The organism is Aeromonas popoffii (genome assembly GCF_037818705.1).
Taxonomy (GTDB): domain Bacteria; phylum Pseudomonadota; class Gammaproteobacteria; order Enterobacterales; family Aeromonadaceae; genus Aeromonas; species Aeromonas popoffii.
Genome location: NZ_CP149129.1, coordinates 4,395,302 through 4,451,990 on the forward strand (window position 1 = coordinate 4,395,302; position 56,689 = coordinate 4,451,990).

General features: G+C 61.1%; 54 protein-coding genes and 1 pseudogene (2 of these 55 cut by a window edge). 28 read left to right on the plus strand and 27 right to left on the minus strand.

Going from position 1 to position 56,689, the window contains the following annotated elements; all coding sequences use genetic code 11:
- Positions 1 to 7, plus strand: partial view of an acetylornithine deacetylase gene (gene argE / locus WJM78_RS20390; protein WP_275929761.1) — the end only. 1,139 nt of this gene lie to the left of the window's left edge; the window shows 7 of its 1,146 coding nt (coding positions 1,140-1,146); the start codon falls outside the window, past its left edge; its stop codon occupies positions 5 to 7.
- Between the two features lie 214 nt (positions 8 to 221).
- Positions 222 to 2,855, plus strand: coding sequence for a phosphoenolpyruvate carboxylase (ppc, locus tag WJM78_RS20395; RefSeq protein WP_339011473.1), 2,634 nt, complete (start codon positions 222 to 224; stop codon positions 2,853 to 2,855).
- 92 nt (positions 2,856 to 2,947) lie between these two features.
- Here the strand turns inward: ppc and WJM78_RS20400 are convergent, their stop codons facing one another.
- Positions 2,948 to 5,401 carry a bifunctional aspartate kinase/homoserine dehydrogenase II gene (locus WJM78_RS20400; protein ID WP_042038711.1) on the minus strand — a complete coding sequence of 818 codons (2,454 nt, stop codon included), beginning with the start codon at positions 5,399 to 5,401 and terminating at the stop codon, positions 2,948 to 2,950.
- Entirely contained in the window at positions 5,401 to 6,573 is a 1,173-nt protein-coding gene (gene metB / locus WJM78_RS20405) for a cystathionine gamma-synthase (protein WP_339011477.1), read from the minus strand. The genes WJM78_RS20400 and metB overlap by 1 nt, the downstream gene beginning before the upstream one ends.
- Before the next feature lie 210 nt (positions 6,574 to 6,783).
- Between metB and metJ the strand changes: the two genes are divergently transcribed.
- Entirely contained in the window at positions 6,784 to 7,107 is a 324-nt protein-coding gene (metJ, locus tag WJM78_RS20410; protein WP_005315809.1) for a met regulon transcriptional regulator MetJ, read from the plus strand.
- A 274-nt stretch (positions 7,108 to 7,381) separates the two neighbouring features.
- Here metJ and WJM78_RS20415 read toward each other — a convergent pair whose 3' ends face one another.
- From WJM78_RS20415 to nudE, 3 genes are all read right to left on the minus strand, one after another.
- On the minus strand, positions 7,382 to 8,653 hold the full coding sequence (locus WJM78_RS20415; protein ID WP_042038709.1) for an aromatic amino acid transport family protein: 1,272 nt from the start codon (positions 8,651 to 8,653) through the stop codon (positions 7,382 to 7,384).
- Between the two features lie 404 nt (positions 8,654 to 9,057).
- Entirely contained in the window at positions 9,058 to 9,879 is an 822-nt protein-coding gene (gene cysQ / locus WJM78_RS20420) for a 3'(2'),5'-bisphosphate nucleotidase CysQ (RefSeq protein ID WP_042038708.1), read from the minus strand.
- Between the two features lie 45 nt (positions 9,880 to 9,924).
- Entirely contained in the window at positions 9,925 to 10,533 is a 609-nt protein-coding gene (gene nudE / locus WJM78_RS20425) for an ADP compounds hydrolase NudE (RefSeq protein ID WP_042038707.1), read from the minus strand.
- Between the two features lie 158 nt (positions 10,534 to 10,691).
- Between nudE and yrfG the strand changes: the two genes are divergently transcribed.
- Positions 10,692 to 11,360 carry a GMP/IMP nucleotidase gene (gene yrfG / locus WJM78_RS20430; RefSeq protein ID WP_339011493.1) on the plus strand — a complete coding sequence of 223 codons (669 nt, stop codon included), beginning with the start codon at positions 10,692 to 10,694 and terminating at the stop codon, positions 11,358 to 11,360.
- Between the two features lie 197 nt (positions 11,361 to 11,557).
- Here the strand turns inward: yrfG and tyrS are convergent, their stop codons facing one another.
- On the minus strand, positions 11,558 to 12,826 hold the full coding sequence (tyrS, locus tag WJM78_RS20435; RefSeq protein ID WP_339011496.1) for a tyrosine--tRNA ligase: 1,269 nt from the start codon (positions 12,824 to 12,826) through the stop codon (positions 11,558 to 11,560).
- 147 nt (positions 12,827 to 12,973) lie between these two features.
- Between tyrS and WJM78_RS20440 the strand changes: the two genes are divergently transcribed.
- Positions 12,974 to 13,795: a helix-turn-helix transcriptional regulator gene (locus WJM78_RS20440; RefSeq protein ID WP_339011499.1), complete on the plus strand. Its 822-nt coding sequence runs from the start codon at positions 12,974 to 12,976 to the stop codon at positions 13,793 to 13,795.
- Positions 13,796 to 13,856: 61 nt separating this feature from the next.
- Here WJM78_RS20440 and exeN read toward each other — a convergent pair whose 3' ends face one another.
- From exeN to exeC, 12 genes are all read right to left on the minus strand, one after another.
- Positions 13,857 to 14,615, minus strand: coding sequence for a GspN family type II secretion system protein ExeN (exeN, locus tag WJM78_RS20445; protein ID WP_042038701.1), 759 nt, complete (start codon positions 14,613 to 14,615; stop codon positions 13,857 to 13,859).
- A 97-nt stretch (positions 14,616 to 14,712) separates the two neighbouring features.
- Positions 14,713 to 15,213 (minus strand): GspM family type II secretion system protein ExeM, encoded by a 501-nt coding sequence (exeM, locus tag WJM78_RS20450; RefSeq protein WP_339011504.1) that lies wholly within the window; start codon positions 15,211 to 15,213, stop codon positions 14,713 to 14,715.
- Entirely contained in the window at positions 15,210 to 16,394 is a 1,185-nt protein-coding gene (gene exeL / locus WJM78_RS20455; RefSeq protein ID WP_339011507.1) for a GspL family type II secretion system protein ExeL, read from the minus strand. The genes exeM and exeL overlap by 4 nt, the downstream gene beginning before the upstream one ends.
- 121 nt (positions 16,395 to 16,515) lie before the next feature.
- Positions 16,516 to 17,541, minus strand: coding sequence for a GspK family T2SS minor pseudopilin variant ExeK (gene exeK / locus WJM78_RS20460; protein ID WP_339011510.1), 1,026 nt, complete (start codon positions 17,539 to 17,541; stop codon positions 16,516 to 16,518).
- Positions 17,531 to 18,190: a GspJ family T2SS minor pseudopilin variant ExeJ gene (gene exeJ, locus WJM78_RS20465; protein ID WP_042038696.1), complete on the minus strand. Its 660-nt coding sequence runs from the start codon at positions 18,188 to 18,190 to the stop codon at positions 17,531 to 17,533. Before exeJ ends, exeK begins: the two co-directional genes overlap by 11 nt.
- 65 nt (positions 18,191 to 18,255) lie before the next feature.
- Positions 18,256 to 18,615 carry a GspI family T2SS minor pseudopilin variant ExeI gene (exeI, locus tag WJM78_RS20470; protein WP_042038694.1) on the minus strand — a complete coding sequence of 120 codons (360 nt, stop codon included), beginning with the start codon at positions 18,613 to 18,615 and terminating at the stop codon, positions 18,256 to 18,258.
- A 91-nt stretch (positions 18,616 to 18,706) separates the two neighbouring features.
- On the minus strand, positions 18,707 to 19,273 hold the full coding sequence (gene exeH, locus WJM78_RS20475) for a GspH family T2SS minor pseudopilin variant ExeH (RefSeq protein WP_042038922.1): 567 nt from the start codon (positions 19,271 to 19,273) through the stop codon (positions 18,707 to 18,709).
- Positions 19,274 to 19,317: 44 nt separating this feature from the next.
- On the minus strand, positions 19,318 to 19,749 hold the full coding sequence (exeG, locus tag WJM78_RS20480; RefSeq protein ID WP_042038692.1) for a GspG family T2SS major pseudopilin variant ExeG: 432 nt from the start codon (positions 19,747 to 19,749) through the stop codon (positions 19,318 to 19,320).
- A gap of 151 nt (positions 19,750 to 19,900) precedes the next feature.
- Positions 19,901 to 21,121, minus strand: a complete 1,221-nt coding sequence (gene exeF / locus WJM78_RS20485) for a GspF family T2SS innner membrane protein variant ExeF (RefSeq protein WP_339011519.1) — start codon at positions 21,119 to 21,121, stop codon at positions 19,901 to 19,903.
- Positions 21,122 to 21,232: 111 nt separating this feature from the next.
- On the minus strand, positions 21,233 to 22,738 hold the full coding sequence (gene exeE, locus WJM78_RS20490) for a GspE family T2SS ATPase variant ExeE (RefSeq protein WP_042038689.1): 1,506 nt from the start codon (positions 22,736 to 22,738) through the stop codon (positions 21,233 to 21,235).
- Positions 22,738 to 24,768, minus strand: coding sequence for a GspD family T2SS secretin variant ExeD (gene exeD, locus WJM78_RS20495; RefSeq protein WP_212514206.1), 2,031 nt, complete (start codon positions 24,766 to 24,768; stop codon positions 22,738 to 22,740). Before exeD ends, exeE begins: the two co-directional genes overlap by 1 nt.
- A gap of 21 nt (positions 24,769 to 24,789) precedes the next feature.
- Positions 24,790 to 25,638, minus strand: a complete 849-nt coding sequence (gene exeC / locus WJM78_RS20500; RefSeq protein WP_275929774.1) for a GspC family type II secretion system variant ExeC — start codon at positions 25,636 to 25,638, stop codon at positions 24,790 to 24,792.
- A 214-nt stretch (positions 25,639 to 25,852) separates the two neighbouring features.
- On the opposite strand from exeC, the gene hslR reads away from it, so the two are divergent.
- From hslR to WJM78_RS20540, 8 genes are all read left to right on the plus strand, one after another.
- Positions 25,853 to 26,251, plus strand: coding sequence for a ribosome-associated heat shock protein Hsp15 (gene hslR / locus WJM78_RS20505; protein ID WP_042038685.1), 399 nt, complete (start codon positions 25,853 to 25,855; stop codon positions 26,249 to 26,251).
- A 108-nt stretch (positions 26,252 to 26,359) separates the two neighbouring features.
- A complete protein-coding gene (hslO, locus tag WJM78_RS20510; protein ID WP_042038683.1) occupies positions 26,360 to 27,244 on the plus strand; it encodes an Hsp33 family molecular chaperone HslO in 885 nt (294 codons plus the stop codon).
- A 149-nt stretch (positions 27,245 to 27,393) separates the two neighbouring features.
- The gene (pckA, locus tag WJM78_RS20515; RefSeq protein ID WP_042038682.1) at positions 27,394 to 29,019 is read left to right on the plus strand and encodes a phosphoenolpyruvate carboxykinase (ATP); all 1,626 of its coding nucleotides are present in this window, start codon (positions 27,394 to 27,396) and stop codon (positions 29,017 to 29,019) included.
- Positions 29,020 to 29,196: 177 nt separating this feature from the next.
- Positions 29,197 to 29,862, plus strand: coding sequence for a GntR family transcriptional regulator (locus WJM78_RS20520; RefSeq protein WP_042038681.1), 666 nt, complete (start codon positions 29,197 to 29,199; stop codon positions 29,860 to 29,862).
- Between the two features lie 33 nt (positions 29,863 to 29,895).
- Positions 29,896 to 31,698: an aminopeptidase P family protein gene (locus WJM78_RS20525; protein WP_339011529.1), complete on the plus strand. Its 1,803-nt coding sequence runs from the start codon at positions 29,896 to 29,898 to the stop codon at positions 31,696 to 31,698.
- A gap of 87 nt (positions 31,699 to 31,785) precedes the next feature.
- Positions 31,786 to 32,190 carry a nitrous oxide-stimulated promoter family protein gene (locus WJM78_RS20530; protein ID WP_042038921.1) on the plus strand — a complete coding sequence of 135 codons (405 nt, stop codon included), beginning with the start codon at positions 31,786 to 31,788 and terminating at the stop codon, positions 32,188 to 32,190.
- Between the two features lie 122 nt (positions 32,191 to 32,312).
- Positions 32,313 to 32,765 (plus strand): GNAT family N-acetyltransferase, encoded by a 453-nt coding sequence (locus WJM78_RS20535; RefSeq protein ID WP_042038679.1) that lies wholly within the window; start codon positions 32,313 to 32,315, stop codon positions 32,763 to 32,765.
- 138 nt (positions 32,766 to 32,903) lie between these two features.
- Entirely contained in the window at positions 32,904 to 33,371 is a 468-nt protein-coding gene (locus WJM78_RS20540; RefSeq protein ID WP_212514204.1) for a glycine zipper 2TM domain-containing protein, read from the plus strand.
- A 75-nt stretch (positions 33,372 to 33,446) separates the two neighbouring features.
- Here WJM78_RS20540 and WJM78_RS20545 read toward each other — a convergent pair whose 3' ends face one another.
- From WJM78_RS20545 to WJM78_RS20555, 3 genes are all read right to left on the minus strand, one after another.
- Positions 33,447 to 35,426 (minus strand): bifunctional 2',3'-cyclic-nucleotide 2'-phosphodiesterase/3'-nucleotidase, encoded by a 1,980-nt coding sequence (locus WJM78_RS20545; RefSeq protein ID WP_339015952.1) that lies wholly within the window; start codon positions 35,424 to 35,426, stop codon positions 33,447 to 33,449.
- 127 nt (positions 35,427 to 35,553) lie between these two features.
- Positions 35,554 to 36,174, minus strand: coding sequence for an L-lysine exporter (lysE, locus tag WJM78_RS20550; protein WP_042038676.1), 621 nt, complete (start codon positions 36,172 to 36,174; stop codon positions 35,554 to 35,556).
- Positions 36,175 to 36,376: 202 nt separating this feature from the next.
- Positions 36,377 to 37,159: a LuxR family transcriptional regulator gene (locus WJM78_RS20555; RefSeq protein ID WP_042038675.1), complete on the minus strand. Its 783-nt coding sequence runs from the start codon at positions 37,157 to 37,159 to the stop codon at positions 36,377 to 36,379.
- Between the two features lie 62 nt (positions 37,160 to 37,221).
- Here WJM78_RS20555 and WJM78_RS20560 point away from each other — a divergent pair, with 62 nt between their 5' ends.
- From WJM78_RS20560 to WJM78_RS20595, 8 genes are all read left to right on the plus strand, one after another.
- Positions 37,222 to 37,845, plus strand: a complete 624-nt coding sequence (locus tag WJM78_RS20560; protein ID WP_339011538.1) for an acyl-homoserine-lactone synthase — start codon at positions 37,222 to 37,224, stop codon at positions 37,843 to 37,845.
- A gap of 265 nt (positions 37,846 to 38,110) precedes the next feature.
- Positions 38,111 to 39,010 (plus strand): LysR family transcriptional regulator ArgP, encoded by a 900-nt coding sequence (locus WJM78_RS20565; protein ID WP_212514201.1) that lies wholly within the window; start codon positions 38,111 to 38,113, stop codon positions 39,008 to 39,010.
- An 86-nt stretch (positions 39,011 to 39,096) separates the two neighbouring features.
- Complete coding sequence (locus WJM78_RS20570; RefSeq protein ID WP_339011543.1) at positions 39,097 to 41,118, plus strand: exoribonuclease II; 2,022 nt, start codon at positions 39,097 to 39,099, stop codon at positions 41,116 to 41,118.
- Between the two features lie 628 nt (positions 41,119 to 41,746).
- Positions 41,747 to 43,669 (plus strand): PTS mannitol transporter subunit IICBA, encoded by a 1,923-nt coding sequence (locus tag WJM78_RS20575; protein ID WP_339011546.1) that lies wholly within the window; start codon positions 41,747 to 41,749, stop codon positions 43,667 to 43,669.
- 37 nt (positions 43,670 to 43,706) lie between these two features.
- Positions 43,707 to 44,852, plus strand: coding sequence for a mannitol-1-phosphate 5-dehydrogenase (locus WJM78_RS20580; RefSeq protein WP_339011548.1), 1,146 nt, complete (start codon positions 43,707 to 43,709; stop codon positions 44,850 to 44,852).
- A 134-nt stretch (positions 44,853 to 44,986) separates the two neighbouring features.
- Positions 44,987 to 45,508, plus strand: a complete 522-nt coding sequence (locus WJM78_RS20585) for an MltR family transcriptional regulator (protein WP_042038666.1) — start codon at positions 44,987 to 44,989, stop codon at positions 45,506 to 45,508.
- A 175-nt stretch (positions 45,509 to 45,683) separates the two neighbouring features.
- Positions 45,684 to 46,262 (plus strand): DNA-J related domain-containing protein, encoded by a 579-nt coding sequence (locus tag WJM78_RS20590; protein ID WP_339011551.1) that lies wholly within the window; start codon positions 45,684 to 45,686, stop codon positions 46,260 to 46,262.
- Between the two features lie 64 nt (positions 46,263 to 46,326).
- A complete protein-coding gene (locus WJM78_RS20595; protein WP_212514197.1) occupies positions 46,327 to 46,575 on the plus strand; it encodes a hypothetical protein in 249 nt (82 codons plus the stop codon).
- Between the two features lie 41 nt (positions 46,576 to 46,616).
- Here the strand turns inward: WJM78_RS20595 and WJM78_RS20600 are convergent, their stop codons facing one another.
- The gene (locus WJM78_RS20600) at positions 46,617 to 47,135 is read right to left on the minus strand and encodes a mechanosensitive ion channel domain-containing protein (protein ID WP_339011554.1); all 519 of its coding nucleotides are present in this window, start codon (positions 47,133 to 47,135) and stop codon (positions 46,617 to 46,619) included.
- A 9-nt stretch (positions 47,136 to 47,144) separates the two neighbouring features.
- Positions 47,145 to 48,137, minus strand: coding sequence for a zinc transporter ZntB (zntB, locus tag WJM78_RS20605; protein ID WP_339011557.1), 993 nt, complete (start codon positions 48,135 to 48,137; stop codon positions 47,145 to 47,147).
- Positions 48,138 to 48,239: 102 nt separating this feature from the next.
- On the opposite strand from zntB, the gene WJM78_RS20610 reads away from it, so the two are divergent.
- The 4 genes from WJM78_RS20610 to WJM78_RS20625 all read left to right on the plus strand — a co-directional run bounded on the left by WJM78_RS20610 (position 48,240) and on the right by WJM78_RS20625 (position 50,279).
- Positions 48,240 to 48,692, plus strand: a complete 453-nt coding sequence (locus tag WJM78_RS20610) for a YaiI/YqxD family protein (protein ID WP_339011560.1) — start codon at positions 48,240 to 48,242, stop codon at positions 48,690 to 48,692.
- A 119-nt stretch (positions 48,693 to 48,811) separates the two neighbouring features.
- Positions 48,812 to 49,081, plus strand: a complete 270-nt coding sequence (locus tag WJM78_RS20615) for a PepSY domain-containing protein (protein ID WP_108535986.1) — start codon at positions 48,812 to 48,814, stop codon at positions 49,079 to 49,081.
- A gap of 48 nt (positions 49,082 to 49,129) precedes the next feature.
- A complete protein-coding gene (locus WJM78_RS20620; protein WP_339011564.1) occupies positions 49,130 to 49,690 on the plus strand; it encodes a cytochrome b/b6 domain-containing protein in 561 nt (186 codons plus the stop codon).
- A gap of 88 nt (positions 49,691 to 49,778) precedes the next feature.
- Positions 49,779 to 50,279 carry a metal-dependent hydrolase gene (locus WJM78_RS20625; RefSeq protein WP_287146069.1) on the plus strand — a complete coding sequence of 167 codons (501 nt, stop codon included), beginning with the start codon at positions 49,779 to 49,781 and terminating at the stop codon, positions 50,277 to 50,279.
- A 112-nt stretch (positions 50,280 to 50,391) separates the two neighbouring features.
- On the opposite strand, the gene WJM78_RS20630 is transcribed toward WJM78_RS20625, so the two are convergent.
- Entirely contained in the window at positions 50,392 to 51,597 is a 1,206-nt protein-coding gene (locus tag WJM78_RS20630; protein ID WP_339011569.1) for a NupC/NupG family nucleoside CNT transporter, read from the minus strand.
- A 562-nt stretch (positions 51,598 to 52,159) separates the two neighbouring features.
- Between WJM78_RS20630 and dbpA the strand changes: the two genes are divergently transcribed.
- Together dbpA and WJM78_RS20640 are read left to right on the plus strand one after the other, a co-directional pair.
- Complete coding sequence (gene dbpA / locus WJM78_RS20635) at positions 52,160 to 53,539, plus strand: ATP-dependent RNA helicase DbpA (RefSeq protein WP_339011572.1); 1,380 nt, start codon at positions 52,160 to 52,162, stop codon at positions 53,537 to 53,539.
- Positions 53,540 to 53,652: 113 nt separating this feature from the next.
- Positions 53,653 to 53,943, plus strand: coding sequence for a YkgJ family cysteine cluster protein (locus tag WJM78_RS20640; RefSeq protein WP_339011575.1), 291 nt, complete (start codon positions 53,653 to 53,655; stop codon positions 53,941 to 53,943).
- Here WJM78_RS20640 and WJM78_RS22850 read toward each other — a convergent pair.
- Positions 53,931 to 54,135, minus strand: a pseudogene (locus WJM78_RS22850) (hypothetical protein); the annotation flags it as partial. The gene WJM78_RS20640 and the pseudogene WJM78_RS22850 sit on opposite strands and share 13 nt — an antisense overlap.
- A gap of 362 nt (positions 54,136 to 54,497) precedes the next feature.
- Here WJM78_RS22850 and WJM78_RS20645 point away from each other — a divergent pair.
- On the plus strand, positions 54,498 to 55,943 hold the full coding sequence (locus tag WJM78_RS20645) for a PepSY domain-containing protein (RefSeq protein ID WP_339011578.1): 1,446 nt from the start codon (positions 54,498 to 54,500) through the stop codon (positions 55,941 to 55,943).
- Positions 55,944 to 56,013: 70 nt separating this feature from the next.
- Here the strand turns inward: WJM78_RS20645 and WJM78_RS20650 are convergent, their stop codons facing one another.
- Positions 56,014 to 56,229, minus strand: a complete 216-nt coding sequence (locus WJM78_RS20650) for a DUF6500 family protein (protein WP_108535980.1) — start codon at positions 56,227 to 56,229, stop codon at positions 56,014 to 56,016.
- A 106-nt stretch (positions 56,230 to 56,335) separates the two neighbouring features.
- On the minus strand, positions 56,336 to 56,689 hold the 3' end of the coding sequence (locus tag WJM78_RS20655; RefSeq protein ID WP_287147066.1) for a 1,4-dihydroxy-2-naphthoate polyprenyltransferase. The gene runs 552 nt beyond the window's last position; only the last 354 of its 906 coding nucleotides appear in the window; its start codon lies beyond the right edge, outside the window — the gene reads right to left on this strand; its stop codon occupies positions 56,336 to 56,338.

Here is a 56,689-nt window from a genome sequence, read left to right on the forward strand (position 1 = left end):
CCTCTGAGTTGACGAAAATGTAAGTAAGTTACATAACATGCCGCCTCGGGACAGGTGAGGGAAATACATGTTCTGAATCGGCCTGTTATTTGACCTTGCGCAGATAATCTGGGTAGATTGTCGCCCTAAGATGACGGAGCATATGTTGTAATCACACAACAATAAGTGAGGCTGTCTCTCACCTCGGATGGAGAGAGACACCAACCAGATAAGGATGTGGAATGAACGAAAAGTACGCCGCGCTACGCGCCAACGTAGGCATGCTGGGTCAACTGCTGGGCAAGTCCATCAAGGATCATCAGGGAGAGGCCTTCCTCGACAAGATCGAAACCATTCGCCAGTTGGCCAAATCCTCCCGCAAAGGTAATGAGGCTGACCGGGAACGTCTGCTCGATACCCTGCGCACCCTGAGCGATGACGAGCTGTTGCCGGTAGCCCGTGCCTTCAGCCAGTTCCTCAACCTGGCCAACGTGGCCGAACAGTTCCACACCATCTCCCGTCGCTGCGAAGAGCAGGTCTGCACCCCGGACCCGCTGGAGCAGATGTTCGCCAAGCTCAAGGCCTCCAACCTGACGCAGGAGGCCATCATCCAGGCCGTGCGCGAGCTGGATATAGATCTGGTACTGACCGCTCACCCGACCGAGGTGACCCGTCGCACCCTGATCCACAAGCACGTCCAGCTCAACGACTGCCTGGAGGCGCTGGAACTCTCCGATCTGCTGCCCCGCGAGCGGGACAAGATCCTCAATCGCATCGAACAGCTGGTCAATCAGGCCTGGCACACCAACGAGATCCGCGAGCAGCGCCCGACCCCGGTGGACGAAGCCAAGTGGGGCTTTGCTGTGGTGGAAAACAGCCTGTGGCCGGCCATTCCCGAATTCATGCGCAACCTGGACGAGCGTCTGCAACAGCACCTGGGTGTGCGGCTGCCGCTGGATGCCGCACCGGTCAAGTTCACCTCCTGGATGGGCGGTGACCGTGACGGCAACCCCTTCGTCACCGCCAAGGTGACCGCCGAGGTGCTGGAGCTGGGCCGCTGGATGGCAGTGAGCCTCTTCTACAAGGACATCAAGGAGCTCACCTCCGAGCTCTCCATGTCCGACTGCACCGACGCCGTGCGCGAGCGGGTGGGCGATCACCCCGAGCCCTACCGCGCCCTGGTGCGCGAGCTGCGTGAACAGCTGCGCGAAACCCAGGAATTTCTCACCGCCAAGGTACAGGGTCAGGTGAGCGAGAGCCGGGATCTGGTCAAGACCACGGCCCAGCTGCGCGAGCCGCTGGAGCTCTGCTACCACTCAATGCATGCCTGCGGCATGGGCAACATCGCCGACGGCATGCTGCTGGACGTGCTGCGCAAGCTGGCCTGCTTCGGCATCCATCTGGTCAAGCTGGACATCCGTCAGGATGGTGAACGCCATGGTCAGGTCTTCTCCGAGCTGACCCGTTACCTCGGTATGGGCGACTACGCCGAGTGGAGCGAGGACGACAAGCAAGCCTTCCTGCTCAACGAGCTGAACTCACGCCGCCCGCTGATCCCGACCGACTGGGAACCGAGCGACGAGACCCGCGAGACCATAGACACCTGTCGGGTGATCGCCCAACACGACCCGGATGCGTTCGGCATCTACATCATCTCCATGGCCGGCGCACCGTCCGACGTATTGGCGGTGCAACTGCTGCTCAAAGAGGCTGGCTGCAAGTTCCGCATGCCGGTCGCCCCCCTGTTCGAGACCCAGGAAGACCTGATGGCGGGCACCGCCGTGATGGAACGCCTGCTGTCGGTGGACTGGTATCGCGGTTACATCCAGGGTCGTCAGTACGTGATGATCGGCTACTCGGATTCCGCCAAGGATGCGGGCATGATGGCCGCCGGCTGGGCCCAGTACGCCGCCATGGAATCCCTGGTGGCACTGGCCGAGGCCAACAAGCTGCGCCTCACCCTGTTTCATGGCCGTGGCGGCACCGTCGGCCGTGGCGGCGCCCCCGCCCATCAGGCGATCCTCTCACAACCGCCGGGATCCCTGCGCGGTGGCCTGCGGGTGACCGAACAGGGCGAGATGATCCGCTTCAAGTTCGGCCTGCCGAAAGTGGCCATTCACAGCCTGAACCTCTACACCAGCGCCGTGCTGGAAGGGAACCTGCTGCCGCCACCCAAGCCCAAGGAGTGCTGGCGCGCCGTGATGGAGCAGCTGGCTACCGTCTCCTGCGATCACTACCGCAGCATAGTGCGCGGCCACCCGGACTTCGTGCCCTACTTCCGCGCCGCCACCCCCGAGATGGAGCTCGGCAAGCTGCCGCTCGGCTCCCGCCCGGCCAAGCGCAAGCCCAACGGCGGCGTCGAGAGCCTGCGCGCCATCCCCTGGATCTTCGCCTGGACCCAGAACCGGCTGATGCTGCCGGCATGGCTCGGTGCCCACAAGGGGCTGCAACAGGCCATCACCGGCGGTCAGAAGAGCGTGCTGGAAGAGATGAGCCGCCAGTGGCCCTTCTTCCGCACTCGCCTCGAGATGCTGGAGATGGTGTTCCTCAAGGCCGACCTCTGGCTCGCCGAGTACTACGACACCCGTCTGGTACCCAAGGAGCTGTGGGGCCTGGGCAAACAGCTGCGCCAGGAGCTTGCCGATTCCATTCAGGTGGTGCTGGAGCTGCGACCGCAGGGCGATCTGCTCGACGACCAGCCCTGGATCAAGGAGTCCATCAAGCTGCGCAACCCCTACACAGACCCGCTCAACGTGCTGCAGGTCGAGCTGCTGGGTCGCTCGCGCAAGAACCCGGAGACCCTGCACCCCGAGCTGGATCAGGCGCTGATGGTCACCATCGCCGGTATTGCGGCAGGTATGCGCAACACGGGTTGATAATCGGGACTATCACTCCCCTACAACAAAGGGCGCCTCGGCGCCCTTTGTGTTTTTACTACCCGACGGATGTTGAACTGCAACATCCGCTCTTACAGGCTGGCGCAGATTTGCCAGAGGTCGTACTGGATGGCGGCAGCCGTCACTTCCCGGCCTGCGCCCGGCCCTTGAATGACCAGCGGGTTGGTGCGGTAGCTGTCGCTCTCGATGGCGAAGATGTTGTCGCACGGCAGCAGGTTGGCGAACGGGTGGTGGGGCTCCAGCGCTTCCAGTCCAACCCTGGCCTTGCCGTCGTGCTCGAAGCGGGCCACGTAGCGCAGCACCTTGCCCAGGCGCCTGGCTCCCTCGAAGGCGGTCTGGATCGGGCCATCCAGCTCTTTGAGCCTGTCCATAAACTGATCCGTGCTCGCCTTGCGCAGGGAGACGGGCACCAGATTTTCCAGCTCGATGTCGGCGGAGTCGAGCTCAAAGCCCGCTTCCCGCGCCAGAATGAGCAGCTTGCGCCTCACATCCTGACCGGAGAGATCTTCGCGGGGATCCGGCTCGGTCAGGCCGTGCTGCCACGCTTCGTCCACCAGCTCGGAGAAGGGGCGTGTGCCGTCATACTGCTGGAACAACCAGGAGAGGGTGCCGGAGAAGATGCCGGAGACCCCCTGAATGCGGTCGCCACTCTGGCGCAGCATCTGGATGCTGGACTGGATTGGCAGCCCGGCCCCCACGGTGGCGTTATAGCGCCACTGCACCTGATGGTCGCGGCAGGTCTGTTTGATGCGCTGGTAGAACTCGCTGTCGGCGGCACCGGCAAACTTGTTGGCGGCGATGATGTGGATGCCGAGCTGGGCGAAATCCGGGTAGTAGCGGCTCACCGTCTCGCTGGCGGTCATGTCGAGGGCTATCAGGGTATCGAAGCTGTGTTGCTCCAGCTGGGCCAGCAGCTCGGGCCAGATCAGCGGCTTGGGGTTGAACTTGTCCTGCACCTTGAGGGGATCCATCCCCTCTTCGTCCAGCAAGCCCCCTTCCGAACTGAATACGCCGTAGAGGGTGAGCGCCAGATTGAGTTCATGTTCGAGACGAGCCTTCTCGCGGCCATAGAGGCTCAGCCAGTGGCCGCCGATATTCCCCTTGCCGAACACCACCAGCCCAACCCGGGTCGGACGGCTGAACAGGGCGCTGTGCAGGGCGATCAGCAGCGGCTCCAGCACCACTTGGCGCACTACGGCCACCAGACTCAGGCCATCTCTGGCTACCTGCACAAACTCCAGTGGCTGATCCGCCAGCAGCTGATAGAAGCGGTGACACTGCTCGGCGTTATCGGTTACCCCGGCCCCCACCAGAGCCACCAGACTGAACCCCTCTTTCTGGATGAGGCCAGTGAAGCTGCCCTGTAACTGGAAGTCGCGCAGTATCTCGAACGCCCCTTCCGCCACTTCCAGGGTGTAGGCCAGACGCAGCACCCGCCGATCCGGTTGGCGCTGCAGGGTGAGCGGATTGAGGCGATGACGGGCCAGATGGGCCTCGATGACCGCGACTGTCTGATCAAAGTGGGTCTGCGGCAGCACTTTCAGCTCGATCAGGGCTATCTGATCCACCGAGGAGACGATGCGGGCACCGCCGGAGCGCGGCGCACGGCGCAGGATATGGGTGCAGCCTTCGTCCGGGTTGTAGCTGCAACGCAGGGTGAGGCGCTGGCGGCTGTCAGCCACCGGTTGCAGGGTGCGCGAGTGCAATACCGAGGAGCCAAGCCGGGCCAGCTCGTTCGCTTCTGCCAGGCTCAGGCGCTCCAGCAGACGGGCTTCTTTGACCCGGCGCGGGTCGGCGCTGTAGACACCGGCCACATCGCTCCAGATGGTGGTGGATTCACCATCCGCCAGCAGGGCCAGGAGGCTGGCGCTGTAGTCTGAACCGTTGCGACCGAGCAGCAGGGAACGCCCCTCCATGTCGGCGGCGATAAAACCGGTTACCACAATACGACCGGCATGTTCGGCCAGCCGCGCCTTGAGCAGCTCGCTGGAAAGGGCGGTATCCACCTTGACCAGGGCGCCGTCCTCGGCGCGCAGGAAGCTGCGGGCATCGAGCCAGATGGCTTTGTCGCCGCGGCTGGTGAGCAGGGCCGCCAAGAGGCGCGCCGACCACACCTCGCCAAAGGCGAGCAGGCCGTTGCGTGCGAAGCGGTCAAACTGCCCCTCCAGGGTCTTGGCGATCAGCTGCATGTCGTCGGCCAGCTGCTGGCTGAGGTCGAGCTGCAGCTCCCCCTCCAGCAGGCCGTCGATCAGGCTCTGCTGATAGGCTTGCAGGGCGGAGATGGCTTCACCGGCGGCCTCATCCCCCACCTCGGCCAGCTCCACCAGCTGGATTAACCGGTTGGTGGTCTTGCCAGCGGCGGAGACCACGATCAGCTCGTTCCCGCCGACCTGTTGCTCGACTATCGCCGCGACCCGGCGATAGCAGACCGGATCCGCCAGACTGCTGCCACCAAACTTGTGCACATGGCGCCGCTTCAATCCTGCTACTGTTACCACCGCGATCTCTCCTTGCTGCTGTTCCATTACTTCGCTACCTGCTCTGCCTGCTGCACCTGTTCAAAAGCCTGAGCCAGATCGGCCACCAGGTCTTCACCGTGTTCTATGCCAACCGACAGCCGTAGCAGCTGGGCGCTGATGCCTGCTGCCTGCTGCGCCGCCGGGGTCATGGCCCTGTGGGTCATGCTGGCTGGATGGGCCACCAGACTCTCCACCCCGCCGAGGGACTCGGCCACCGAAAAGAGGGTGAGTGCTGCGAGGAGGGTACGCAATCCGGCCTCGCTGCAATCGAGTTCAAAACTTAGCATGGCGCCGAAACCGGACTGTTGACGGCGCGCAATATCGTGGCCCGGATGGGTCGGTAGACTGGGGTGATAGATTTTTTTGACCAGCGGCTGTTGCTGCAAGAAGGCAAGGATGCGATCCGTGTTCTCCTGATGGGCGCGCAATCTGGGGGCCAGGGTGCGCAGACCGCGCAGGGTGAGGTAGGAGTCAAACGCCCCGGAGGTGAGCCCCAGACAGTTGGCCCACCACCCCAGCGACTCGGCCAGTGTCTGCTCCTTGGCAATGGCCACGCCCCCCACCACGTCGGAGTGGCCGTTGATGTACTTGGTGGTGGAGTGGACCACCAGGTCGGCCCCCAACGCCAGCGGCTGTTGCAGCAGCGGCGAGAGGAAGGTGTTGTCCACCACCACCTGGGCACCCACTTCATGGGCGGCGGCGGCGATGGCAGCGATATCCACCACCCGCAGCAGGGGGTTGGAGGGGGTCTCCACCCACACCAGCGCCGGCTTCTGCGCCAGCGCCTCGGCCAGCGCGGCTGCATCACCCTGATCGACGAACTGCACCCGGTAGTGGCCTTTGGCCGCCAGATACTCAAACAAACGCCAGGTACCGCCGTAGCAATCGTGGGGGGCGATCAGCAGATCCCCCGCCTTGAGCAGGGCAGTGGTGACCAGATGAACGGCGCCCATGCCGGTGCCGGTCACCACGGCGCCAGCGCCCCCTTCCAGCGCCGCCAGTGCGTCAGCCAGATTGGTGCGGGTCGGGTTGCCGGATCGGGCATAATCGTATTGACGGGGCTCGCCAAAGTCGGCAAAGGTGTAGTTGCTGGAGAGGTAGATGGGCGGCACCACGGCACCGTGCTGTGTGTCTGTCTCAATCCCGGTGCGTACCGCCTGGGTGGCCTTGTGGGTCATGTCACTCTCTCCTTGAACTGTCTCTGGGCGGTGGCCGCTCTGCCTCTGCCACGGCTATCCTGCCATTGCTGGCCTATGGTGAACCACCTTACGTCAGCACATAAAAGCCGTCAACACTTCTAGACGTCTAAATGGCTTTGCTGTTGGATTGCCATTAATTTCCTTAAGGGTTAAAATCCGTGCTCACGGCCAAACGAGAACAGGTGGAACATGGGTACAGAGTGGAACGGCGACTACGTCAGCCCCTATGCGGAACACGGTAAGAAGAGCGAACAGGTCAAGAAGATTACCGTCTCGATCCCGCTCAAGGTGTTGAAGGTGTTGACCGACGAGCGCACCCGTCGCCAGGTGAACAACCTGCGCCATGCGACCAACAGTGAGCTGCTCTGTGAAGCCTTCCTGCACGCCTTCACCGGCCAGCCGCTGCCCTGCGACGACGATCTGCGCAAGGATCATCCGGACAGCGTTCCCGCTGAGGTGCGCGCCATCATGGAAGCGCTGGGTAAAGAGATCGAAGATTTCGACGCAGAGTAATAGCTGCGATCTATGCCAAACAGCAAACCCTCTTTGAAGATGACGCGGCCCCGGGCCGCGTCATTGCTATCTGGCGCCTGCGCCACTACCAAAGCAACATCTGCAACCACAGCCACAACATCGCCCAGCGGGTACGCCGGAGAGTTGCCGTGGTGATGGCCATCCCGGAGCAGGGAGTGGAGGGCCGCGCCAAGCTGGGCTGATGCCGTTGGCCCCATGAAATGAGAGAGGCGACCCCGGGGTCGCCTCTCTCATTTTTTGCCGCAGCTCGCTGTTACTTCAACAGGCTGAAGATCAGCGCCGAGACCGCAAGCGACCCGGTCAGCAGGATGAAGCCGTTGGTCCAGCCGTGACGGAAGCGGGCCAGCGCCTCCACCTTGTAGATCGCAATCACCGGCATGATGAACAGGATCATGGCGATGACCGGGCCGGAGAGGGTCTCCATCAGTCCCAAAATGCCCGGGTTGATCACGGCGGCGCCCCAGATGGCGAAGAACATCAGAGCGATGCCCAGCTTGTCCGCCTTGGCCTGCGGCAGGCCGGTGGGCTTGGCGATCAGGCTTTTGAGGCTTTCGCGGGCACCGAGGAAGTGGCCGAGGAAGGAGGAGCTGATGGCGATAAAGGCGATGAGCGGCCCCAGGGTCACGATCACCGGGTTGTCGGTGATGTTGGCGAGGTAAGAGAGCACAGAGACGTTCTGGGCCTTGGCCTCAGCCAGCTGGGCTGGCGAGAGGCTCAGCACGCAGGAGAAGACGAAGAACAGCACGAAGCCCACCAGCATTACTGTGGTGTTGCGCAGGATCAGGCCGCTCTTGGCTTCGGCCTGCTCGCCATATTCACGGCGCTGCACGTTGGCAAAGCCGGAGATGGCGGCAGCGTGGCTGAAGGCGAACACGGTGACCGGCAGCGCCAGCCAGACGGTGTTGAGGAAGCTGACCCCTTCAAACGCGGTCACTTCCGGCCACTGCCACTGGGGGATCAGGTAGCAAGAGAGTGCCGCCAGAATGGCCGCCAGCGGATAGACCATGAAGGCAAACACCCGCAACATTGCCTTCTCCCCTGCCAGCATCACGGCAATCATGGCGAACACCAGCAGGCCGGAGAGCATCACCCGGTTCGGGGTTGCCATACCGAGCTGGTTGACCATGAAGCTCTCCACCGTGTTGGTCAGCCCAACCCCGTAGATGAGCAGGATCGGGAAGATGGAGAGGAAATAGAGCGCCGAGATGAGACGGCCGGCCATCTTGCCGAAGTGCTCCTCGGCCACCTCGGTGAAGTCGGCGTGGGGGCGTGACGAGGAGAGGACGAAACGCGCCAGCCCGCGGTGGGCCAGGAAGGTCATGGGACCGGCCAGCACAGCCACTATGACCAGGGGCCAGATCCCGCCCAGACCCAGATTGATAGGCAGGAACAGGATGCCGGCGCCAACGGCGGTGCCAAACAGGCTGATAACCCAGTGGGTGTCGTGACGGCGCCAACGGGTGGCGCTGGCAACGGCGGGCTGGGAAGCGGACAAATCCTTTACGACATCGACAGATAAACTCATTACCAATCCACATTTAGTCAGTATTTTAATCTGATCTTATTGTGGTTTATTAGGATTTAATTCTCAAAAAGCGTGACTGAAACATATCACTGCCATTACTGGCCTTAGCCAGTGAGATTGGGAATCCAATCGGGGGCGCATAACCTGGTAAAACTGCACAAACCAAACATGACGAAATATAAAACCAAATTTTCATTCATACTTACTTTTTTATTTTGGACAACGGAGAGTTTTCAGAATTACATGAAAAAATGCCAATTACCGCTGAACGCTCGTGATCATCCACTGTCATTCTCGTACTTTGCCAGCGGATATCCCTGCTCATCTGCGATGAAACTAGCGGATCACACCAAACAAACAGGCGGCCATGAGGCCGCCTGTTTGTGTCGTCTGGCGACAGATGATCAACCCGCCGGACGAGCCAGGATCTTGCCCCAGGCGAGATCCGGGTCCCCCATCACGATGAAGTCCGGGTTCTCCAGCGACTCGGTTTCGTTGTAACTGAGCGGCTGCAGCGTCAAGCTAAGGATGCGACCGCCCGCCGCCTCGACGATGCACTGGGCAGCGGCGGTGTCCCACTCGCCAGTGGGACCGAGCCGCACGTAGCAGTCGGCCGCCCCTTCTGCCACCAGGCAGGACTTGAGGGAGCTGGAACCGAGCGGGATCAGCTCGTAGTTGATGGCAGGATTGAGGCGACGGGTCAGGGTCTCCAGCTTCTGGCGACGGCTGATGGCCACCACCAGCGAATCGGGCTGGTTGTGTTCGTGCTGCATGGCGCTGATGGGCAAGGTTTCGCCATTCACCTCCTTGAAGGCGCCGTGGCCACGCACCGCCCAGTAGAGCACATCGGACTCGGGAGCGTAGATGACACCGAGCACAGGCACATGGTCCCGCACCAACGCGATCAGGGTGGCGAAGTCGCCGCTGCCGGCGATGAACTCCCCCGTGCCGTCGAGGGGATCCACCAGCCAATACTGCCGCCAGTTGGATCGCTGACTGAAGGGGACATCCGCCGCCTCTTCGGTCAACACAGGCACATGGGGAGTGAGCGCCGATAGCGCCTGTTTGAGGTAGGCATCGGCAGCAAGATCGGCACTGGTGACCGGGGTCGCATCCTCCTTCAGCTGACGCTCGAACTGACCGCCGTGATAGATTTCGTGAAGGATACGCCCCGCTTCGCGGGCGATCTCCTTGACCCCTGGCACCCAGGCCAACAACTCCTGCATCTTGTTATCCTCTGTTTTTATTAATTGCCTTCACCCACGCTTGGGCTAGTTTTCCTGCTCCGCCAGCCACTTCTGGGCCAGCAGCAGGGCACTGATGCTGCGCGACTCGCTGAAGTCGGGTCGTGCCAGCAATTCATCGATACGGTTGAGTGGCCAGGGGATCACCTCGAGGGGCTCGGGCTCATCACCGACCCGCAGCTCCGGGAAGAGATCCCGCGCCAGCAGTATGTCCATCCTGCTAGAGAAGTAACCCGGCGCCAGCGACACCTGCTTGAGGGGGATCAGGCTGTTGGCACCGAAGCCCGCCTCTTCCATCAGCTCCCGGTTGCCCGCCTCAAAGGCATTCTCGCCCGGGTCGATCAGCCCCTTGGGGAAACCCAGCTCGTAGGAGTGGGTACCCGCCGCGTATTCGCGCACCAGCAACAGGGTGTGGGCATCAAACAAGGGCACCACCATGACGGCGCCCCGGTTGCCACCGCGCATCCGCTCGTAGACCCGCTCCTCCCCATTGCTGAATTTAAGATGCAGGGATTCCACCTTGAACAGCCGGCTCTCGGCCACGATTTCGGCCTTGAGGATCTCCGGCTTGCTCTTGTCATGCGCCATGTTCTCGACACTGAGGTATTCGGGCTTGCTCTTGTGGTGGTCACTCATCGGGCGCTGGCTGCTCGTTAAAAAATAGTGCTTCAAGAGTAAACGACTCTCACACTGAACACCACGGGACAGGGATGGCAAAGGGGGAGGAAAAATCCGCTATACTGCCGCTCCTTTTTTCCCGCGACGTTTTCGCGACACCAAGAGCAAGAGGCTGCATGTCGAACACCTTACCCTGGCACCAGATAGATACCGTGTTGCTCGATATGGATGGCACCCTGATCGACCTTCATTTTGACAACTACCTCTGGCAGCAGCTGGTACCGGCGCGTTACGCCGAGCGACTCGGCTTGCCAGCGGTGGCAGCCAAAGAGCAGATCGATCTGCACTATCACGCCGTCAGCGGCACCCTCGACTGGTACTGTGTGGATTACTGGAGCCAGACCCTGGGGCTGGACATTCGCGCCCTCAAGCAGGAGCTGCTGGAGAAGATCCAGTGGCGGCCCAACGCCATCCCCTTCCTGGCCGAGCTGCGCGCCGCGGGCAAGCAGTTGGTGCTCTTTACCAACGCCCATCCCGCCAGCCTGTCGGTCAAGGATGCGCAGCTCGGGCTTGCCGGTCATCTGGATCTGATGGTGAGTACCCACGAGCTGGGTTGGTCAAAGGAGAGCCAGCACTGCTGGCAGGCGCTGGCCGAGCGGCTGGCGTTCGATCCCGCCCGCACCCTGTTTGTGGATGACAGCGAGCGGATCCTGCGGGCCGCCGCCGACTACGGCATTGGCTATCAGCTCGCCATCCAGAACCCGGACAGTCGCCAGCCCGAGCAGAGTATTACGGCCTTCCCGGCGATCCGTGACTATGCCGAACTGCTGCCGCTGACTACTTGATACCAGCACGGGGGCAGAATTCACCGCCTTCCCCGATCTATTCCGTGACTATGTCGAACTGCTGCCGCTGACTACTTGATACCAGCACGGGGGCAGAATTCACCGCCTTCCCCTGCATACCGAGCGGCTGACAGGCCGAGACGCACAATGGAAAGGGCTGCCCGGGCAGCCCTTTCTCGTTGATATGGCGCGGCAGGCTAGCTCACCCACGCCACCAGCTGGTACTGCTTCTTGCCCCGGCGCAGCAGCAGGTAGCGACCAAACAGCCGATCCGCAGCATTCAGCTGCTCATCCTGCTTGATGGCGCCATTGAGACTGATGGCCCCCGCCGTCAGCAGTTCGCGGGCGATGCGCTTGGAGTTCGCCAGACCGCACTCCACCAGCAGGCTGACCAGATCAGTCTCGCCGCGGACTGTGCTGCTCGGCATGCCGTCCTGCGCCAGCTGGGCGAGATCGCTCTCGCCGAGGCGGGCCACGTCGCCACTGAACAGCAGCTCGCTGATGCGCTGCACCGCCGCCAGCGCCGCCTTGCCGTGCACCAGTTCGGTCAGCTCGTCCGCCAGCACCTCCTGGGCCTGCTTGCGCCCCTGTCGCTGGGCATCTTCCGCCTCCAGCTCGGCAATCTCGGTCAGCGACATAACGCTGTAGTAACGCAGGAAGCGGTAGACATCCTCATCTGCGGTGCCGAGCCAGAACTGGTAGAAGGCGTAAGGCGAGGTGAGCGCCGGATCGAGCCAGACCGCGCCGCCCTCTGTCTTGCCGAACTTGGTGCCGTCCGCCTTGGTGATAAGCGGCAGGGTCATGCCGTGCACCTGCGCCTGATGGAGGCGACGGGTGAGCTCCATGCCGCTGGTGATATTGCCCCACTGGTCGTTGCCGCCAATCTGCAGGGTGCAACCGAGCCGCTGGTTGAGCACCGCAAAGTCGTAGGATTGCAGCAGAGCGTAGGAGAACTCGGTGAACGAGATGCCCTGATCCGGGCGAGCCAGCCGCTGACGCACCGATTCTCGCGCCAGCATGGCATTGACCGAGAAGTGCTTGCCGATATCCCGCAGAAAATCGAGGGCGGACATCTGCCCCATCCAGTCACCATTGTTGACCAGCTGCGGGGCCGACAGGCCATCGTCCGCGGGCAGCAGCGCCCTGATCTGGGCCGACAGGCTGGCGACCCAACCCTGCACGGTATCGGCACTGTTGAGGCTGCGCTCGGTCGCCTTGAAGCTGGGATCGCCGATAAGACCAGTGGCGCCGCCCACCAGTGCCACCGGGGTGTGGCCCGCCAGCTGGAAGCGGCGCAGCATCAAGAGCGGCACCAGATGACCGATATGCAGGCTGCCGGCGGTGGGATCGAACCCGCAATAGACGATGCGCGGGGTGGCAAGATGATCGGCCAGGGCCGCCGGATCGGAATTCTGGGCCACAAGGCCGCGCTCGGTCAGCTCATCGAGCAGGTGGGGGTTGATCATGGGTGCTCCAACAGCAGGGGGGAAAAGCCGTCATCCTCGCCGTTCTGGCTGGTGGCGGATATGTCCCCTGAGGGACAGTTTTGCCACTCTCGTGCTAGCATCCAGCCATAGTGGGGAATAGCTCCCCGCCACCGGAAACGAGCCACCATGACCCAGCCATTCACCACAGATGCCCTGACCCGCCGCATGACCGAGGTGGTCGATGCCCTGCACAGCAGTGCCTTTCCGGCGGCGCTGGTGCGCCTGATCCAGCAACAGGTGGCGTTTGATTGCACCCTGCTGCTCGGGGTGGGGCAGCGGCCCGTCTACCTCTACGACAACCTCAATCATCAGCGGGCTCTGCTGTTTGATCGCTACCTCACCAGCCACTTCAGTCAGGATCCCTTTATGCAGGCGCTGGAGCAGGGCTTGCCTGCCGGCGTCTGGACCCTGGCGCAGGTCTCCCAAGGGCGACTCGATCCCGAATATCGCCACCACTTCTATCAGGCCACCGGCTGGCAGGAGGAGGTGGGGCTGATCCTGCCGGTGCGGGACGGACTGACGCTGATGCTGTTTCTCGGTCGCCTCGACAAGCGCAGCACCCTCAGCCGTGACGAGCTGGCGAGGCTGGAGCAGCTGTTCCCGCTGGTGCATTCGCTCTGTCGCCAGCAGTGGCAGCAGAGCCCGCCGCTGCTGGCCCAGAGCACGGCGCTGCCTGACAGTGCTAGCCTGAAGGCGGCGGTGGCACAGGCCATCGCCAGCGTGGGCGGAGATCGACTCACCCGCCGGGAGCGGCAGGTGGCGGGGTTGCTGCTACAAGGGCTGGATACCGAGGCGATCGCCGCCGAGCTCGGCATTGGCAGCGGCACAGTGAAGAATCACCGCAAACACCTCTACGGCAAGTTGCGCCTCGGTTCACGCGCCGAGCTGTTCAGCTTCTTTCTGAACCATCTCATCACGGCGCCAAGCGGCGAGACTGGGACCCCATAACGACACGACCCCGCCAACGCGGGGTCGTATTTATCCTTTTCCAGACCGGCAGACGATGTCGTCAGATGCGCCCCTGATAGCGCAGCGGAAAGCGCCCCTGACCATCAGGCTGACCGAGGAAGGGCAGCCCCTGCTTCATCTGCTCCGGCAGCTCGGGACCCGGTTTGAGGGTGCCCTGGAACAGGTACTGGCGATTGGGCTGCAGCTCCAGCTTGCCCTGCACCTGGACCGCCTCCGAGCCCTGCTTGAGCTCGGCCACCAGTCGGGAGTCAATGCAGGTCAGCTTGAGCTCGGGATCCCCCAGCGGCAGCTTGCCGGCCGGGGTATCGGCATAGGCACCATACCAATGAAGGCTGCCGTAGAGGTTGTCACACCAGGGATTGCCCTGGGCAAATTGATCGACCTTGAGCTGCAGCTGACCCGCCACCGTCAGCGGGAAAGGCAGCTGCACGGGCACCCGCTCCAGCACCCAGGGCGCAGGCACGTTGAGGGTGATATCACGACCAAAGGCGGCGCCGTTCCATCCAACCACACCCTGGCCGTTGAGACCGCTGCGATCGCCAAAACGCAGGGAAACCTCGGGGGCAAAGCGCAGCAACGACCAGCCGTTGAGCTCCCAGCGCAGTTGGGTCAGCGACTCACTGGCGTATTGCAGCCGGGCGACCTGGCCGCTCCAGAGGGTGCCGCTCACCCCTTCCAGCTGCACCTGGTTAGGTGGCAGCGGCAGATGGCGAACCACCAGGGTGGCTGGCAGTTTCACCAGCAGAAAACCGAGATAGGCCACCAGGAAGAGGGCAGCGATCAGTACTTTTTGCTTCATAGAAAACGACTCGATTGCAAATATCTGGCCTTGGCCAGGCCCGGTACCACACCGGGACGAGATGCCGGAAACCGGACGGCGCTCAGCCCGCTTGCTGTCATTGGGGACGACTCAACTGCAAGCGTCTGACCTTGACCAGACCCGGCGCCAGATTCTCGCGGGCCACCTCGATGACCTGCACCTGTACGCCATACTGATCGGCCAGGGTCGCCAGCCAGATCAGCAGATCATCGAACTGAACCGTATCGATCCACACCTGCAGCTCCTGACCCTGGGGTTGCAGACGGGCAATCTTGATCTTCTGGTTGAAAGCGGTGCGGTTCACCACTCCTTCCAGGGTACCGCTGGTGTCGATCTGGCGGCCCTGGCGGCCCTGACCGCCCTGCATCGCCAGCACCTCTTCCCCCTTCTCTTTCAGCCAAGCGAGCGTCTGTTGCTGGCTCAGCACCTGCCGCTCGCGCTCGGCGATGCGGTTGTCGATGGGTTGCCAGACCATCCAGTAGCAGAGCCCGATCAGCAGGCAGCTGCCACCCACGGCCACCAACCGCTGCTCACGAGCACTGATGCTGCGCCACCAGCCTTGTAATTTGTCCATCATGATGATTTACCCTTCAGCACCAGTGTCCCTTCAACCTTGCCCTCTGTGCTGCGCACCTCGCCCTGCTGCACCGAGAAACGCTTGCCCGCCAGTTCGCGAAAGCGCTCTATCTCGGCAAAACCGGGTGCCGTGACCTGCAATCTCAACTCGCCCCGCGCGGCGTCGAAACGCAACACCTGTGGCTTGAGCCCCGGTACCTCGGCAAAGGTGGGAGCCAGTTCGGTCAACAGCAAGAGCACACCATCCTGCGGGGTCTGTCCCAGTAACTTGAGATGCTGTGCCATCTGGCTGCGCACGTTGACGATGCGGTTTTCCCCCGGGAAGATGCGGGTGTAGACCTGCCGGATCTCGGCCTTGAGGGCCTTGTCCTGCTCCGCCAGCTGATAAAGATGCACACCGCGCTGGGTCAACGCCACCAACAGCAAGAGCCCGGCCACCACGGCCACCTTGCGCCACTGTAGCCAGTAGCGGGAGTATTCGGTCTGCGGCCGGTAGGGACCCTGCAACAGGTTGGCCTGGCAGTTCAGCGCCCCTTTGGCCAGCAGCAGCATGGGCAGTTCAGGATCCGCCGCCAGCCAGTTGGCCGCCGGGATCGCCGGCAAGGGAGTATGGCTGTGGATGGTGACGGGTTCGACCTCCGCCGCCAGCAACATGGCCAGCAGCGATTCGTCGGCCACTATGCCCTGACAGGGGCCCTGACGCAGCAGCCACTCCTTGCCAAGCTGCAGGGCAGACCAGCCGTCGGCGGTGGGCGGCAAGGCCAGCACGTCCGGCAACAGCTGCTGGCTCTTGAGGCCCGCCTGCTGCAACCAACCCAGCCAGATCTGCATCTTCTCCTTGTCGACCGCCATCAGGTCCACCTCGTGGCCCTCGTGGCCCAGCACCACCAGATGCAGTCCATCCACATCGGATGCGATTTGCTCCTCCAGCAGGTAGGGCAAGGCGGCGGCGGCCTGGCGACTGTATTTGCCCGGCAGGCTCACCCGCCGGAAGATAAGATCGCTGCCCGGCACCAGGGTCACCACGGGGCGGCCACCGGCGCGCTCCTGCAGCTCACTCAGGGCATGGGCCGAGGCCAGGGTGCCGGAGGCAATGATCTCCTCCTCCTTGGCCGACCACACCAGCCACTCGACCGGTTGCTGCGCATTGGTCCCCAAACGGATGACCAGACTCTCGCTCACAAATATCTCTCCTGCCATTCCCGTCCGCATCCCTCTGGATGGGCGGGAGCGCAGCCCTCGGCTGCTGTCCAATACGAGGTCAGGGCGGGTACGGCCAGTCGCCGCTCCCCACACCTGTTTGTCATTCGGCGCCGCCATTGAGGCGACGCAGCATCACCAGCTTGTTGTCCTTGCTACGAAAAAAGACGCTCTCCAGCCTGGCCCGGGTATCACCCACCTCGGCGATCAATTTGGCCTCGAAGTAGCTGCTCTTGACGTCCAGCGCCGCATCCAGCCCCTGGATGCCGCTCACCTGCGCTGTCATCTGGTCCGTCATCTCTTTCTTGTTCTTCCACCCCTTCTGGGGGCGGCTGGTCAGCACCCGCTTGGCATCATCGAGCCCCACCTTGTCCAGATAGAGCGCCACCAGCAGCGCCGCCTGTTCCGGCTTGATGGTGTTGATGTTCACCACCAGCTTCTCGCTCGGCAGGGCGCAGACATAAGGCGCCAGCCGGGCATACAACTTGGCGCTCACACCCCGCACCGCCCTCAGCTCGTCCGTGCTGAGCATCCACTGGTTCGCGGTCAGATAAGGGGGTGTCAGCCCCTCGTAATAGGCATCCTCGGCACCGTAGCTGGAGACCAGCACCGTGTCCTTGTCGGTCCAGTCGCGGATGGCATCGGTCAGCTGCACCGCCTCGTAATCCTCGACCTCGAGCTGCTTGAGCAGGGCGTGAAACACCTTGACCGGATAAGGCTGCTTCTCGAGGTCATCGCCGCTCTCCCCCTCTTTCAGGGGCACGCTCAGGCTGTTGAGGTTGAAGCAGGATTGCAGATCCCGTACCCGGCCGGTCAGCTTGCCGTCATCCACCGGGAAGACCGCATCCTGCTTGGCCCAGTTCTGACCCAGGCTCACCACATTGGGGTCATCCTTGAAATCCTGAGCCAGCACCTTGCTCACCAGGGCTTCCGCCGACATGGCATACCACCAGGCTTGCTTGCCGGCAGTAAGGTTGCCGGTACGGCGCAGCTCCAGCTGCAGGCGACCGCTCATGTTGCTGGCGATGATCACCATCACCGACAATATGAGCAGTACCACCAGCAGGGCCATGCCACCCTGACGGCGGCAAGAGTGCATGCTGCCGCCCCCTGTCCGCTTAGTTCCCATTTTCTGCTCGCTGGCCACCGGCCCCGATGAGGAACTGGCGGCGAACTGTGCCGTAATCTTCCAGATCCAGCTCCACCGCCAGGCCGTAAGGCAGCACGTTGCGCTGGGTCCACTCCTCTTTCCAGACACCCTTGTCGTAAAAATAGAACCGCAGCGCAGTCACCCGATCCAGCATGGGCTGGATGCGCGGCTCTGTGCCGATCACGGGATCCGGATAGAGGTAGCTCAGCCGCTCCAGCGTGTGATCCTTGAGGCGCCAGCCGACCCGCTGCAAACCGGATCGTGGCAGCATGCCATCCGGATTGAGCCAACCACCGCGAATGAAGGCCATGCCCCAATCGTCGCTCTGCTGGCCGAAGCGGGATGCCGCCAGCAGCACCTTGTTGTTCTCGCCGTCGATACGGCCGCTGCGGGGCACCATCTGGGTAATGTCCCGCTCCATCAGGGTAAAGGCCAGTTGCAACTCGGAGAGACGGGCCTCCTTCTTCTTGGACACCTCGTCACTGGTGAGCACCCCCTGCAGTACCTGATAGGCGCCCATGCTGAGGCTGGCGAAAATGGCGATGGCCACCAGCATCTCCAGCAGAGTAAAACCGTCCTGACGGCCGCGATATCGCACTCTCGGCCTGGGTAATGACGATGTCCGCATCGATCTCTCCCGCTGAGTGCAGCCCGACGGGTGTGCTCGCGTCGCGGATAGGTCCTTGGCTGTTGTCATCGGCTGATATAGGTCCGGAGCATGGCCACAGGGCTCTCGGCCTTGGGCGCGGTACGCACTTCCATATCCAGTGCCTTGAAGTTGTTGTCGGCGGTGGCGACGCCGCGATAGCGCCAATACCAGGTCTGCCCAGCCATCTTCTCGTCCCCTTCCACCCAGCTATCGCCGGGCCACCTGGCGTCGAGTTTCTGCTGCACCAACTGGTTTTCCGCCACCCAGGTTGCCAGCGTCTTCTCTTCCAGATAATTGAGCGCAGAGAGGTGTTCGCTGGCGGCTTTCATCACAGCCAGACCCGCGATGGCAAACACCGCCAGCGCGACCATCACTTCCAGCAAGGTCATGCCACGGGCGTTCATGTGATCACCCCCGACCCGGAGTGCCGACCCGGACCCGGTAGCTGCGCCACCATCACCCCGGCCTTCAACAACAGCGTCACGCCGCCGACATTCATTCAGCCCCCTCCTCGCCATCTTGCAACAGCTGCAAACGGCCGAATTCATCTGCCTTGACCGTACGCAGGTAGCGCACATCCTCATCCTGCTGGGTCAGGGTCAATACGAAGGGGCTGAGCTCGCCACCGGGGAAGATCAACACCTGGGGCGTGCGCTCCTTCTCGTCCCGACCCTGCTCGGTTTTCTCGTCGGACTCGCTCCGCCAGCTGAACCCTTCGAGCTCGATGGCCAGCAGCATGGTGTCAGGCAGTTGTACCTGCCCCAGGATCTTGTCGCCGGTCAGCGCCTGCCATTTTCGATCCTTGGCCCCGCGCTGCATGAACTGCCAGCCATGCTCTTCGATGCGAAGCCCTACTAGCCGGCCATCCATCACCGAATACTCCTGAGCCTGTTGCAGGGTCGCCATGAAGCGGCGCGCCTGCTTGTCGAGCTCGCGATCGCCCCTGGCGCCTCCCATGCTGAGGGTGACGGCGGTGGCCACCAGCCCCATCAGCATGGCCACCAGCAAGACCTCCAGCAGGGTGAAACCGGCTTGGCGATGACGCGATGACGAGCCCCTCACGGCTGCCTCATCCACAGCACCTTGATGGCAGCGCAATCAGTCACTTATTGGAAATCCTTCAGATTCCAGTTGCCGATGTCGTCATCGGTACCGGCTTCGCCATCCAGCCCCATGGAGAAGATATCGAGCTTGCCAAACTGGCCCGGGCTCAGCATCTGGTACGGGTTGCCCCAGGGATCCTGCGGCAGGCGCTTGATGTAACCGCCGTCACGGTAGCTACGCGGCTCGGGGGCGGCGGTCGGCTTGGTGACCAAGGCATCCAGGCCCTGCTCTGTGGTCGGGTAACGGTTGTTGTCCAGCTTGTACATGTCGAGGGCATTTTCCAGCGCCACTATATCGGAGACCGCTTTCTGCTGGTCAGCCTTCTCTTTGTTACCCATCAGGTTGGGCACCACCAGGCTGGCCAGGATCCCGAGGATCACGATGACCACCATGACTTCCAGCAGAGTAAAACCGGATTGACGACGCTTTTGCATGACTTACTCCCTAACGAAATGAGATGGCATGAACCATCAACGATTAACTGTTAAACCGCGATCGTTCGATTACGCCTGCCGGCTAATCGAACCTGCGAGTTCGATTGGATTTGCAGGTTCGAATAGCGAAGCGTATTCGAACACCCGAACCTTACAGATTCACCATGTTGTTGAGCTCGAGGATCGGCTGCAAAATCGACATCACGATAAACAGCACGACCCCGGCCATGGAGACCACCAGCAGGGGCTCGAACACGCCGAGGGCGATATTCACCTGGGTTTCAAATTCCCTGTCCTGGTTGTCCGCCGCCCGCTCCAGCATGCTGTCGAGCTCGCCGCTCTGCTCGCCAGAGGCGATCATGTGCAGCATCATGGGCGGGAAAATCTTGGTTTCATCCAGCGCCTTGCGCAGGCTGGTCCCCTCCCGCACCCGCTCGGTGGCCTCACTGATGCGAGTACGGGCGAAGTCATTGGAGAGCACCTCACCGGCGATCTTCATCCCCTCCAGCAGGGGCACGGCGCTGGCGTTGAGTATGCTCAGGGTACGGGCGAAGCGGGCGGTGTTGAGACCACGGCTGACCCGGCCAATGACCGGCAGGCGCAGCACCACCTGGTGCCAGTGACGGCGACGCTTCTCGTCGGTCAGCCACCAGCGCCAGACAAACCCACTGATAAACAGCAGCAGCAGGAACCAGAGGCCGTAATGCTGCATCAGCTCGCTGGTGCCGATGAGGAAACGGGTCGTCGCAGGCAGTTGCTGGCCCATGTGTTCAAACTGTGCCACCACCTTGGGCACCACGGCGGTGAGCAGGATCGAGATGACCCCGACCGCCACCATGGTGAGGACTATTGGGTAAATCATCGCCTGCAGCAGCTTGGTACGCATGTGCTGGCGCTGCTCCGTGTAGTCGGCGAGCCGGTTTAGCACCTTCTCCAGATGACCCGATTTTTCACCGGCCGCCACCATGGAGCGAAACAGCTGATCGAACACGTGGGGGAAGGCCCCCAGCGAATCGGCCAGCGAGTAACCTTCTACCACCTTGCTGCGCACGGTTGCCACCAGACTGCGCAGGTGAGCCTTCTCGCACTGCTCGGCTACCGCCCGCAGCGCCTCTTCGATGGTGAGACCGGCACCCACCAGGGTCGCCAGCTGACGGGTGATGAGGGCCAGCTCGGAGGTGGAGGCGCCACGGCGAAACAGCACGAAGCGATTCGCTTCCCGCTTTGCTTTCTCTGTGGTCTCGTTCACCTCGAGCGGGGTCAGCCCCTGCTCACGCAGTTGCTGGCGCACCTGACGGGCCGAATCACCCTCGGTCACCCCCTGCTTCTGGCGCCCCTTGCTGTCGAGGGCTTTGTATTCAAATGCTGACAATACTCTTGCTCCTCTGCCCTAACACTGTGACGTCTCGTTATCCCGATTCAGCTAGCTGCCATCAGGCATTGTGTTCCTGAGCCTGTCCGGCCGCGCTTGCCTGACCGCACATCAATCTTCCCGGGTCACCCGCAATACTTCTTCCAGGCTGGTCTGGCCCTTGAGCACCTTGTCGATACCGTCGCGGCGTATGCTGGGGGTATGGTCCCGGATCAATCGCTCGATGGCGAGTTCACCGCTGGCGCTGTGGATCGCCTCGCGCACCGCCTCGTCGATCACCACCAGCTCGTGAATGCCAGTCCGGCCGCGATAGCCGGTGTGGTTGCACTGCTCGCAGCCCACCGGGCGCCACACCTGCTGATCCGGCGCCAACGCCATCCCCATGGCCAGGCGCTCCTGCTCCGTGATCGGGCGCGGAGCGCGGCAATCCGGACAGAGGGTGCGCACCAGCCGCTGTGCCAGCACTGCCAAGAGCGACGAGGAGAGCAGGAAAGGCTCTATCCCCATGTCCCGCATCCGGGTGATGGCACCGATAGCGGTGTTGGTGTGCAGGGTCGACATCACGAGGTGACCGGTCAGCGACGCCTGCACCGCTATCTGGGCGGTCTCGAGGTCGCGAATTTCCCCCACCATCACTACGTCCGGATCCTGCCGCAAAATGGCGCGCAGGCCACGGGCGAAGGTCATGTCTACCTTGGTGTTGACCTGGGTCTGGCCCACCCCTTCGAGGTCGAATTCGATGGGATCCTCGACCGTGAGAATGTTGCGATCCCGGGAGTTTATCTCGGAGAGCGCCGCATAGAGGGTGGTGGACTTGCCCGAACCGGTCGGGCCCGTCACCAGAATGATGCCGTGGGGTTTGCGAATGAGTTCGCTGATGATGTTACGGTTGGCAAGCGTCATGCCAAGCTGCTTCAGCTCGAGGCGCACGTTGTTCTTGTCAAGCAGACGCAATACCACCCGCTCGCCGTAGCTGGACGGCATGGTGGAAACCCGCACGTCCACCGCCCGGCCACCGATGCGCAGCGAGATGCGGCCATCCTGCGGCACCCGCTTCTCGGCGATGTCCATCCGCGACATGACCTTGATGCGCGATACCAAAAGCGATGCCAGCTTGCGATGGGGGCGCAGTATCTCCCGCAGCACGCCATCGATGCGGAAACGAATGACCAGCACCCGCTCGAACGTCTCGATATGGATGTCAGACGCCTCCTCTTTTATCGCCTCGCTCAACATGGCGTTGATGAGGCGAATGATGGGGGCGTCATCATCGGCGTCCAGCAGATCCTCGCTCTGGGGCAGCTCTTCCGCCAAGGCGAAGAAGTCCATCTCGTTGCCGAGATCTTCCATCAGCTGGCGTGCCTCGGAAGAGTCGCGCTGGTAGTGCGCCATCAACAACTCTTCAAACTCATCATTGCCGAGCTGCTCCACCTCAAAGGCGCATCCCACCACCCGCCGCACCTCCAGCAGGGTTTGCGGCGCCACCCCCGGACGGCACTGCAGCAGGGGGGTCCCCTGCCGCTCGGTCAGGACGACACCGAAGTTGCGGGCAAAGGCGAACGGCAGCTCGGGCAGGGTCGCCGGCAAACTCGTGTTATCGAGCTGGTATGCCGCCATTACTTGTTACCCACGAACGGCTGCGCTCCGTCGGCCGTCGCCTGCTGGCGCGCCTTCATCAGCTCAATCTGTTTCTGTACCTCGGGCGACTGGGCCACATCCTGGCCATATTCAGGCAGCACCTGGCGTTTGGGCGAGGTGAGGTAACCCTCCTGTGCGGCAGCTTCCAGCTGCTCGGCCCGGAACATGGTGTACTTGTTGCTGGAGATTCCCGAGTAGACGTTGGCATCGCGTAATATGGTGGGCCGGATAAAGACCATCAGGTTGCGCTTGGACGTGGTGTTGGAAGTAGAGCGGAACAGGTAGCCCAGCACAGGGATATCGCCCAGCAAAGGCACCTTGGAGATCTCCTCCTTGGTCTGTTCATCCATCAGGCCGCCCAACACCACGGTTTCGCCACTCTTCACCAGCACGGCGTTCTTGACGGTGCGGGTATCGAAGGTGGGGCCCAGGCCGTCCGTTCCTGTCGCTTGTTTACCCACGCTGGAGACCTCCTGCTCGATAGTGAGCAGCACAGAGTCCCCTTCGTTAATCTGCGGCGTCACTACCAGCTTGGTACCCACCGTCTTGCGCTCTATGGTGCTGAAGGTGGTGTCACCGGAAGTGGAGTTCTGGGTGCCCGTCTGCACCGGCACTTCCTGGCCGACGTTGAAGGAGGCTTCCTTGTTGTCCATGGTGACGATACTCGGGGTGGAGAGAATATCGCTCTTGGTATTGGTGGAGAGTGCCGTCACCAACATGGCCCAGTTACCCTGGTAGAAACCGGCCGCCATGCCGTTGAAATTCTCCGCCAACTTGGCAATACCCGTGGTGTTACCGTTATCTTTGTAATCCTTGGCGGCGATGGCCACTGAACCTATACCTGGGCCAGCATTGGTAAACTGGGTACCACCACCGTTGGTATTGGCCCACTGCACCCCGAGGTTGAGACCGTCACCGTCGGCAATTTCGACGATGATCGCCTCCACCAGCACCTGGGCACGGCGGATATCCAGCTTGGCAACCACCTGCTCCAGCTCGGCCATCACATCCGGCTGGGCCGTGATGACCAGCGCATTGGTGGTCTCGTCGGCGGAGATGGCCAGCTTGCCCCCCCCAATGCTGGCGTTGCCGCCACCGGCCGTGGTGCCGCCCCCCTTCTTGTCCGCTTCTATGCTGGAGCTGACCCCCTTGAGCACCTCCACCATGTCCTTGGCTTTGCCATATTTCAGGTAGAAGACCCGAGTGTTGCCCTGGCTCTGCAGATCCCGATCGAGCTGGCGCACCATCTGTATGATGCGGGCCCGCGCCTTGGGTTCACCACTGACCACCACCGAGTTGGTGCGCTCGTCGGCCACCACCTTGGGTGCCAGCAGCAGAGAGGTGTTGCCGCCCTGACTGTTGCCATCCTTGTTGAGGTTGGTCACCAGCCGCACCATCTCGCCAGCGGAGGCATATTTCAGCTTGATGATGTCCACTTCCTGATCGCCCGCCTTGTCGACCCGGCGTACCACTTCCACCAGACGGTTGACCACAGCGGCACGGCCCGTAATGAGCAGCACGTTGGAGGGATCGTAATGGACCACGTTGCCGCCACCGGCGTTGTCATTGAGCTGACGCAGCAGAGGAGCCAGTTCGCGCACCGAGACGTTACGCACCGGCACCACCCGGGTCACCATCTCGTCGCCTATGCCCGGGTTGGTCTCATCCACCACAGGGATGGCAGAGGTCTTGGCATCCTTGGAGCGCACAACCTTGAGCACACCGTTATCCATAGGCACCACAGCGAAGCCATAGACATCGAGCACGCTCAGGAAGAACTGGTAGTACTGCTCCTCGTTGAGCAGGTCGTAACTGCGGACGTTGATCTTGCCGCGCACCGAAGGCTCTATGATGATGGTCTTGCTCAGGTTCTTGCCGACCGTGTTGATGAACTCTTCGATGTCGGCATTCTTGAAGCTGGCAGAATACTCGGTGGCCCAGGCAGAACCTGCCATCATCAGCGCCGCCGCAACCGTGGCCAGACGCCAGCCATTCCTTTTATTTATCATTCTTGGTGCTACTCCAAATCATTATTCTGACAAGCCGACATAAACGTCATAGAGCTGTCCTTGCCGCTCGACGGTGACGGTCATTTCCGTGGCGCCAGCCACCTGCTGCATTGCCTGCATGGCCTGAGCGTTATCCCGCAAATCGAGGCCATTGATGCTGACCGCCATGTCGTTGGCGACCAGACCGAGTTGATTGAACAGCTCTGGATTGCTGCCCGGATTGAGGCGATAGCCGACCATGCGACCATCCACCCGTACTGGGGAAATATTGAGGTAATCGGTGATCTTGCCGGGGTTGCCCAGCAGTTCGGTGCGCACCGAGGAGAGCTTGTCATCCTGATTGCCCGCCTTGGGCAGTGGCTTGCCGTACTCTTCCCCGTCCAGCATCAGGGTCTCGTCCCGCCCGTCCCGCTCTATGATGACACGATCGGCAAACACCTGACGAATTTTGGCCTGGGTGCCATCGATGAAATCACCGATGCCATAGGAGTTCTGCACACCGTTGTGGGCGATGATGGCGATGGATTTGGCCGGGTCAGAACTCGCCAGCACACCGTTGAGCTGGGCGTTGAGCTGAGTCTTGGGAGCATCGGCGGCGACAGCATCGGCCGCTTGGGCCTGTTGCTTCGCCTTGCCAAACAGCGCCAGCCGGCTGATACCGCTGAGATCGAGTCGGGCCGTGCCCTGGCCCGGACTGGAGACCATGGCCGGTTGCCAGGGTTGGCTGGCTTGCTGGCTGCCGAGATCCAGCAGACGCCAGGTAAGACCGGCACACTGGTGGGCCAGCAACAGCAGCAGAAGCCAGAACAGAGGCTGGCTGAAACGGGAGAGCGGCACGGTTTTGCAACGGGCCAGAAGGGAGCTCAACAAGTCATCCCTGAACGGTAGCGTCATGTTTATCAATATATTCTGGCATCCAAATCGGTTGGCTATTGTGTACGGCAATGGACCCAGAGACAACCGACCGGATGGGATGAAGCTGCGAAAATTGACATTGCGTCACACCATAAGCCCCCCCGTTTCTATCCCGAGGCCTGCCTCTGGTATAATCAGGCTCCCCTTTCAGCCATCCCGGAGTCGATTCATGCCGAATCCCGCAGAAACCACAACCCAGGTCCGCCTCGACAAATGGTTGTGGGCGGCGCGTTTTTACAAAACCCGCAGCCTGGCCCGCGATCAGATTGAAGGGGGCAAGGTGCACTACAACGGCCAGCGCAGCAAGCCGGGCAAGGCCGTCGAAGCCGGTGCCCTCATCCGTGTCTGGCAAGGCCAGGACGAACGGGAGGTGCGGGTGCTGCAAGTGAGCGAACAGCGCAAGTCCGCACCGCTGGCCCAACTGCTCTATGAAGAGACAGCAGCCAGCCTGAAAAAACGGGCCGAAAACAGCGAGGCGCGCCGCTTCAACAGCCAGTTTGCCCCAAGCCCCGAGCGCCGCCCCGACAAGCAAGAGCGACGCCAGCTGATCAAGGTCAAGCAATACTGACTCGCCAACGTGGCCCTTTTATGACGACAGGAGGCGGGATAAGTTCCTAACCAACTGTTTAATAATATTTTTATCTATTTACCTCACCTAAGAACCCAGGAATGCATGATGAGTAACCAAGATCTCCTGTATCGCTATCTGTTTGAAGAGTACGAAGTCCGGGGTGAGCTGGTCCAGCTGGACCATACCTACCGCCACGTAGTGGAAGCCCAGAACTACCCGGTGCAGGTGCAAAAACTCCTGGGTGAGCTGCTGGTTGCCACCAGCCTGCTGACCGCCACCCTCAAGTTTGAAGGCTCCATCACGGTGCAGTTGCAGGGCGATGGCCCGGTGCGCCTCGCCGTCATCAACGGTGACAACAACCAGCAACTGCGCGGTGTGGCCCGTTTTGAGGGCGAGCTGCCAAACGATGGCAAGCTGCAGAGCCTGATCGGTGAAGGCCAGCTGATCATCACCATCACCCCGGAGCAGGGTGAACGCTACCAAGGCATCATAGCGCTGGACGCAGACACCCTGGCTGGCTGCCTGGAGCACTACTTTGCCCAGTCGGAACAGCTGGCCACCAAACTGTGGATCCGTACCGGCTACCACGAAGGCGCACCGCGTGCCGCCGGCATACTGCTGCAGGCACTGCCCGCCCAGAGCGAGGATCACAGCGCAGATTTTGATCACCTGACCCAGCTCACCGCCACCATCAAGGATGCAGAGCTGTTCGGCCTGGAAGCCGAAGAGATCCTCTACCGGCTCTACCATCAGGACAAGGTGCGGGTGTTCGATCCGCAGGCGGTCGAGTTCCGCTGCACCTGCTCCCGCGCACGCTGCGAAGGGGCCCTGTTGCAGATAGAAAAGGAAGAGGTGATGGAGATGGTGCAGGAGCTCGGCAAGATCGACATGCATTGTGATTATTGCGGCGCCCAGTACCAATTCGATGGGATCGACGTCGAAACCCTGTTCAGCAGGGCTCCCGATAATGATGCAAACAAGTTACACTAATTGAAGGCGGGCAAAACCCGCCTTTAACTTAAATAACAAAAAAACACCCTATTTTATAAAGTTTGATGGCGATCGCTAAACCCTACCACCTAAGTGATAGGATAAACGCCAGATAGAACCCTACACACCTCTGACCCCAGGAGAATACAATGACAATCGTGGCAGAACCCACCCTGGCCCAACAATTAGAACTGGACCAGTACGGTATCAAAAACAGCCAAGAAATCGTTCGCAACCCCTCTTACGATCAGCTTTTCGCGGAAGAGACACGTTCTGACCTGGAAGGGTTCGAGCGCGGCGTGGTGACCGAGCTGGGTGCCGTCAACGTCAATACCGGCATCTTCACCGGCCGTTCCCCGAAAGATAAATATATCGTCAAAGACGCCACCACCCAGAATACTGTGTGGTGGTCTGATCAGGGCAAAAACGATAACAAAGCGATTACCCCGGAAGTGTGGTCAGATCTGAAATCCCTGGTGACCACACAACTTTCCGGCAAACGCCTGTTTGTGGTCGATGGCTTCTGCGGCGCCAACCCGGATACCCGCCTGGCCGTGCGTATCATCACAGAGGTGGCCTGGCAGGCTCACTTCGTGAAAAACATGTTCATTCGCCCGAGCGATGAAGAGCTGAAAACCTTCAAACCTGACTTCGTGGTGATGAACGGGGCCAAGTGCACCAACCCGAACTGGAAGGAGCAGGGTCTCAACTCCGAGAACTTCGTCGCCTTCAACATGACCGAGAAGATGCAGCTCATCGGTGGCACCTGGTACGGTGGCGAGATGAAGAAGGGCATGTTCTCCATGATGAACTACTTCCTGCCCCTGCGCGGCATTGCCTCCATGCACTGCTCCGCCAACGTGGGTCAGGACGGCGACGTCGCCGTCTTCTTCGGTCTCTCCGGCACCGGCAAAACCACCCTCTCCACCGATCCCAAGCGTGCGCTTATCGGCGATGACGAGCACGGTTGGGATGACCACGGCGTGTTCAACTTCGAAGGGGGTTGCTACGCCAAGACCATCAAGCTCTCCAAGGAAGCCGAGCCGGACATCTACCACGCCATCCGTCGCGATGCGCTGCTGGAGAACGTGACCGTCGCCGCCGATGGCACCATCGACTTCGATGATGGCTCCAAAACCGAGAACACCCGGGTCTCCTACCCCATCTATCACATCGAGAACATCGTCAAGCCGATCTCCAAGGCGGGTCATGCCAACAAGGTGATCTTCCTGACTGCCGATGCCTTCGGTGTGCTGCCCCCGGTCTCCAAGCTGACCAAGGAGCAGACCAAGTACCACTTCCTGTCCGGCTTCACCGCCAAACTGGCCGGTACCGAGCGTGGCATCACAGAACCGACGCCGACCTTCTCCTCCTGCTTCGGCGCAGCCTTCCTCAGCCTGCACCCGACCAAGTACGGCCAGGAACTGGTGAAACGGATGGAAGCAGCCGGCGCAGAAGCCTATCTGGTCAACACCGGCTGGAACGGCACCGGCAAGCGCATCTCCATCAAGGATACCCGCGCCATCATTGACGCCATCCTGGATGGCTCCATCGAGAAGGCCGAGACCAAGGTGCTGCCGATCTTCAATCTGGAAGTGCCGACCGCGCTGCACGACGTGAACCCGGCAATCCTCGACCCGCGCGACACTTATGCCAATAAGGCCGAGTGGGATGCCAAGGCCCAGGATCTGGCCCAGCGCTTCATCAAGAACTTCGAGCGCTTCACCGATAACGAAGAGGGCAAGCGCCTGATTGCTGCGGGTCCGCAGCTGTAACACCAGCCCCCTTCTCTTACCGACATCCATACCGGTCAGCCCTGCTGACCGGTATTTTTTTAACCAAAGGGCGGCGTTTGATCCCCGCCAAACCTTGCCTTGTGTGCGGTTGCACGTTAGATTCAGCCCAACTTTATACAATATACAATTTCGTAACGATTCCCCTGTGACCCGACCATGACCCCACCCTACAAGACCCGAACCCAGATGGTGATGGAAAACCTCCGTGGCCGGATCCTGCGTGGCGAATTCCCCGCCGGCGCCCCCCTGCGTCAGGATGCCATCGCCAAGGAGCTGGCGGTGAGCCGCATTCCGGTGCGGGAAGCCTTGATGCAGCTGGAGGCCCAGGGGCTGGTGAAGTTCGAGGCCCACCGCGGCGCCGTGGTCACCATGCTGGACACTTCGGCCATCGAGGAGCTCTTTTATTTGCGAGCACTGCTGGAAGCCGATACCCTGTTTCACGCCGTCGACAAGATGACGGAAGCCACCTTCGCGCAAGCGGAGGCGATCCTCGCCCAGTTTGATCAGGCGCTCGAATCAGGCACCCAGATCGAACACTGGGCCGAGTTGAACCACAGCTTTCACGCCACCCTCTATCAGGCAGCCGGTCGCCCCCAGGCACTTGAACTGATCGCCCAGATAAATCTGAGCTGTGACCGCTATGTCCGCTTCGAGTTGCTGTTTGCCAGCGACGGCGTGGACAAGGCGGAGCGTGAACACGCCCAACTGCTGGAGTTGTGCCGCGCCCGGCGCAAGCACGAGGCGGTGGTACTGCTCAAACAACATATCGAAGCGGCAGGCCAGTCGATCAAACGGATCCTGGATAGTGGCCATAAAAACTGAACACTCATATAGCAACCATCTGGCACTAACGACATGAATCATTTCGAGATAATTGAAACCCGCGTGGCCCAAGTCAGAGCCGTGCTGGCCCTGCAGGAGCTGGACGCGTTTATCGTCCCCCACGATGACGAGCACCTGGGCGAGTACATTCCCGCCTACGCCGAGCGTCTGGACTGGATCACCGGTTTCAACGGCTCCGCCGGGCTCGCCATCATCATGTCGCAGCGGGCGGCCCTGTTCATCGACGGTCGTTACACTGTGCAGGCCCGTATGCAGGCACCGGCCGAGCTGTTTGAGTTTCTCCACCTCAATGAAGATCCCCACGTCCAGTGGCTGGCGGATCAGCTGCCGTCCGGCTCCCGGGTCGGCTTCGACGCCCGCCTGCACAGCCTGGCCTGGTATCGACACGCCAAGGCCGTGTTGACCGAGCGTGGTATCGAGCTGGTACGCGTGGAACAGAACCCCATCGATCTGCACTGGAGCGATCGCCCCGTGCCGACCAAGACCCCGGTCATCCTCTACAGCGAAAAGCTGGCCGGCCAGTCGAGCCAGGCCAAGCGTGAACTGCTGGCGGCAGATCTGCGCAAGCGCGGGCTGGATGCTGTGCTGCTGACCCAGGCCGAGCCCATCAACTGGCTGCTCAACCTGCGTGGTCGCGATGTGGCGCGGCTGCCGGTGGTGCTGGGCTTTGCCGTGCTCTACGCCAACACCAGCATGGATTTCTTCGTCGACACCGACAAAATTGACTGCTTCGCCTTCACCCAACACGTTGGCCAAGACGTCTCCGTCTACCCCATCGACAAGCTGGGTGACGTGCTGCAACGCATTGGTGAAGACCAGCAAAAAGTGCTGGCCGACCCCAACACGGCCAACGCCTGGACCCAGCTCATCATGGAAGAGGCTGGCGCCATCCTGGTGGCCGGCCAGGATCCGACCATGCTGCCGAAGGCGTGCAAGAACGAGGTCGAGCTGACCGGCATGTGCGCCGCCCATCTGCGCGATGGCGTCGCCGTCACCCGCTTTCTTGCCTGGCTGGATCGGCTGATCGCCTCCGGCGAGTTCGAGGGGGTGGATGAAGGCACCCTGGCCGATCAGGTGGAAGCATTCCGCCGTGAGCAGGAGCACTATGTCGAGCCGAGTTTCGATACCATTTCCGCTCTTGGCCCCAACGCCGCCATGTGCCACTACCGTCACACCAACGGCACCCCGCGCCCCTTCGGTCAGGACAGCCTCTATCTGCTGGATTCCGGCGCGCAATATATGGATGGCACCACCGACATCACCCGTACTATCAAGGTGGGTAAGGTGAGTGACGAGCAGAAAGCGATGTTTACCCGGGTACTGCAGGGCCATATCGCGCTGGATCAGGCCCGCTTCCCACGCGGCACCGCCGGCATCCAGCTCGACGTACTGGCCCGCATGCCGCTGTGGCAAGCCGGTTACAACTATGACCACGGCACCGGTCACGGGGTCGGCCACTTCCTGAGCGTGCATGAAGGCCCCCAGCGCATCGCCCCCAAGGGCAGCCTGGTGGCCCTGCAGCCGGGCATGGTGCTCTCTAACGAGCCGGGTTACTACCGCGAAGATGCGTTCGGCATCCGCTGCGAAAACCTGGTGGTGGTGACCGAGCAGGAACAGGTCGGCGAGCTGCCCATGCTGGGCTTCGAACGGCTGACTTATGTGCCGTTCGATACTCGCCTCATCGACCGCAGTCTGCTGAGCCCGGCAGAGTTCCGCTGGATCAACGAATACCATGTCGAGGTGTTCCGCCGCCTGAGCCCACTGCTTGAGGGCGAGGATCTCGCCTGGCTGGAGCAGGCAACCAGCCTCATCTGATGACACAGGGCCTGCGGGCCCTGTTTTTTCTCCCCCCTTTTGACCTGTATCAACACCCCAAACGAGCAGGTCAGGAGAATGGCGGCCATGAAAAGTCATCATGCCAGCCCAGCCCGGGGCTCACACGCCGCAGTCAGCAAACAGGCGAGTGACCACCCCAGACTCATGCGCGAGCAGCAGACGGTCAGCGCCATGATCCGCCTCTACTGCGACCACCATCATCAGGATCCCGCCTGCCGGCACTGCCAGCAGTTGCAAGCATTCGCCCACCAGCGCCTGCGGCGCTGCCGCTATGGTCACGGCCACAAACCCACCTGTGCCAACTGCAACATCCACTGCTATGCCCCGGCCATGCGCAAACAGATACAACTGATCATGAAGTGGAGCGGCCTGCGCATGCTGTGGCATCACCCCTGGCTCGCCCTGCACCACCTGCTGGACAGCCGTCGCAAGGCCCCCAGATTGCCCAGCAATCGGCCCCTGCCACCCTGAATCGGGCAGCTGCGGCGCCGGCCCCATCACCAGACCAGCTTGCATCAGTCCGGCTGGCCCACTAACCTGTGCTCCTTTTTTGACTGCCGCACGGCAGCACGCATGCAATGACAGGAGCCCGGATGCATCAGCCCCCCATTTTGAGAGTGGCTCGCCACACCGACATGCACGCCATCTGGCAGATCGATGTCGACGTCTTCGGGGAGGATACCTACCCCGGCTTCTTTTTCCGTCAGGCCATGGATCTGTGGCCCGAGCTGCTGCTGGTCGCCGAACTGGATGGCAGGCTGCTGGGCTATGCCCTGGGCGGGCTGGGACAGAATCGGTCGCAAGGCTGGCTGCTCTCACTGGCTGTGTTGCCCGAGGCGCGCGGCTTCGGCCTCGCCGAGCGCATGATGCTAAAGGTGGAGCAGGCGCTGACAGACTTGCGGGTCGAACACGTCAGGCTGACAGTGGATCCCGCCAATCCGGCCCAACGCCTCTACTTTCGACTTGGTTATCAAAAACTTGCCGAGGAGCGCGACTATTTTGGCCCGGATGAAGCTCGCCTGCTGCTGGAAAAACGGCTTGGCTGACCCGGCCGCTGACAACGTCTCTCCCCCCGAGTCTGATAATTGGTTACACTTTGCGGGTGTCATGCTCAATCCGCTTAGCGTAAAGTTAAACTCACTAACCGAATTAACCAGATCAGATGCCAGCCCAGGAGGCCCCTCATGTTGAAACGAACGACTCTTATTGCCCTGTTGGCCGCAACGACCGTCACTGGCTGCGCCAATAGCAATGTTTTCTCTGGCGACGTCTACACGAGGGATCGCGCCAAACAGGTGCAGACTGTCAGCTTCGGCACCATCACCTCCACCCGTCCCGTCACGATACAAGCCCAAGATGAGTCTGTTTTGGGGACCATAGGTGGTGGCGTAGTCGGTGGCCTGCTAGGCAGCACCATAGGTGGTGGCTCCGGCCGTAACCTTGCCACTGCCGGCGGTGCCATTGGCGGCGCGGCGGCAGGCAACGCCATCGGCAACAGGTTGAATCAGGTCGACGGCGTCGAGCTCGAGATCAAAAGAGATACCGGCGAAATCATCGTAGTGGTACAAAAAGCCAGCCCCACCTTCACTACCGGCGCACGGGTTCGTATGACCCAGAGCAACGGCAGGGTCAACGTGGCTGTGGTGAACTAAACACACGCCACCAGCTGCCCACGAAAAAGCCCTCGCACTGCGAGGGCTTTTTTTATCGCCGGTTTCAGTCAGGTATTACTGACGGATCAGCCGGAAGATGGCGTAGCCGGGGTGCTGGGCATCGTCCATCGGCAGGGTGGACTTGTACTCCAGATCCGCGCCGGCCAGCTGCTTGGCCTCTTCGCGGGGGGAGGAGTAGAGCCGCACGTCCACGTTGGCCGGCAGAGCCTTCATGTGCCAGTTGTTGTTGGCCGCAGGGCTGAAACCACCCGGGTTGTCAGCAGACTGGGCCTTCAGGTACTGGGCAATGATCTCCCGTGTCTCGGAGGGATCTTCATGCACTATGTTGCTGCCGTCGACACCCGGGAAGTGGCCACCACCGCTGGCACGGTAGTTGTTGGTCACCACGTAGAACTTCTGGGCCGGATCCATGGGCTGGCCGTTGAAGGTGAGCGCGCTGATGCGCTGACCATCGCTGACCTTGAGCCCTTCCTTGCTGTAACGGGCCGGCTGGGTGATATCCACCTCGTAGTTCACCCCATCGATCACGTCGAAGTTGTAGGTGGGGAACTTTTCGTTCACCAGCCACTGCACCTCTGTCTTGCCGGTGTCGATCTGGTTGAACTGACCGGCGCTCATCTCCAGCCACTCCTTGACGGTGGCACCATTCACCTCGACCACCTGCAAAGTATTCGGATAGATGTAGAGGTCAGATACGTTGCGCAGGGAGATGTCACCCTGGGCCACATAGGTGAAGTCGTTGATGCCGTTGCGACCGCCACGGAAGGGCGCCGCCACCGACAGGATCGGGTAGGGCTCCTTGAGCAGACCGTCCTGTTGCAGCTGCTCGGCGTAGCGACGCTGGGCATCGCTCACCAATTGCACCGACGGGTCGTCCTGCACCAGAGCGAAGAAGCTGTGGATGGAGGAGGTGATCTTGCCAAGCGGCTCATCCAGCCATTGGTTGGTGGCGTCGTGATCCGCCTGCACCAGATCCACAACCCGCTGATCCACGGCGCTGCCTTCGCTGGAGTCAATCTTGCGCAGGCTGGCCTGGCTCTGTTTCACCTGCCACTTGCCGCCCACCTGCTCCAGAGTGAGGTCTATGATACCGAGGTGATTGCCCCAGTAGCCAGGCATCACGGTCGGTACACCGCGCAGGGTGCCGGCCTGGTTGTCCACCTCCGGCAGATCCGGGAAATCGCCCGGGAAGTTCTTGTGGGCATGACCCAGCATCAGGGCATCCACCCCTTGCACCTTGGCCAGATGCCAGGCGGAGTTCTCCATCATGGCCTCGTAGCTGCTGGCGTTGATGCCGGTATGCGCCACCACTACCACAATGTCAGCGCCCTTGGCGCGCAGCTCGGGCACATAGTGATTGGCGGTCTCGACCATGTCGGCCACCACCACCTTGCCCTCCAGATGACGCTTGTCCCACTGCAGCACCTGCGGCGGGGTCAGTCCCAGTATGCCCACCTTGACGGTCTGCAACTGGCCCTTGTCATCCTTCACCTTGCGCTCAAGCAGCAGATAAGGCTTGAACTTGTTGCCGCTCCAGTCTATTTGCCCCTTGGCATCGCGTTTGAAGGCACCCGCCTCGAACACGTTGGCGTTCACATAGGGGAACTTGGCGCCCTGCAGTGTCTTGGCGAGGTAATCCAGCCCGTAGTTGAACTCGTGGTTACCCAGGTTGCCGGCGTCATAGCCCATCTCGTTCATTGCCTTGAACACCGGATGGGCCTGCTTGTCGAGGTAGCCGGCACCGGATTGCTCGAAGATGTAATCCGCCAGCGGCGTGCCCTGGATCAGGTCACCATTGTCGAGCAGCAGGTTGTTGGGGTTTTCGGCGCGGGCCGCGCGGATCAGCAGCGCGGTGCGGGAGAAGCCAAACTTGCGATCCTCCTTGTTCTGGTAGTAGTCGAACCCCAGCACGTTGGAGTGAATATCGGAGGTCTGGATCAGACGCAGGGCAACCGTTCCCGGTTGCGCCTTGCTGTCGTTTTCGTTGCTACAGGCAGACAACAGCACTATGGCTGCAATAGCACCCAGCTTCATGGTTTTATTCACTGTTTTGTTCCTTTTATTATGAGTGTCGCTTTACCAGCGGCAGGAATTTAACAGACGAATATGTCAGGGCATGAAGCTGGGATTAATTTTTATGAGGTACGACACAAAAAAAGCCTTATGAGGTCAGCAAAGTTCCGCTAACCAGTTGCAACGCCAACCCCAGCATGATGAAACCAACAATAGTATCAATAGCTTGCTGGACCCTGCCGCGGGCAAGCCAGGGCGAGAGCGCAGCCGCGCCAAATGCCAGGCTGTAGAACCAGACTAGGGAGGCCAACATGGCCCCGGCTGCAAAGGCCGGTCGCAACTCCTCGGCAAACTGACTGCCGAAGGAGCCGAGCAGCATCAGGGTATCCAGATAGACGTGAGGATTGAGCAGCGTCACCCCGAGCGTCATGGCCAGCACGCTCTTTAACCCCATCAACCGGGGCGAGTCCGCCAGTGCAGCCCCCTGCCCCCGCCAGGCACTGCGCAGGGAGCGAATGCCGAACCAGCCGAGAAACAGCACGCCACCCCAGGTCAGCAGTGCCAGACCCAGGGGGCTGGCCGCCAGCAGATTGGCCCCACCGAAGACCCCAATTCCGATCAGGATGAGATCGCACAGACAGCAGAGCGTCGCCGCCAACAGATGGTGGTTACGGTGGATGCCCCGGCTCAACACGAAGGCGTTCTGGGCACCGATGGGAATGATCATGGCAAGGCCGAGAGTGAAGCCTTGCAGGATAGTTGCAAACATGAATGAACCGTCCAAAAGAGAGGTTGGACGGCACTATAAGGGGCAACGAAGCGTTCAGAGAAATTCATTAATCTGCTGACTGATTCATTTCTCTAATCAAGCGAAATCCTGAGGGCAGGAATGACCCCCATCCGGCACCAACTGTCAATTGCATGATCTGACAATTGTGAGCCTGTCGCTCTGCCCCGAAAATCAGCAGGTTTTATTGCATCAGCTTGGGGAAGTTGGTGACAAGGACCTGCTCCAGATTGGGCAGCAAAATGCCACTGCTCACCCCCTTGGCGATGGCCTGGTAGCGATTCATCGACCCCGTTTTACGGGTGACCTGATTGAGGTGGTAGTTCACGGTACGTTCCGTGATCCCCAGGATGCAGGCAATTTCACCCGACGTTTTCCCTTCACTGGCCCAGAACAGGCATTCGGTCTCCCGGTCAGTCAGGGCCTCCTGAGGGTCATCTTCCCGCAGACTGACCCGCACAATCCGGATCGCCGCCTCGAAGATGTAGTTGGACATCCAGGAGAGGATGGGCGAGGAGTCCAGCAGCAGATCGCTCGACGCCTGCTCGGCGGTAATAAACGACAGTATGCCGTTTTCCCCCGCCGCACCGTGCAGCGGAAACGAAATGCCGTTGCGCAGTCCGAACTCCGCCGCCAGCCCCATCACATCCAAACTGCCCTCTTGCAGAAAACGCGCCCGTCCTTCCAGCCGGTTCCAATAAATGGGCAAGGTCTGCTTGCGAGCCAACTGGATGATGGGATCACAAGCCAACATATGGTTAGCCGTATAGGCCTGCACCCAGGAATCGGGGCACTGATTGAACAGCACCACCTTGGGCCTTTGCATCGACATGGGAATGATCAGCGCGAACCGGTAGTAGTCATAGCCCATACCGAGCGTGAACCGACCGATCAACTCGGCCAAACGATCCCCGTCCGTTACCAAAGTGAAATGTTCGAGGTACTCAAGCAGTTGGTCTTGTTTCATATGCTAGCCCCCCTGGCCAGGGCCTCGATTATAGCGCCGAACACTAAAATGGAGACACCTGAATGCTTGTTTTCAAAGGAAAATTAAAAGAACACCCCAGATGGGAGGTAGAAAACGAGCTTTATCGCTTCCGTAATCGCGTCTTCTCCGATCGCCTCGGCTGGGATGTGGAGTCCCACCGTGGCCTGGAGCAGGACAGCTTCGATACCCCGGACACCCATTGGGTGCTGATCGAGGACGAAGAAGGCCTGTGTGGCTGCATCCGGCTGCTCAGTTGCGCCCAGGATTACATGCTGCCCAGCATATTCCCCAGCGCCCTCGCCGGTGAGGCACCACCGCGCAGCAACGACGTGTGGGAGCTGACCCGCCTTGCCATCGACGCCAACCGGGCGCCGCGCATGGGCTGCGGGGTGAGCGAGCTGACCTGTATTATCTTCCGCGAGGTCTATGCCTTCGCCAAGGCGAAGGGGATCAGGGAACTGGTCGCCGTGGTCAGCCTACCGGTGGAGCGCATCTTCCGCCGTCTCGGCCTGCCCATAGAGCGACTCGGCCACCGTCAGGCGGTGGATCTGGGCGCGGTGCGCGGGGTCGGTATACGCTTTCACCTGGATGAGCGCTTCGCCCGTGCTGTCGGCCAGCCCATGCAGGGCGAGTATGCCGATGCCCGCGAGCTGGTCACTGAGTGATAATCACCATAAAAAAATCCCGGGGTAAGGCCCGGGATTAAAAGTGCTCGCTATGGCCCGTTTCCACCCCATGCAAAAACGGACGAAAAGGAGTATCCACTGAATATCTTTTGACCACCACTGTCACATCTCACAGTGACAAACCTGCTTCACCCCGCACACCACGCCAGCCGGGCTTGTCGGCGATATGGCCAGCGCAGCGTTGTCCTGCCGCTGCCACTCCAGTAGCATCCCTTCTAAATACCTTTACGGATAAGGAATACTGATGAAGGCGTTGGACTACAAGCTGCTGCTGGCGCTGGATGCCGTGATGCAGGAACAGAACTTCGAGCGGGCCGCCCAGCGTCTGCATATCACCCAGTCCGCCATCTCCCAGCGCATCAAGCAGCTGGAGCAGCAATTCGCCGAGCCGCTGCTCATTCGCAGCCAGCCACTGCAGGCGACCCCCCTTGGCCAGAAGCTGCTGGCCCACTACCGCCAGGTGCGTCAGCTGGAACTGGAGCTGGCCGGCGAGATCGATCCTGACGAACCACAGGCCCCGATCCGGGTCAGCATAGCGGTCAACGCCGACAGCCTGGCGACCTGGTTCCTGCCCGCCCTGGCCCCCTTGCTGGAACAGCACCCCATCGAACTGAACCTGCTAGTGGATGACGAGTGCCGCACCCTGGACCGGGTGCGTGAGGGGCAGGCCTTCGGCGCTGTCAGCCTGCACGGCCAGCCACTGGCGGGCTGCTGCGTCGACGAGCTAGGCGAGATGCGCTACCTGCTCACCGCCAGCCCTGCCTTCGTCGCCCGCCATTTTCCCAATGGCATGACCCAGGCAGCGCTGGCCAAGGCGCCGGCAGTGGCCTTCGATCAGCGCGACGACATGCATGTGAGCTTCATGGCGCGCCACTTCGGGCTGGAACCCGGCGGCTACCCTTGCCACACGGTGCGCTCGTCGGAGGCCTTCGTCGCCATGGCCGAGCAGGGGCTCGCCTACTGCCTCATCCCCGAACTGCAGATCCGCCAGCAGCTGGCCCAGGGGAACCTGCTCGATCTCAGCCCTCAGCATCAGCTCGTCGAGCGCCTCTACTGGCACCGCTGGGTGCTGGAGCGCGGGCTGCACAAACAGATCTCCCAGCGCCTGATCGATCAGGGGCGCCACGCACTGTACAGGGGTTGACGGGGCCATTCACCTTGGCTTTGGAGGGGTAAAAACGTATAGTGCTGGGCGTTTCTTCATCAGGTCTCCACTCAGGTTCCTCACTTATGTTCCAAGACAATCCGCTGCTGGCCCAGCTCAAGCAACAAATCCGCGAAAACATCCCCAAGAAAGAGGGTGTGATCCGCGCCTCGGACCGGGGCTTCGGCTTTCTGGAAGTCGATGAGAAGACCAGCTATTTCGTACCGCCTCCCTACATGAAGAAGGTGATGCACGGTGACCGGGTGAGCGCCCTGATCCGTACCGAAAAAGAGAAGGAAGTGGCCGAGCCGGATGCCCTGCTGGAGCAGGCGGTGACCCGCTTCGTCGGTCGCGTGAAGATGTTCCGCGATCGCCTCAACGTGGTGCCGGACCATCCGCTGATCAAGGATGCCATCAAGGCCCGCGCCAAGAAGGGTCTGGATGAGAAGTCCTTCCAGGAAGGGGACTGGGTGGTTGCGACCCTCAAGCGTCACGCCCTGAGTGATGGCAACTTCTCCGCCGAGATCAGCCACAAAATCGCCGATCAGGAAGACCACAACGTGCCCTGGTGGGTAGTGCTGGCGCGCCACAACCTGGCCCAGATTGAACCGGCCGATCTGCCCGAGTGGAATGTCATCGAGGAGGAAGAGCTGCCGCGCACCGACCTGACTGCGGTCCCCTTCTTCACCATCGACGGCGCCAAAACCAAGGACATGGATGACGCCCTGGCCATCCGCAAGCTGGACAACGGCTGGGAACTGCTGGTCGCCATCGCCGATCCGACCGCCTATGTGGCCGAAGGCAGCGAGCTGGACAAGGAAGCCGCCCAGCGCGCGTTTACCGTCTACATGCCGGGCCGCAACGTGCCCATGATACCGCGCACCCTCTCCGACGAGCTCTGCTCCCTGAAAGAGGGTGAGGAGCGCAACACCCTGTGCGCCCGCCTGCTGATCGCCGAAGATGGCCTGCTGCTGGAAGAGACCGAATTCTTCGCCGCCCGTATCATCTCCCATGCCCGTCTCAACTATGACGAGGTCTCCGATTGGGCCGAGCATGGCAAGGAGCTGACCATAGACGCAGGCGTCATGGCCCAGCTGCCGCTGATGAAAGCCATGACAGAGGCGCGCATCGCATGGCGCACCGAGCATGCGCTGGTGTTCCCGGACAGACCCGACTACGACTTCGAGCTGGGTGAGAACGGCGCCGTGCTGGCCATCCACGTGGAGCCGCGCCGCATCGCCAACCGCATGATCGAAGAGTCGATGATCGCCGCCAACATCTGCGCCGGTCGCGTGCTGGGCAAAAGTGTCGGCTACGGCATCTTCAACGTCCACACAGGATTCGATGAAGAGTCCCTCGACGGCGCCATCGACCTGCTGAAAAGCGCCGACGCCCCGTTCGAACGCGACGAGATCGCCAGCCTGTCGGGCTTCTGCGCCCTGCGCCGCTGGATCGACAACCTGGATACCCGCTGGCTGGATGGCAAGATCCGCCGCTTCCAGAGCTATGCGCTGATGTCCGCCGAGCCGGGTGCCCACTACGGCCTGGGTCTGGATGCCTACGCCACCTGGACCTCCCCGATCCGCAAATACGGCGACATGGTCAACCATCGCCTGCTCAAGGCCGTCATCGCCGGCAAGACCCCGGGCGAGCGCCCGAGCCAGGAACTGACCGATCACCTGACCGCCTGTCGCCGCCTGCACCGCATGGTGGAGCGCGACATCGGTGACTGGCTCTATGTCCGTTACCTCAAGGCCGATGCCGGCACCGACAAGGTGTTCAACGCCGAGATCATCGACGTGATGCGTGCCGGTCTCAAGCTGCGACTGCAGGAGAACGGAGCCGTGGTCTTCATGCCTGCTCGCCATATCCTCGACAACAAGGATCGCCTGGAGTGCAACTGGGACAACGGCCGCGTCTATCTGGACAAGACCGAGGTGGTCTATGAGCTGGGCCAGATCATCGAGGTCAAGCTGAGTGAAGCGGTGGAAGAGACTCGCTCCCTCATCGCCAAACCGGCGGTCGAGCTGGTGCCGGGCCCGGCACCGGAAGCACCGGTGGCCGAGAGCGCTGAGACCCCTGCCGAGACCGCTCCCAAGGCGGACTAAACCCGGCGTCAACCACTGGATATCCATAAGCCCGCAACTCTGCGGGCTTTTTTATACGTATAGACAGGCTCGGCATGAGTGTGCCGGAGACGCTGCTCTGGCGGCGCTGCTGTTTGTCAATCTGTTGCGTCAACGCTTCGATCGGGGCCTGCTGGAGGGGGTAATGTGACTGAAGAAGCGGAGTGGGAAACTGAAAGTGGGTTACAAAACAATTGATTCATTTGCCATTAACAGTATAAGGCGAAGGATTCATCGTCCTGCCCCTCTCATTGGAGGTCACTTTAATTGCCCCATTTGAATACAAATGATGTGTTTGTGACAGACATCACACTGACTACGGGATTGCGCAAGCCAAATAAGGTGATGTTAATCACATTAAATGTGTGTTATCAGCAGGAAAGATCGATATGTAGCCAAACTACAACACCTGTATGTGATCAGGGTCACTATCAAGGGAGGGGGGTAGCCTGGATATTTGAGAGGTGTGTCACAAGGCACCCCGTTTTCAACCTAATGTGATCACAAGCTGGTAGATTGAAGTTGCTTAGACGACTGGGATGAAGGTTCGGCAAAACCCGTCATCCCGACTACCACTTTTAATCAAACAGGCTTAAAACGGGGTCCCGACATGTTATCACCGGATACCAAAGTCAAGATACAGAATTTTGGACGCTTCCTGTCCAATATGGTCATGCCCAACATAGGCGCTTTCATCGCCTGGGGCTTCATTACCGCCCTCTTCATCCCCACCGGCTGGCTGCCAAGCGACACCTTGGCCAAGCTGGTCGGCCCCATGATCACCTACCTGCTGCCGCTGCTGATTGGCTACACCGGCGGCAAACTGATGGGCGGTGAGCGCGGCGGCGTGGTCGGTGCCATCACCACCATGGGCGTCATCGTGGGGACAGACATCCCCATGTTCATGGGCGCCATGATGGTCGGCCCGCTCGGTGGCTGGGCCATCAAGCGCTTCGACAAAGTGATGGAAGGGCGCGTCAAGAGCGGCTTCGAGATGCTGGTCAACAACTTCTCCGCTGGCCTCATCGGCATGCTGCTGGCGATCCTCGCCTTCTTCGTGATCGGCCCCTTCGTCAAGGTGCTCTCCGGCGTGCTGGCCGGTGGCGTCGGCTTCCTGGTGGAAAACCACATGCTGCCGCTCACCTCCATCTTCGTCGAACCGGCCAAGATCCTGTTCCTCAACAACGCCATCAACCACGGTATCTTCTCGCCACTGGGGATCCAGCAGGCGACCGAGCACGGCAGCTCCATCTTCTTCCTGATTGAAGCGAACCCGGGCCCGGGCATGGGCGTGCTGCTGGCCTACATGGTGTTCGGCCGTGGCGCCGCCAAGCAGTCCGCGGCTGGCGCCTCCATCATTCACTTCTTCGGCGGCATTCACGAGATCTACTTCCCCTATGTGCTGATGAACCCGCGCCTCATTCTGGCGGTGATCGCCGGTGGCATGACCGGGGTCTTCACCCTGACCCTGTTCAACGCCGGTCTGGTCTCCCCTGCCTCACCGGGTTCCATCTTCGCCGTGCTGTTGATGACGCCGAAAGCCTCCCTGATCGGGGTCGCGCTCTCCATCATCAGCTCGACCCTGGTCTCCTTCCTGGTCGCCGCCGTGTTCGTTCGTGCCCAGCAGCCGGAAGCGGACGAGGCCGATGCGCTGGGTGAAGCCACTCGCAAGATGAAAGCCATGAAGGGCGGCAAGCCCGAGACCGCAGCGGCCAAGAAGCAGGGCGGTGAACTGATGGCGGTGCGCAATATCGTGGTTGCCTGCGATGCGGGCATGGGTTCCAGCGCCATGGGTGCCGGCATGCTACGCAAGCGGGTGCAGGCCGCCGGGCTCGACATCAGCGTCACCAACCGCGCCATCGATCAGCTCGACGATCAGGTGGACTGGGTCATCACCCACAAGGATCTGACCGAGCGGGCCCGTCGCCATGCGCCGAACGCCCACCATATCTCGCTCACCAACTTCCTCGACAACGGCCTCTATCAGGAGCTGGTACAGAGCCTGACCCGGGCCGCCAACGATGACGTCGCCACCCCGCAGCTGCTGGTGGCGGCCAACGACGACAGCTACGCGCCGCAGGCCAGCGAGGTGTTCACCCTGAGCCGTCAGGACGTGCATCTGGGACTGAAAGCGGACAACAAGGAGGCCGCCATCCGGACTGCCGGCAAGCTGCTGGCGGAGCGGGGCTACGTGGCACCCGATTATGTCAACGCCATGCTGGAGCGCGAGCAGCTGGTCTCCACCTACCTCGGCGAATCTATCGCCGTGCCCCATGGCACCATCGCCGCCAAGAAGTTCGTCAAGCGTACCGGCATCGTCATCTGCCAGTATCCGGCCGGCGTCGCCTTTGGTGAAGCGCCGGACGAGGTGGCGCGACTGGTGATCGGCATCGCCGCGTGCAACGACGAACACATTCAGGTGATAACCCGACTGACCAATGCACTGGATGAACCCGGTCTCATCGACCGGCTGGCCAGCACCACGGATCCCCAGGAGTTTCTGGATCTGCTGGGTGCCGAGCATGCGGCGTAATCGTCCTTCATCGTCTTTGGTTAAAGAGGTTAATATTATGAAAACATTGCATTTTGGTGCTGGTAACATAGGTCGTGGCTTCATCGGAAAACTGCTGGCGGATGCCAGCCATCAAGTCACCTTCGCCGACGTCAACGAGACCCTGATCGATCAGCTCAACCACCGTCAGGAGTACAAGGTGCACGTGGTGGGGGCGGATCAGAAACTGGACGTGGTGCGCAACGTGGCGGCGGTCAGCTCCGCCGGTCACGAGGTGATCGCCCGCATCATCACCGCCGATCTGGTCACCACCGCGGTCGGCCCCAATATTCTGGACAAGATTGCCAACACCCTGGCCAAGGGGCTGCAAGCCCGCTTCGATGCCGGCAACCTGACCCCGCTGAACGTCATCGCCTGCGAGAACATGGTGCGCGGCACCACGCATCTCAAGCAGGAGGTACTCAAGCACCTGCCTGTCGCGTATCATGCCACGCTCGAATCCTGCGTCGGCTTTGTCGACTCGGCGGTAGATCGCATCGTACCGCCCGCCGCGGCTGCCAACGATGATCCGCTGGAAGTGACGGTGGAGAGCTTCAGCGAGTGGATCGTCGATCAGACCCAGTTCAAGGGGGAGCTGCCGCAGGTGGCGGGCATGGAGCCCACCGACAACCTGATGGCCTTCGTCGAGCGCAAGCTGTTCACCCTCAACACCGGCCACATCGTCACCGCCTATCTCGGCAAGTTGCGGGGCTATCGCACTATCCGCGAGGCGATCGAGGATCCGCTGATCCGCAGCAAGGTGCGCCGTGCCATGGAGGAGAGCGGGGCCGTACTGGTGAAACGCTACGGCTTCGATCCCGGCCTGCATGCCGCCTACATAGAGAAGATCCTGGCCCGTTTCGCCAACCCCTATCTGGTGGACGAAATTGACCGGGTCGGCCGTCAACCGCTGCGCAAACTGGCGGCGGGAGACAGGCTGGTGAAGCCGCTGCTCGGCACGCTGGAGTACGGCCTGCCGAGCGAGCAGTTGCAGGAGGGGATCGCTGCGGCGCTGCACTATCGCAATGCCGATGACCCGCAGGCGGTGGAGTTGCAACACCTGTTGGCGGAGCTTGGCCCGGCCAAAGCGCTGGCCCACGTCACCGGCCTGGATGAAGAGAGCGAGGTGGTTCGCGCCATTGTCGCCCGTTACGAAACCTTGTAATGACCCTGCTTGCGGCGCATTCAGCCAGCCCTGATAGCGTGCCAAGCGCTTGAATGGCAAGGGGATGAGCCCCATACGATAAAAACCGGGAGAGAGGCACTCTCTCTCCTTTGTCAGCTGGACCCTATACACCTATGACCACACACCAGGAAGATGAAGTACTGGAACGACTGAACGAGCAGGATGGCCCCCGCGGCTTCTTTCTCGAAGCCGTGACCATCCTGGAAGAAGCGGTCGATTCCCTGATGCGACGCGCGTTCCGTCAGGAGGAGTATGCCGTCAAATACGCCATCGAACCCTTGCTCAACCAGAGCGGCCCTCTCGGCCAGCTGGAGGTGCGCCTCAAGCTCATCTTCGCCCTCGGCCTCATCTCCCTCGAGCGCTATCAGGATCTGGAGGCTTATCTCAAGATCCGCGACTTTCTGGTGCGCGACCCCAAAGATTACCGCTTCAGCGACAAGCCGATCCGCGACCTGCTCGACCGTCTGCACGGCGTCAATCAGGGTGGCATGATGAAACTGGAGCCCCCGGCCAGTGAAGAGGATTGGGCCTTCTACCAGATGCAGCTCAACCGGCTCGATCAGGTGGTGCGCTCGGCGCTGGTGCTGGCAGTGGCCGACTGTGTCACCGATCTCCACAAAGAGAGCCCCATCTAATCCGGCTCAATCTCATGACCGCCCAGCTGGCGGTCTTTTTCTTCGCCTACCTTGCCACAGCGCCTTGCCCCGCCCCGTCGTGAATGTCACTCTGATCCATCACCACCTCGTCTGTACGTAGCGCACCGCGGACACCACAGACAGAGGGCCACCTCACCCGGAGGAATCGAATGTGATGAGTGACCAGAGCACCAACCCTCTGATAGCCCCTCTGCTAGCCCTGCTGCAACAGGCGGCGAGCAGCTACAAGGTGCACGAGCTGATGTCCGCCCTGCGCCAGCAGGGGGCCATTCCGGTGCTGGCCGACGATGAGCAGTTACAGCTGTTTCGGGTCAACTTCCTGATCATGAACGCCCTCTACCAGCTGCAAGCCGAACTCTGGCAAGAGGGGTGGTGGCTGGTGATCAGCACCCTGGATATCCGGCTCGAACCGCTGACGAATGTCCCGGATGCCAGCCACACCTTTGCCATTGGCGAAAATTTGCGCAGCTACTATCTCGACTGGCAGGTGTTCTGGCAGACCGACCGAGCAGAGGTGGAAGCACTGCTTACCCGCTTCTGGCGTCGTTATGATGGCGCGGGACACAGGGTGGAGGCACTGGCCCTGTTCGAGCTGACCGCCAATGCCAGCCAGGAGACAATCCGCCGCCGTTGGCGCGAGTTGGCGCTGCAGCACCACCCGGATCGCGGTGGCGATGCCGAGACCTTCATCCGCATTCGCTGGGCTTGGGAGTGCCTGAACACGGCCAAATGATCCGGGCCGCCACCTGCCCCAGCCACTAGACTTGAAGAGACGCTATGAGTCACAGGAGGACGTCATGACAGTCAGCGAACTTCGCCTGCTCTACCAGCAGCAAGCCTTCAAGGAAGCCGAGATCCTGCAGGATGCCATACTGCCGGGCTGGATAGTGGAGTTCAGGGGCCAGGATGGCAGGTTGTACGAGATGACAGACACCCTGGGTTGCCCCCGCTATTTCGGCTCGGTCGAAGAGGCACGCCAGCACGTACATCTGGTGGCGGATTGCCCGATCCAGGTCGAGCATCTCTATCGCTTCTTCGAACGCTGAGCGACATTCAAAACAAAAAAAGCTCCGTAAGGAGCTTTTTTTCATTCCGGTTGCAGCGGTTCTGACCCCTTGCCATCCAGCCGCCTGACCGGTTTTTGCAGGATCAGGTTGGCCGGATAGGTGACAAGATCGCCATTGTCATCGCGCACCTGCAGGTAGAACAGGCCAATCTCGGTGATGATACCGGTGACTGAATCGTCCTTGTCGAGGATGCGGATCCGGTCGCCAATTTTGTAGGGGAAGGCGAAAAAGATGGTGATGCTGGCGGTGATGTTGGAGAGGATCGACCACTGCGCCACCATGGCAACCCCGAGCACGGCGAAGAAGGAGGAGGCGAGCACCACCAGCCGGGAGAAGTCGAGCCCCCACACCCCGGCCAGGATCAGCAGGGTGGCGCAGCCGAGCAGGAAGTGGAACACATGGGCCACGTAGAGCACCCGGTTCTCGCTCACCTGCCTGCTCTGGCCGAGCGCCAGCAGGCTCTTGTGGATCAGCCGCCGGATCTGGGTGTGGCCCAGCAACAGCAGCAGGGTCACACCAAAAGATTGCCATATGGTCATGACGACTCCTTACCACCAGCGTCTGTGTTTGAGCCAAACGGCCAGCCCTGTGGCCAGTGCCACCAGCGAGCCGCAGAAGACCCAGAAGGCGGTCGGGCTCTCGGCCCCCGGAATCCCCCCCAGGTTGATACCAAACAGACCGGTCAGGAAGCTGGCGGGCAGAAATAGCAGCGCCATCACCGACATCTGGTAAGCCCGGCGATTGGTTGCCTCCGCCATCAGGTTGTTGATCTCGTCCGCCAGCACGGCGGTGCGCGCTACCCCGGCATCCAGATCATCCAGCCAGCGCCGCAACCGGTCGGCAATGTCGAGCAGGCGGCGGCGGTCATCCTCGTCCAGCCAGCTGATCTTCTCGTTGGCCAGACGCGCCACCAGATCCCGCTGGGGGGAGAGGTAACGGCGGATCATGATGAGCTGCTTGCGGATCAGCGCCAGTCGGCCGTTGGCGGGCAGGTCGCACATCAGCACCATCTCCTCCAGATCCAGGATCTGATCGTGCAGCTCTTCCACAAATTCCCCCGCCCGGTCGGTCAGGGCATCACACACCTCCACCAGCCAGTCGGCCGGGGTATCGGCACCACCGCCCAGCGTCAGCTGGTTGAACACATCCTGCTCGGAGAGCAGCGGACGACGACGGCTGCTGATGATGAGATCCGGGGTGATAAAAATGCGCAGCGCCACCATCTCTTCGGGCCTGTGATCCTTGTTGTGATTGATACCGCGCAGGATCAGCAGCACGGTTTCCCCCATCCGCACCAGCTTGGGTCTGTTGCTCTGGCCGAGCAGTGACTCTTTGGCAGCCTCATTGAGCAAGGGGGTGTGCAGCAACCAGCGGGCCGCTTCCGGATTGCCGTAATCCAGATGCAGCCAGCCAGGGCTCTTCCCCGGGATCTCGCTCCCCGCCGCCAGTGGCTGCATGCCACCCTTGCCATCCAGGGTCAGGGCATAAATCACATCACTGGGTACCCGATCCATCTGCTCGTCCTTTTCATTCAGTCTCATCGGGCCAGCTTACACTAAAGCCCGGCCTGACTCAGCCCTAGGGGCCGACCCGCGCTGGCCATGTTAAGATGCGGCCTTATTTCAGACACAGGAAGCCATGCCATGCCCATCTGGGTCGATGCCGATGCCTGCCCCCTCCCGGTCAAGGAGATCCTCTACCGCGCCGCCCACCGCGCCCAGGTCGTCACCACGCTAGTGGCCAATCAGGGACTGCGCGTGCCCCCCTCCCCCTATATCAAGACCCAGCAGGTGGAGAAGGGATTCGATGTGGCGGATCATGTCATCGCCCAACAGGTCACGCCGGGGGATCTGGTGATCACTGGCGACATACCGCTCGCCTCCTGGGTGATCGATGCCGGTGGCGAGGCACTCAACCCCCGCGGCGAGATCTATACCCGCGAGACCATCCAGGCGCGGCTCGGCATGCGCAACTTCATGGAAGAGCTGCGCTCGGCCGGCGTGCAGACCGGTGGCCCGGCCCCCTTCAATGCCGCTGACAAGCAGCGCTTCGCCAACGCCCTCGACAAGTGGCTGATCAAGGGCAAGCTCAGCTGATTACGGTCTCCCCTGCATCCCATTGGGAGACCCATTCAATGCCATCTTTACTTAATCCTTTCTTAAGTATTGTGGGCTAACCTTGTGACTGTTGACCAAACCACCAGCAAGGAGCACACATGAAACTGACCCCCCTGTTGTTACTGATCCCCCTGTTCAGCGGCGCCGTTCTGGCCGACCCCCAGTGTACCCAGACCGACAAGAGCCAATGGCTGAGCGAGGCGGATGCCCAACAGCAGATCAAGGCGATGGGCTACGACATCAAGAAGTTCAAGGTGACCAAAACCAACTGCTACGAGATCTACGGTTGGGACAAGGACAAGCGCAAGGTCGAAATCTACTTCGACCCGACCGATCTGAAGAAAGTAAAAGAAGAGATCGACGAATAAGCTAACCATGGGCCGGTCTGTCACCGGCCCCTTTGATGGAGCCTTGCCATGACAACCTCGTCTGAAGTGAAAGTCTGGGATCCTCTCATCCGGGTGTTTCACTGGGCAACCGTCATACTCTGCCTGCTCAACTTCTTCGTTCTGGAAGAGGGCAGCAAGAACCACAGATATGTCGGCTATACCTTGGCAGGCCTGCTGCTCACCCGCCTGCTGTGGGGACTGGTCGGCCCCCATTACGCCCGTTTCGGCCAGTGGTGGCCGACACCCGCCCGCATTCGTTACTACCTGCGCCAGCTGACACAGGGCCGCCACCCCTATTATCTCGGCCACAACCCGCTCGGCGCGCTGATGATATGGCTGTTGCTGCTGTCGCTGGTCGGCACTATCACCACCGGCTGGCTCACCACCTGGGATGCCTTCTGGGGTGAAGAGTGGATGGAAGAGCTGCACGGTGTCATCGCCAACACCCTGATGGCCGCCGTCGGTGTCCATGCCGCCGTGGTGATCCTGACCGACCGCCTTACCCGCAGCGATCTGCTGCGCGCCATGGTGCTGGGCAAAAAACGGGTGCCCGCCGATACCAAGGTGGAAGATCCGCGCAGTTATTGACCTGGCCGGCCCGCCGGCCCCGGTTTTTTGCTGCAATGGCCCGCGACACTGGTAAGATGCGCCGCCATTTCTCCATGCCGTAGCCACCATGACAGCCCAAGGGCACCTGCTGTTTTCCGTCACCTGCACCCTGCTCGCCCACAAGCTCCAGCTCACACCGGCACTGGCCGATGCCAGCCTGTGGCAGACCATACCCGCCGCGCTGGCCAGCGCCCTGCTGCCGGATCTCGACCACCCCAAATCCGTGCTAGGTCAGCGACTGCCCTGGATCTCCAAGCCATTGTCACGGCTGTTCGGTCATCGCGGCTTCACCCACAGCCTGCTGGCAGTGGTCGTGGCCGTGTGGGGGCTGGATCAGAGCCTGGCACCCGACCTGCTGCCCGTCGGGGTAAAGGATGCGCTCATTATCGGCTACCTCAGCCACCTGCTGGGGGATTGGCTCACCCCCGCCGGCATTCCGCTGTTCTGGCCGCTCAAGCAGCGCTACCGGCTGCCGGGCTGGCCGCTCAAGAGCGGCGGTGCCATCGAGACCGGCTTTTGCACCCTCACCCTGCTGGCGGCCGGTTACTGGAACCACTGGGCCGGTTGAGCGGGCCCAGACCCGGCACCACTGCAGATCAGCGGGAGGCACCTTTGCTCCCCCCCTGAAAAAACAACCCCCTGCCGAGGCAGGGGGTTGTCGTGGTGATGGCGAGGTGCGATTAGATCATCACACCGGCAATCACAGCAGAGAGCAGGCTCACCAGGGTAGAACCGTACACCAGCTTCAGGCCAAAGCGGGAGACCATGTTGCCCTTATCTTCATGCAGTGCCTTCACCGCCCCGGCAATGATGCCGATGGAGCTGAAGTTGGCGAACGACACCATGAAGATGGAGAGGATGCCGACGGTGCGTGGAGAAAGCTCGGCAGCCACTTTGCCCAGGTCCATCATGGCCACAAACTCGTTGGTCACCAGCTTGGTTGCCATGATGGAGCCGGCTTGCAGGGCTTCACCGCTCGGGATACCCAGGATCCAGGCGATCGGATAAAAGAGGTAGCCCATGACGTACTGGAAGTTGACGCCAAACGCCAGCTCAAACAGGTAGTTGATCAGGGCGATCAGGGCGATAAAGCCCACCAGCATGGCCGCCACGATCACGGCCACGGAGAAACCGGCCATGATGTACTCGCCCAACATCTCGAAGAAGTTCTCTCTCTTCGGCGTGTGGTGCTCGTCGCCCTCGACGATGGCTTTCAGGTCGGTGACCGAGTTGTCGGGCTCATACGGGTTGATCAGAGAGAGCACAATGAAGGTGCTAAACATGTTGAGCACCAGCGCGGCGACCACGTAACGCGGCTCGATCAGCTGCATATAGGCACCGACGATGGACATGGAAACGGTGGACATGGCCGTCGCCGCCAGGGTGTACATCTGCTTCTCGTTCAGGTGCGGCAGTGTGTTCTTGAGCGCGATGAAGTTCTCGGACTGGCCGACAATCATGGAGCTGATGGCGTTGAAGGATTCCAGCTTGCCCATGCCGTTGATCTTGGCCAGCACGGTACCGATACCGCGGATGACGATAGGCAGCAGACGGATGTACTGCAAAATACCGATCAGCACCGAGATGAAGACGATGGGCATCAGCACCATCAGGAAGAAGGAGAAGGCCCCTTCGTTGACCAGGCCACCGAACACAAAGTCGGTACCCTGTTTGGCAAACTCCATCAACTTGGTAAAACCAGCCGCAAAGCCACCCACCACGGCCAGACCCACTTCGGAGTTCAGCATGAACCAGGCCAGCGCCAGTTCGACCACCAGCAGTTGGCCGATATAACGCAGTTTGATCTGTTTCCAGTTGTGGCGGTTAGCCAGCAACGCGAGAGCGAGGACCATGACCAGTCCGAGCACAAAGTGAACGAATTCCATACCTGTAGCACCTGAGTGAATTGTAATTTTTGACCGGCGCCATCATAGACATTTGCACATTTAAAAATCAGATAGCCATCACAATCCCGCGCAATATTATGCATGCAGGATAATACAAACGTTTTTAAATTAATTAAACGCCAAGCGCGGCATTAAATCATCGTTAATTAAATATAAAACAAACAATAAACAGTCACTTACAAATAAATCATTCAATTTTAAAACTGGTGAACCACCTAATTTAAACATCCACTCAAAGCGTTCACCTCCCCATCGTAGCGGTCAGGTTAAATTTGATAGAAAAATATTTAATCAAACCAGATTGAAAAACGTTTATCTTATTTTCGATGAACGGGGTCAGCTTCATCGCGCTATTTTTGACGCTGTTTTGTATGCTGTTCCTCGCACACAAACAGGAAAAGCTCCGCTTTTTCCTTCACACGCCTCACCACATGCCTTTGCTCAGGCGTTCAAAAATCCGCCACACCCGAGGCCGCATTCTGGTACAATGCGCGGCCTTAGCGTTAGCGCATCCCCGTTTTCTCCGAAATAGAGTCCTTTTGTGAACAACAGCGAATTTAGCAGCCTCAACCTCTCCCCCGCCCTGCTCGAAAACCTCACCAGTCTGGGTTATCTGCAGATGACCCCGATTCAGGCCCAGAGCCTGCCCCTGGTGCTTGATGGCAAAGATCTGATCGCCAAGGCCAAGACCGGTAGCGGCAAAACAGCCGCCTTCGCCCTGGGCCTGCTCTCCAGCCTCAACGTCAACCGGCTCGAGGTGCAGGCGCTGGTGCTCTGCCCAACCCGCGAACTGGCAGATCAGGTGGCCCAGGAGATCCGTCGTCTGGCGCGCGCCCTGCCCAACGTCAAACTGGTGACCCTGTGTGGCGGCACCCCGACCGCGCCGCAATCCGCCACGCTGGGTTTCGGTGCCCACATCGCCGTCGGCACCCCAGGTCGCATTCTCAAACATCTGGAGCAGGGTACGCTGGAGCTCTCCGGCCTCAAGACGCTGGTGCTGGATGAAGCGGATCGCATGCTGGACATGGGCTTTGGCGAAGAGATAAACCGGGTCATCAGCCATGCACCCCAGCAGCGCCAGACTCTGCTCTTCTCCGCCACCTACCCGGAGGGGATCGCCCAGATGAGCCGTGGCGTGCAGCGCAATCCGGTCGAGGTGAGCGTGGAATCCCTGCACGAGGGGAGCGCCATCGAACAGAAGCTCTACGCAGTGCCTGCCGGTCAGCGCCTCGACGCCCTGACCTGGCTGCTGAGCCACTATCAGCCAAGCTCCTGCGTGGTGTTCTGCAACACCAAGCGCGCCTGTAACGACGTGGCCGATCACCTGGCCGCCAAGGGCTTCTCGGCGCTGGCGCTGAACGGCGACCTGGAGCAACGCGAGCGGGATCAGGTGCTGGTGCGTTTTGCCAACGGCAGCGCCACCATACTGGTCGCCACCGACGTGGCCGCCCGTGGTCTGGACATCAAGGAGCTGGGCGCCGTCATCAACTTCGAGCTGACCTATGATCCCGAGGTGCACGTGCACCGCATCGGTCGTACTGGCCGCGCCGGCCAGCAGGGTCTGGCCCTGAGCCTGTATCAGCCGAACGAAGCCCAGCGCGTCAACTTCATCGAAGAGTACCAGCAGGCCCCGATGCCGCAGGGAGATCTGGCCGAGATAGGCCGCGAGATCAAGCCGATCGCGCCGCAGATGGTGACCCTCTCCATCGATGCGGGCCGCAAGACCAAAGTGCGGGCCGGTGACATCCTGGGCGCCCTGACCGGCGAAGGCGGTATTGCCGGGGCCGATGTTGGCAAGATCCAGATCTCCGAGCAGTACTCCTACGTAGCGGTGAAGCGTAGCGTGGCAAGTGCCGCCCTCAAGCGGTTGCAGGAAGGCAAGATCAAGGGGCGCACCTACCGCGCCCGCAAACTGGGTTAAGGAGGATGCCGGGCAGCACCCTGCCCGACGCGTCACGAACCACAGCACGGGCGCCTTTGCAGGCGCCTGTTTTTTATCGAACATGTGCCCTTCCCATGGCATGGACAACACAGATGAACAGAGAACCCCAAGCCGACGTCAGCTGCCAGAACTGCGAAGCCTGCTGCTGCCGCCTCGAAGTCATGCTGTTTACCGATACCGGCGTGCCAGATCGCTACGTGGACGAGGTAGAGGGACAGGTGCCCGTGATGCACCGGCTAGAAGATGGCTGGTGTGCGGCGCTGGACCGCAATACCATGATGTGCCGTATCTATGAAGTGCGACCGCTGATCTGCCGCGAGTTCGAGATGGGTGAGCCCGACTGCATCGATGAGCGGGACAAATGGTTTATCAAGCTGGAGTGAGCCTGATCGGCCAGGTATTGCTTGACGCTCCCGCCATTGGCGGCGCACCAGCCGAGCTGACGACAAAACCGGGTAAGCACCTCGGCGCCCTGCAGTCTCACACTCGGTCGCCACCTCGGCAATTCCCATGGGCGCATCGCACAATTTAGCTCTCTGCTGGCTGAAGGCAGTCTCATAGCCCATGGCCCCCATCAGGTTGAAGGGGCCGCTCGGCGGACAGATCAACACCTGTCAGCGCCGCTGTATCTCAACATGGCCGTGTGGTTGCACCTTCACGCCAGTCTCCTTCCCTGGATCCTTTCCCACTGCACCAGAACGTTGACATGTTGCAACAAGGTAAGGATTTATCTATCAACATTCCATGCCCCCCCCCGATGACCAAGCCCTTGTGCTAGCGCCCGACAGCCCATGGCGGGCACAGATAACCAAGCAATATGGATCGGCCGCCCCTCCCATCATGTTCTGTTGCAGTTAACAAAACGTTGCTGCTATTATCCGCGCCGCCATGAACATTCCACCAACAGAAACGTTGGTCATTAACGCAAGGATCAGAGATGAAAAACCGGGACTCGAGTCATTACCAGCGGATCTGGCGCTGGCACTTCTACGCCGGCCTCTTCGTCGCCCCCTTCCTGATCCTGCTCTCCCTCAGCGGCATTGTGTACCTGTTCAAGCCCCAGCTCGACAATCTCATGTATCCCGAGCTGATGAAGGTGACGCCTGCCAGCCAGACCCTGAGCGCCGATGCGCTGTGGGCCGAGGCACGGACCGCCATGCCGGACGCCAGCCTGAGCAAGTACCTGCCACCGGTCAGCCCGGATGCCAGCGCCCAGTTCATCGTCCGCCAGGGGGGCCGCGAGCTGACCCTGTTCCTCGATCCCGCCAGCAGCGCCCTGCTCGGCGCCCGGGACAACCAATGGAATCTGCAGGCGGTGGCCCGTGCCCTGCACGCCGAGCTGCTGCTCGGCACCACCGGGGATAGAGTGATCGAGCTGGCCGCCGGTTGGGGCATAGTACTGCTCATCAGCGGCCTCTATCTGTGGTGGCCACGCAAGGGGCCCGGCGTAGGCGGCATCCTCTGGCCACGACTGAACCAGCGTGGACGCCTCTGGTGGCGCGATCTGCACGCCGTGGTCGGCTTCTGGGGCGCGGGCTTCCTGCTGCTGTTGCTGCTAAGCGGCATGACCTGGACCGGTTTCTGGGGGGATCAGTTCACCAACGTCTGGAACCGCTTCCCCGCCGCCATGTGGAACCAGGTTCCCGCATCCACGCCGCTTGCCCGCAGCCTGAACCAGGCCCACGACCAAACTGTGCCCTGGGCGATGGAGAACACCCCCATGCCGAGCTCGACACAGCCCGATGAGATGGCCTCCATGGCGATGACTGACACGGCCATGCCGCCGAGTTCGGCAGGGCACGATCACAGCGCCATGAACCATGGCGGGGAACACGAGGGGATGGTGATGGCCGAGCACCGCATCTCGCTGCAACAGGTGGTGGAGCTTGCCAACGAGCGCCAGGTCACCCCGGGTTACAGCATCACGCCGCCGGCCGGCAAGAGCGGCGTCTACACCATAGCCCTGTTCGCCGATGATCCGCGCAACGATGCCACCCTGCACATAGATAAGTACAGCGGCAAGGTACTGGCCGACGTGCGCTGGCAGGATTACAGCCTGGTCGCCAAGACGGTGGAAACCGGCGTCATGCTGCACACCGGCAAGCTCTACGGCTGGCCCCATCAACTCGCCATGCTGCTCATCTGCCTGATGGTATTGTTGAGCGCAGTGAGTGGCCTCTGGATCTGGTGGAGCCGCCGCCCGCAGGGCCGTCTCGCGGCCCCGCCGCTGCCGGCCAAACTGCCCCCCATGCGCGGCGCCATCGCCGTGCTGGTGCTGCTCGGTATCTGCTTCCCGTTGGTGGGCGCCTCCATGGTCGTTATCTGGCTGCTGGATACCCTGCTCTTCTCCCGCCGAACCCTCAAGGTGGCGCGCGCCAGCTAGTCGATAGCATCATCGACCAACACAGAGGGCTCCCGTTCGGGAGCCCTCTGTGTTTCATTGCAACCGGCTTTCACTCCTGCTCGACCAGCAGGAGGATCTTGCTGGCCTTCTCGAAATGGTCGAGTCCGTGGGTCTGGATCCACCAGGTCGCTGCCTCCATCAGCAGCTCGGGATCGTCATTGCGGTTGGCAAAAAACGCATAGAAGGAGACGCCCACCGCGTCCCCCTTCTGCGCAATTTTCTGCTGGCAGACCTGAATGATTTTCCGTTTGAGTGATTCACGCATGACTGGGTTCCTGTCTGACAGATTCAGTGCCAACACGCTTCGTCGACACACAAAAAGGGCTCCCATCCAGGGAGCCCGCTTCACATAGCTACCAGCCGGCAGATCATCAGGAGAGTGCAAGCCCGATGGAGAGCAGCAGGCTGAACAGGAAGGCACTGATGGCGGTCTTCTTGAGCGCACCGGTCAGCACCTCGCCATCGACACTCGTACGCAGGGTCTTGGCGGCGTCGGTGAGCGGCTTCATGGCGGGCAGGAAGATCCAGGGCCAGACGCTGGCGGGCTGGGTCAGGATAAAGGCAATGGTCGCCAGCAGCGCCGCCCCCAGCAGCACCCAGTGATAGGCGATGGCACGGTTACGGCCAAGGCGTACCGCCAGGGTGATCTTGCCGCTGGCGGCATCGGTCTCGATGTCGCGCACATTGTTGATATTGAGCACGGCGGTGGCCAACAGGCCACAGGC

Excerpts from the sequence above, each read along its gene's own strand:
- WJM78_RS20620 (WP_339011564.1), top strand. The coding sequence starts at position 49,130 with ATGACAACCTCGTCTGAAGTGAAAGTCTGGGATCCTCTCATCCGGGTG.
- WJM78_RS20625 (WP_287146069.1), top strand. The coding sequence starts at position 49,779 with ATGACAGCCCAAGGGCACCTGCTGTTTTCCGTCACCTGCACCCTGCTC.
- WJM78_RS20615 (WP_108535986.1), top strand. The coding sequence starts at position 48,812 with ATGAAACTGACCCCCCTGTTGTTACTGATCCCCCTGTTCAGCGGCGCC.
- exeK (WP_339011510.1), bottom strand. The coding sequence starts at position 17,541 with ATGGGAACTAAGCGGACAGGGGGCGGCAGCATGCACTCTTGCCGCCGT.
- exeJ (WP_042038696.1), bottom strand. The coding sequence starts at position 18,190 with ATGCGGACATCGTCATTACCCAGGCCGAGAGTGCGATATCGCGGCCGT.
- WJM78_RS20530 (WP_042038921.1), top strand. The coding sequence starts at position 31,786 with ATGAAAAGTCATCATGCCAGCCCAGCCCGGGGCTCACACGCCGCAGTC.
- WJM78_RS20565 (WP_212514201.1), top strand. The coding sequence starts at position 38,111 with ATGAAGGCGTTGGACTACAAGCTGCTGCTGGCGCTGGATGCCGTGATG.
- exeE (WP_042038689.1), bottom strand. The coding sequence starts at position 22,738 with ATGGCGGCATACCAGCTCGATAACACGAGTTTGCCGGCGACCCTGCCC.
- WJM78_RS20570 (WP_339011543.1), top strand. The coding sequence starts at position 39,097 with ATGTTCCAAGACAATCCGCTGCTGGCCCAGCTCAAGCAACAAATCCGC.
- nudE (WP_042038707.1), bottom strand. The coding sequence starts at position 10,533 with ATGAGTGACCACCACAAGAGCAAGCCCGAATACCTCAGTGTCGAGAAC.
- WJM78_RS20575 (WP_339011546.1), top strand. The coding sequence starts at position 41,747 with ATGTTATCACCGGATACCAAAGTCAAGATACAGAATTTTGGACGCTTC.
- WJM78_RS20600 (WP_339011554.1), bottom strand. The coding sequence starts at position 47,135 with ATGACCATATGGCAATCTTTTGGTGTGACCCTGCTGCTGTTGCTGGGC.
- WJM78_RS20585 (WP_042038666.1), top strand. The coding sequence starts at position 44,987 with ATGACCACACACCAGGAAGATGAAGTACTGGAACGACTGAACGAGCAG.
- exeM (WP_339011504.1), bottom strand. The coding sequence starts at position 15,213 with ATGATGGACAAATTACAAGGCTGGTGGCGCAGCATCAGTGCTCGTGAG.
- WJM78_RS20580 (WP_339011548.1), top strand. The coding sequence starts at position 43,707 with ATGAAAACATTGCATTTTGGTGCTGGTAACATAGGTCGTGGCTTCATC.
- WJM78_RS20545 (WP_339015952.1), bottom strand. The coding sequence starts at position 35,426 with ATGAAGCTGGGTGCTATTGCAGCCATAGTGCTGTTGTCTGCCTGTAGC.
- WJM78_RS20640 (WP_339011575.1), top strand. The coding sequence starts at position 53,653 with ATGAACAGAGAACCCCAAGCCGACGTCAGCTGCCAGAACTGCGAAGCC.
- hslR (WP_042038685.1), top strand. The coding sequence starts at position 25,853 with ATGCCGAATCCCGCAGAAACCACAACCCAGGTCCGCCTCGACAAATGG.
- WJM78_RS20645 (WP_339011578.1), top strand. The coding sequence starts at position 54,498 with ATGAAAAACCGGGACTCGAGTCATTACCAGCGGATCTGGCGCTGGCAC.
- WJM78_RS20415 (WP_042038709.1), bottom strand. The coding sequence starts at position 8,653 with ATGAGTTTATCTGTCGATGTCGTAAAGGATTTGTCCGCTTCCCAGCCC.
- pckA (WP_042038682.1), top strand. The coding sequence starts at position 27,394 with ATGACAATCGTGGCAGAACCCACCCTGGCCCAACAATTAGAACTGGAC.
- WJM78_RS20630 (WP_339011569.1), bottom strand. The coding sequence starts at position 51,597 with ATGGAATTCGTTCACTTTGTGCTCGGACTGGTCATGGTCCTCGCTCTC.
- WJM78_RS20555 (WP_042038675.1), bottom strand. The coding sequence starts at position 37,159 with ATGAAACAAGACCAACTGCTTGAGTACCTCGAACATTTCACTTTGGTA.
- exeD (WP_212514206.1), bottom strand. The coding sequence starts at position 24,768 with ATGATAAATAAAAGGAATGGCTGGCGTCTGGCCACGGTTGCGGCGGCG.
- WJM78_RS20540 (WP_212514204.1), top strand. The coding sequence starts at position 32,904 with ATGTTGAAACGAACGACTCTTATTGCCCTGTTGGCCGCAACGACCGTC.
- WJM78_RS20610 (WP_339011560.1), top strand. The coding sequence starts at position 48,240 with ATGCCCATCTGGGTCGATGCCGATGCCTGCCCCCTCCCGGTCAAGGAG.
- tyrS (WP_339011496.1), bottom strand. The coding sequence starts at position 12,826 with ATGATCAACCCCCACCTGCTCGATGAGCTGACCGAGCGCGGCCTTGTG.
- exeN (WP_042038701.1), bottom strand. The coding sequence starts at position 14,615 with ATGAAGCAAAAAGTACTGATCGCTGCCCTCTTCCTGGTGGCCTATCTC.
- metB (WP_339011477.1), bottom strand. The coding sequence starts at position 6,573 with ATGACCCACAAGGCCACCCAGGCGGTACGCACCGGGATTGAGACAGAC.
- WJM78_RS20525 (WP_339011529.1), top strand. The coding sequence starts at position 29,896 with ATGAATCATTTCGAGATAATTGAAACCCGCGTGGCCCAAGTCAGAGCC.
- ppc (WP_339011473.1), top strand. The coding sequence starts at position 222 with ATGAACGAAAAGTACGCCGCGCTACGCGCCAACGTAGGCATGCTGGGT.
- WJM78_RS20560 (WP_339011538.1), top strand. The coding sequence starts at position 37,222 with ATGCTTGTTTTCAAAGGAAAATTAAAAGAACACCCCAGATGGGAGGTA.
- WJM78_RS20440 (WP_339011499.1), top strand. The coding sequence starts at position 12,974 with ATGACCCAGCCATTCACCACAGATGCCCTGACCCGCCGCATGACCGAG.
- exeG (WP_042038692.1), bottom strand. The coding sequence starts at position 19,749 with ATGCAAAAGCGTCGTCAATCCGGTTTTACTCTGCTGGAAGTCATGGTG.
- WJM78_RS20400 (WP_042038711.1), bottom strand. The coding sequence starts at position 5,401 with ATGGAACAGCAGCAAGGAGAGATCGCGGTGGTAACAGTAGCAGGATTG.
- WJM78_RS20595 (WP_212514197.1), top strand. The coding sequence starts at position 46,327 with ATGACAGTCAGCGAACTTCGCCTGCTCTACCAGCAGCAAGCCTTCAAG.
- zntB (WP_339011557.1), bottom strand. The coding sequence starts at position 48,137 with ATGAGACTGAATGAAAAGGACGAGCAGATGGATCGGGTACCCAGTGAT.
- WJM78_RS20590 (WP_339011551.1), top strand. The coding sequence starts at position 45,684 with ATGAGTGACCAGAGCACCAACCCTCTGATAGCCCCTCTGCTAGCCCTG.
- WJM78_RS20520 (WP_042038681.1), top strand. The coding sequence starts at position 29,197 with ATGACCCCACCCTACAAGACCCGAACCCAGATGGTGATGGAAAACCTC.
- cysQ (WP_042038708.1), bottom strand. The coding sequence starts at position 9,879 with ATGCAGGAGTTGTTGGCCTGGGTGCCAGGGGTCAAGGAGATCGCCCGC.
- hslO (WP_042038683.1), top strand. The coding sequence starts at position 26,360 with ATGAGTAACCAAGATCTCCTGTATCGCTATCTGTTTGAAGAGTACGAA.
- lysE (WP_042038676.1), bottom strand. The coding sequence starts at position 36,174 with ATGTTTGCAACTATCCTGCAAGGCTTCACTCTCGGCCTTGCCATGATC.
- WJM78_RS20650 (WP_108535980.1), bottom strand. The coding sequence starts at position 56,229 with ATGCGTGAATCACTCAAACGGAAAATCATTCAGGTCTGCCAGCAGAAA.
- exeI (WP_042038694.1), bottom strand. The coding sequence starts at position 18,615 with ATGAACGCCCGTGGCATGACCTTGCTGGAAGTGATGGTCGCGCTGGCG.
- yrfG (WP_339011493.1), top strand. The coding sequence starts at position 10,692 with ATGTCGAACACCTTACCCTGGCACCAGATAGATACCGTGTTGCTCGAT.
- WJM78_RS20535 (WP_042038679.1), top strand. The coding sequence starts at position 32,313 with ATGCATCAGCCCCCCATTTTGAGAGTGGCTCGCCACACCGACATGCAC.
- metJ (WP_005315809.1), top strand. The coding sequence starts at position 6,784 with ATGGGTACAGAGTGGAACGGCGACTACGTCAGCCCCTATGCGGAACAC.